Annotated in this window: 44 protein-coding genes, 1 other RNA gene and 1 pseudogene (1 of these 46 only partly in view); 33 read left to right on the top strand and 13 right to left on the bottom strand. The window is 72.1% G+C overall.

Annotation, left to right across the window (positions count from 1 at the left end):
* Positions 1 to 320: the final stretch of an HAD family hydrolase gene (locus ACIP2X_RS34605; RefSeq protein ID WP_401681177.1), read on the top strand. The gene continues 346 nt to the left of window position 1, outside the view; the window shows 320 of its 666 coding nt (coding positions 347–666); the start codon falls outside the window, past its left edge; it ends in the stop codon at positions 318 to 320.
* Positions 321 to 373: 53 nt separating this feature from the next.
* On the opposite strand, the gene ACIP2X_RS34600 is transcribed toward ACIP2X_RS34605, so the two are convergent.
* On the bottom strand, positions 374 to 940 hold the full coding sequence (locus ACIP2X_RS34600; protein ID WP_401681174.1) for a DJ-1/PfpI family protein: 567 nt from the start codon (positions 938 to 940) through the stop codon (positions 374 to 376).
* Between the two features lie 576 nt (positions 941 to 1,516).
* On the opposite strand from ACIP2X_RS34600, the gene ACIP2X_RS34595 reads away from it, so the two are divergent.
* Complete coding sequence (locus ACIP2X_RS34595) at positions 1,517 to 6,445, top strand: NAD-glutamate dehydrogenase (protein ID WP_401681171.1); 4,929 nt, start codon at positions 1,517 to 1,519, stop codon at positions 6,443 to 6,445.
* A gap of 69 nt (positions 6,446 to 6,514) precedes the next feature.
* Here the strand turns inward: ACIP2X_RS34595 and ACIP2X_RS34590 are convergent, their stop codons facing one another.
* On the bottom strand, positions 6,515 to 7,378 hold the full coding sequence (locus tag ACIP2X_RS34590) for an ABC transporter ATP-binding protein (RefSeq protein WP_401681169.1): 864 nt from the start codon (positions 7,376 to 7,378) through the stop codon (positions 6,515 to 6,517).
* A complete protein-coding gene (locus tag ACIP2X_RS34585) occupies positions 7,371 to 8,300 on the bottom strand; it encodes an ABC transporter permease (RefSeq protein ID WP_401681166.1) in 930 nt (309 codons plus the stop codon). Before ACIP2X_RS34585 ends, ACIP2X_RS34590 begins: the two co-directional genes overlap by 8 nt.
* 185 nt (positions 8,301 to 8,485) lie before the next feature.
* On the opposite strand from ACIP2X_RS34585, the gene ACIP2X_RS34580 reads away from it, so the two are divergent.
* Positions 8,486 to 9,112 (top strand): TetR/AcrR family transcriptional regulator, encoded by a 627-nt coding sequence (locus ACIP2X_RS34580; protein WP_401681163.1) that lies wholly within the window; start codon positions 8,486 to 8,488, stop codon positions 9,110 to 9,112.
* Here the strand turns inward: ACIP2X_RS34580 and galE are convergent.
* Entirely contained in the window at positions 9,061 to 10,104 is a 1,044-nt protein-coding gene (gene galE, locus ACIP2X_RS34575; protein WP_401681160.1) for a UDP-glucose 4-epimerase GalE, read from the bottom strand. The genes ACIP2X_RS34580 and galE overlap by 52 nt on opposite strands.
* A gap of 121 nt (positions 10,105 to 10,225) precedes the next feature.
* A complete protein-coding gene (locus ACIP2X_RS34570; protein ID WP_401681157.1) occupies positions 10,226 to 10,705 on the bottom strand; it encodes a MarR family winged helix-turn-helix transcriptional regulator in 480 nt (159 codons plus the stop codon).
* Positions 10,706 to 10,828: 123 nt separating this feature from the next.
* On the opposite strand from ACIP2X_RS34570, the gene ACIP2X_RS34565 reads away from it, so the two are divergent.
* On the top strand, positions 10,829 to 11,242 hold the full coding sequence (locus ACIP2X_RS34565; RefSeq protein WP_401681254.1) for an organic hydroperoxide resistance protein: 414 nt from the start codon (positions 10,829 to 10,831) through the stop codon (positions 11,240 to 11,242).
* Between the two features lie 612 nt (positions 11,243 to 11,854).
* On the opposite strand, the pseudogene ACIP2X_RS34560 reads toward ACIP2X_RS34565, so the two are convergent.
* The 5 genes and pseudogenes from ACIP2X_RS34560 to ACIP2X_RS34540 all read right to left on the bottom strand — a co-directional run.
* Positions 11,855 to 12,223: pseudogene (locus ACIP2X_RS34560) on the bottom strand (glycosyltransferase family 2 protein); the annotation flags it as partial.
* A gap of 434 nt (positions 12,224 to 12,657) precedes the next feature.
* A complete protein-coding gene (locus tag ACIP2X_RS34555) occupies positions 12,658 to 13,533 on the bottom strand; it encodes a carbohydrate ABC transporter permease (RefSeq protein ID WP_401681155.1) in 876 nt (291 codons plus the stop codon).
* The gene (locus ACIP2X_RS34550) at positions 13,530 to 14,810 is read right to left on the bottom strand and encodes a carbohydrate ABC transporter permease (RefSeq protein WP_401681152.1); all 1,281 of its coding nucleotides are present in this window, start codon (positions 14,808 to 14,810) and stop codon (positions 13,530 to 13,532) included. Before ACIP2X_RS34550 ends, ACIP2X_RS34555 begins: the two co-directional genes overlap by 4 nt.
* A 76-nt stretch (positions 14,811 to 14,886) precedes the next feature.
* A complete protein-coding gene (locus ACIP2X_RS34545; protein WP_401681149.1) occupies positions 14,887 to 16,269 on the bottom strand; it encodes an ABC transporter substrate-binding protein in 1,383 nt (460 codons plus the stop codon).
* Between the two features lie 171 nt (positions 16,270 to 16,440).
* Entirely contained in the window at positions 16,441 to 20,046 is a 3,606-nt protein-coding gene (locus ACIP2X_RS34540) for an FHA domain-containing protein (RefSeq protein ID WP_401681251.1), read from the bottom strand.
* 354 nt (positions 20,047 to 20,400) lie between these two features.
* On the opposite strand from ACIP2X_RS34540, the gene ACIP2X_RS34535 reads away from it, so the two are divergent.
* The 4 genes from ACIP2X_RS34535 (at position 20,401) to ACIP2X_RS34520 (ending at position 25,602) form a co-directional block, all read left to right on the top strand.
* A complete protein-coding gene (locus ACIP2X_RS34535) occupies positions 20,401 to 22,095 on the top strand; it encodes a serine/threonine-protein kinase (RefSeq protein ID WP_401681146.1) in 1,695 nt (564 codons plus the stop codon).
* Between the two features lie 108 nt (positions 22,096 to 22,203).
* Positions 22,204 to 23,436, top strand: a complete 1,233-nt coding sequence (locus tag ACIP2X_RS34530) for a serine/threonine-protein kinase (protein ID WP_401681143.1) — start codon at positions 22,204 to 22,206, stop codon at positions 23,434 to 23,436.
* A 139-nt stretch (positions 23,437 to 23,575) separates the two neighbouring features.
* Positions 23,576 to 24,682, top strand: a complete 1,107-nt coding sequence (gene prfB / locus ACIP2X_RS34525) for a peptide chain release factor 2 (RefSeq protein ID WP_401681140.1) — start codon at positions 23,576 to 23,578, stop codon at positions 24,680 to 24,682.
* A 299-nt stretch (positions 24,683 to 24,981) separates the two neighbouring features.
* On the top strand, positions 24,982 to 25,602 hold the full coding sequence (locus ACIP2X_RS34520; protein WP_401681137.1) for an LPXTG cell wall anchor domain-containing protein: 621 nt from the start codon (positions 24,982 to 24,984) through the stop codon (positions 25,600 to 25,602).
* A gap of 71 nt (positions 25,603 to 25,673) precedes the next feature.
* On the opposite strand, the gene ACIP2X_RS34515 is transcribed toward ACIP2X_RS34520, so the two are convergent.
* On the bottom strand, positions 25,674 to 25,865 hold the full coding sequence (locus ACIP2X_RS34515) for a hypothetical protein (protein WP_401681134.1): 192 nt from the start codon (positions 25,863 to 25,865) through the stop codon (positions 25,674 to 25,676).
* A gap of 229 nt (positions 25,866 to 26,094) precedes the next feature.
* Between ACIP2X_RS34515 and ftsE the strand changes: the two genes are divergently transcribed.
* From ftsE to ACIP2X_RS34485, 6 genes are all read left to right on the top strand, one after another.
* A complete protein-coding gene (gene ftsE, locus ACIP2X_RS34510) occupies positions 26,095 to 26,784 on the top strand; it encodes a cell division ATP-binding protein FtsE (protein WP_365454009.1) in 690 nt (229 codons plus the stop codon).
* A gap of 40 nt (positions 26,785 to 26,824) precedes the next feature.
* A complete protein-coding gene (ftsX, locus tag ACIP2X_RS34505) occupies positions 26,825 to 27,742 on the top strand; it encodes a permease-like cell division protein FtsX (protein ID WP_401681131.1) in 918 nt (305 codons plus the stop codon).
* 67 nt (positions 27,743 to 27,809) lie between these two features.
* Positions 27,810 to 28,970: a S41 family peptidase gene (locus ACIP2X_RS34500; RefSeq protein WP_401681128.1), complete on the top strand. Its 1,161-nt coding sequence runs from the start codon at positions 27,810 to 27,812 to the stop codon at positions 28,968 to 28,970.
* 61 nt (positions 28,971 to 29,031) lie between these two features.
* Positions 29,032 to 29,511 (top strand): SsrA-binding protein SmpB, encoded by a 480-nt coding sequence (smpB, locus tag ACIP2X_RS34495; protein ID WP_401681125.1) that lies wholly within the window; start codon positions 29,032 to 29,034, stop codon positions 29,509 to 29,511.
* Between the two features lie 144 nt (positions 29,512 to 29,655).
* Positions 29,656 to 30,024: a transfer-messenger RNA gene (gene ssrA / locus ACIP2X_RS34490) on the top strand.
* 107 nt (positions 30,025 to 30,131) lie between these two features.
* The gene (locus ACIP2X_RS34485) at positions 30,132 to 31,115 is read left to right on the top strand and encodes a PHB depolymerase family esterase (RefSeq protein ID WP_401681122.1); all 984 of its coding nucleotides are present in this window, start codon (positions 30,132 to 30,134) and stop codon (positions 31,113 to 31,115) included.
* On the opposite strand, the gene ACIP2X_RS34480 is transcribed toward ACIP2X_RS34485, so the two are convergent.
* The gene (locus ACIP2X_RS34480) at positions 31,082 to 32,413 is read right to left on the bottom strand and encodes an MFS transporter (RefSeq protein WP_401681120.1); all 1,332 of its coding nucleotides are present in this window, start codon (positions 32,411 to 32,413) and stop codon (positions 31,082 to 31,084) included. The two genes, ACIP2X_RS34485 and ACIP2X_RS34480, sit on opposite strands and share 34 nt — an antisense overlap.
* An 83-nt stretch (positions 32,414 to 32,496) precedes the next feature.
* On the opposite strand from ACIP2X_RS34480, the gene ACIP2X_RS34475 reads away from it, so the two are divergent.
* The 10 genes from ACIP2X_RS34475 to ACIP2X_RS34430 all read left to right on the top strand — a co-directional run bounded on the left by ACIP2X_RS34475 (position 32,497) and on the right by ACIP2X_RS34430 (position 44,839).
* Entirely contained in the window at positions 32,497 to 33,462 is a 966-nt protein-coding gene (locus ACIP2X_RS34475) for a LysR family transcriptional regulator (RefSeq protein WP_401681118.1), read from the top strand.
* An 86-nt stretch (positions 33,463 to 33,548) separates the two neighbouring features.
* Positions 33,549 to 34,265 carry a hypothetical protein gene (locus ACIP2X_RS34470; protein WP_401681116.1) on the top strand — a complete coding sequence of 239 codons (717 nt, stop codon included), beginning with the start codon at positions 33,549 to 33,551 and terminating at the stop codon, positions 34,263 to 34,265.
* A 154-nt stretch (positions 34,266 to 34,419) separates the two neighbouring features.
* Entirely contained in the window at positions 34,420 to 35,805 is a 1,386-nt protein-coding gene (locus ACIP2X_RS34465) for a nitrate/nitrite transporter (protein ID WP_401681113.1), read from the top strand.
* A 119-nt stretch (positions 35,806 to 35,924) separates the two neighbouring features.
* On the top strand, positions 35,925 to 37,097 hold the full coding sequence (locus tag ACIP2X_RS34460; RefSeq protein WP_401681110.1) for a uroporphyrinogen-III synthase: 1,173 nt from the start codon (positions 35,925 to 35,927) through the stop codon (positions 37,095 to 37,097).
* 554 nt (positions 37,098 to 37,651) lie between these two features.
* Complete coding sequence (locus ACIP2X_RS34455; RefSeq protein WP_401681107.1) at positions 37,652 to 38,245, top strand: CGNR zinc finger domain-containing protein; 594 nt, start codon at positions 37,652 to 37,654, stop codon at positions 38,243 to 38,245.
* Positions 38,246 to 38,514: 269 nt separating this feature from the next.
* Entirely contained in the window at positions 38,515 to 39,099 is a 585-nt protein-coding gene (locus tag ACIP2X_RS34450; RefSeq protein WP_196462372.1) for a sigma-70 family RNA polymerase sigma factor, read from the top strand.
* Positions 39,100 to 39,149: 50 nt separating this feature from the next.
* Positions 39,150 to 39,917 carry an anti-sigma factor family protein gene (locus ACIP2X_RS34445; RefSeq protein WP_401681104.1) on the top strand — a complete coding sequence of 256 codons (768 nt, stop codon included), beginning with the start codon at positions 39,150 to 39,152 and terminating at the stop codon, positions 39,915 to 39,917.
* A 140-nt stretch (positions 39,918 to 40,057) separates the two neighbouring features.
* Positions 40,058 to 42,355 carry a HelD family protein gene (locus ACIP2X_RS34440; protein WP_401681101.1) on the top strand — a complete coding sequence of 766 codons (2,298 nt, stop codon included), beginning with the start codon at positions 40,058 to 40,060 and terminating at the stop codon, positions 42,353 to 42,355.
* A gap of 377 nt (positions 42,356 to 42,732) precedes the next feature.
* Positions 42,733 to 44,166, top strand: a complete 1,434-nt coding sequence (locus ACIP2X_RS34435; protein ID WP_401681098.1) for an NAD-dependent malic enzyme — start codon at positions 42,733 to 42,735, stop codon at positions 44,164 to 44,166.
* Between the two features lie 391 nt (positions 44,167 to 44,557).
* Positions 44,558 to 44,839, top strand: a complete 282-nt coding sequence (locus tag ACIP2X_RS34430) for an HU family DNA-binding protein (protein ID WP_365454050.1) — start codon at positions 44,558 to 44,560, stop codon at positions 44,837 to 44,839.
* 95 nt (positions 44,840 to 44,934) lie between these two features.
* Here the strand turns inward: ACIP2X_RS34430 and murA are convergent, their stop codons facing one another.
* On the bottom strand, positions 44,935 to 46,275 hold the full coding sequence (murA, locus tag ACIP2X_RS34425) for a UDP-N-acetylglucosamine 1-carboxyvinyltransferase (protein WP_401681095.1): 1,341 nt from the start codon (positions 46,273 to 46,275) through the stop codon (positions 44,935 to 44,937).
* A 263-nt stretch (positions 46,276 to 46,538) separates the two neighbouring features.
* Here murA and ACIP2X_RS34420 point away from each other — a divergent pair, with 263 nt between their 5' ends.
* The 9 genes from ACIP2X_RS34420 to ACIP2X_RS34380 all read left to right on the top strand — a co-directional run bounded on the left by ACIP2X_RS34420 (position 46,539) and on the right by ACIP2X_RS34380 (position 57,576).
* Entirely contained in the window at positions 46,539 to 47,111 is a 573-nt protein-coding gene (locus ACIP2X_RS34420; protein ID WP_401681093.1) for a YqgE/AlgH family protein, read from the top strand.
* A 51-nt stretch (positions 47,112 to 47,162) separates the two neighbouring features.
* Positions 47,163 to 47,456: a DUF3039 domain-containing protein gene (locus ACIP2X_RS34415; RefSeq protein ID WP_365454059.1), complete on the top strand. Its 294-nt coding sequence runs from the start codon at positions 47,163 to 47,165 to the stop codon at positions 47,454 to 47,456.
* Positions 47,457 to 47,688: 232 nt separating this feature from the next.
* Positions 47,689 to 48,981, top strand: a complete 1,293-nt coding sequence (locus ACIP2X_RS34410) for an extracellular solute-binding protein (protein ID WP_401681089.1) — start codon at positions 47,689 to 47,691, stop codon at positions 48,979 to 48,981.
* The gene (locus ACIP2X_RS34405) at positions 48,978 to 49,970 is read left to right on the top strand and encodes a carbohydrate ABC transporter permease (protein WP_401681086.1); all 993 of its coding nucleotides are present in this window, start codon (positions 48,978 to 48,980) and stop codon (positions 49,968 to 49,970) included. The genes ACIP2X_RS34410 and ACIP2X_RS34405 overlap by 4 nt, the downstream gene beginning before the upstream one ends.
* Positions 49,967 to 50,812 (top strand): carbohydrate ABC transporter permease, encoded by an 846-nt coding sequence (locus ACIP2X_RS34400; protein ID WP_401681083.1) that lies wholly within the window; start codon positions 49,967 to 49,969, stop codon positions 50,810 to 50,812. The genes ACIP2X_RS34405 and ACIP2X_RS34400 overlap by 4 nt, the downstream gene beginning before the upstream one ends.
* A gap of 1 nt (position 50,813) precedes the next feature.
* Positions 50,814 to 52,436: a beta-N-acetylhexosaminidase gene (locus ACIP2X_RS34395; RefSeq protein WP_401681080.1), complete on the top strand. Its 1,623-nt coding sequence runs from the start codon at positions 50,814 to 50,816 to the stop codon at positions 52,434 to 52,436.
* Between the two features lie 273 nt (positions 52,437 to 52,709).
* On the top strand, positions 52,710 to 53,603 hold the full coding sequence (locus ACIP2X_RS34390) for an FAD binding domain-containing protein (RefSeq protein WP_401681077.1): 894 nt from the start codon (positions 52,710 to 52,712) through the stop codon (positions 53,601 to 53,603).
* Positions 53,600 to 55,270, top strand: a complete 1,671-nt coding sequence (locus ACIP2X_RS34385) for a 2Fe-2S iron-sulfur cluster-binding protein (protein ID WP_401681074.1) — start codon at positions 53,600 to 53,602, stop codon at positions 55,268 to 55,270. Before ACIP2X_RS34390 ends, ACIP2X_RS34385 begins: the two co-directional genes overlap by 4 nt.
* Complete coding sequence (locus ACIP2X_RS34380) at positions 55,267 to 57,576, top strand: xanthine dehydrogenase family protein molybdopterin-binding subunit (RefSeq protein WP_401681071.1); 2,310 nt, start codon at positions 55,267 to 55,269, stop codon at positions 57,574 to 57,576. The genes ACIP2X_RS34385 and ACIP2X_RS34380 overlap by 4 nt, the downstream gene beginning before the upstream one ends.
* The last annotated feature ends 95 nt before the right edge of the window (positions 57,577 to 57,671 follow it).

Raw genomic sequence — 57,671 nt, 5'->3', positions numbered from 1 at the left:
ACGAGGAACTCGTGCCGCTGGTCCGGGGGTTCGGGATCGAGACACACTTCCTGCGGGTCGACGGGCGCACCGGACCGTCCGGGGGCAGCAAGGCCGAGCACATGGTGCGGCACGTGGCCGCGCTCGCCGGGGTGGATCCGTCCCGCACGGTCGTGATCGGGGACGCCGCGGACGACGCGGTGGCGGCGCAGCACGTGGGGGCCAGGGCCGTGCTCTACACGGGGGGGTCCCACGGCCGGGCCAGCCTGGAGGAGGCGGGCGTGCCGGTGGTGGACTCGTTGGCGGAAGCGGTCGCTCTGGCGCAGGAGATGGCCGCCTGACCCGGAGGCGGCGCGTCACGCCCCGCCGCCCCGCCTCCAGGGGACCGTCCGCCTCAGGTCACCGGCGCCTTGGCGCGCAGCACCGTGAGGAACTCGCGCATCCAGGCCGGGTGGTCCGGCCAGGCGCGGGACGACACCAGCGTGCCGTCGACCACGGCCTCGGTGTCCTGGAAGGTGGCGCCGGCCGCCTGCATGTCGAGTTCCAGCGCGGGGTACGCCGTGACGCGCCGGCCGCGGAGGCTGTCGACCGCGGCGGTGAGCAGGGGGCCGTGGCAGATCTGGGCCACGGGCTTGTCGGCGTCGAAGAAGGACTTGAGGATCTTGCGGAGTTCGGGGTCGTTGCGGAGGTACTCCGGGGCGCGTCCGCCGGGGATGACCACGGCGACGTACTGGCCGGGGTCGACGTCGGAGAAGGCGAGGTCGGCGTCCCAGGTGTAGCCGGGCTTCTCGGTGTACGTGTCGAAGCCGGGTTCGAAGTCGTGGACGACGAACCGGAGCCTCTTGCGGGTCGGGGCGGCGATGTGGACCTCGTAGCCTTCTTCGAGGAGGCGCTGGTAGGGGTAGAGCACTTCGAGGGACTCTGCCGCGTCGCCCGTGAGGATGAGGATCTTGGCGGTCATGGGGGTTGCTCCCCTTCGAGGTGGCTTTGTGGGTGCGGTCTCCCTGCCAACGTGCCTCGCGGGTGCGGGCTTGCCTAGGGGACGCGCCGGTTTCGGGACGAGTGGTGCGGTGCCGTCCTGCCCGTTACGACGGCTCTCGCCTCCGCGCCCCTGTGCAGAGTGTCAAAGTTCCACCCCCGGTTTTGTACACATACGGCTCATGACGGGCCCCGGGTGAGGAGCGATAGCCTGGTGGCGTGATCAGCGCGATAGTTCGCGGGGACCTCCGTGTCCCTGCCCTGCGCCCGGAGAGCATGGAAGACATCCGTGTCCGGGCGGCGGTCGCTGGTCCTCGCGGGCGGGGCGGGGCTTTCGAAAGCCCCGCGGTACCGCGCACACCCCGGGAGCGGATGCCGTCGAGAGCAGCATCACATGCCCCGGGCGCGTGGGAAATGGCTGATATCCCCCCGCTCATCTCACCTTGCGGCATAGCGTCGGAACGGACCGGACACCCCGCGTCACGACGTCGCGTCGGAAGGCCGGAGACCGTACTTCCTTCTACGTCACGCAACGGCGCGCGACAGGAGCCAGAGGACAATGCAGACCAAGCTGGACGAAGCCAAGGCCGAGCTGCTCGATCGGGCCGCCCGGGTAGCTGAGAACAGCCCGGTCGGGGGGTACCTACCGACTGGGACGACGGAGCACGGCACCCCCGACCGGGCCGCCGTACTCGCGTTCCTCCAGCGCTACTACCTGCACACCGCCCCGGAGGACCTCGCCGACCGCGATCCGGTCGACGTCTTCGGAACCGCCTACTCGCACTACCGGCTGGCCGAGAACCGCCCCCAGGGCACGGCGAACGTCCGGGTGCACACCCCGACGGTCGAGGAGAACGGCTGGACGTGCAGCCACTCCGTCGTCGAGGTCGTCACCGACGACATGCCGTTCCTGGTCGACTCCGTCACCAACGAGCTGACCCGGCAGGGCCGGGGCATCCACGTCGTCATCCACCCGCAGATGGTGGTGCGCCGGGATGTCACCGGACGCCTCATCGAGGTGCTCACCACCCCGCCCACCGGTGAGCTACCGCACGACGCGCACGTCGAGTCCTGGATCCACGTCGAGATCGACCGTGAGACCGACCGGTCGGACCTGAAGCAGATCACCGTCGACCTGCTGCGCGTCCTGTCCGACGTCCGTGAGGCCGTCGAGGACTGGGGCAAGATGCGCGAGGGGGCGCTGCGGATCGCCGAGGGGCTGCTGCAGGAGCCCGTCGCCGCGGATCTGCCGCAGGAGGAGATCGAGGAGGCCTGCGAGCTGCTGCGCTGGCTGGCCGCCGACCACTTCACGTTCCTCGGCTACCGCGAGTACGAGCTGACCGACGACGACTCGCTCGGTGCCGTCCCCGGTACGGGCCTCGGCATACTGCGCGCGGACCCGCACCACGAGGCGGGGGAGAGCCACCCCGTCAGCCCGTCCTTCGAGCGGCTGCCCGCCGACGCCCGCGCCAAGGCCCGCGAGCACAAGCTGCTCGTGCTGACCAAGGCCAACAGCCGGGCGACCGTGCACCGGCCGTCCTACCTCGACTACATCGGCGTCAAGAAGTTCGACGAGCAGGGCAACGTGGTCGGCGAGCGGCGCTTCCTGGGCCTGTTCTCGTCCGCCGCCTACACCGAGTCGGTCCGCCGGGTGCCCGTCATCCGCCGCAAGGTCGCAGAGGTGCTGAGCCGCGCCGGGTTCTCGCCCAACAGCCACGACGGCCGCGACCTGCTCCAGATCCTGGAGACCTACCCGCGCGACGAGCTGTTCCAGACCCCGGCCGACGAGCTCCAGGCCATCGTCACGTCGGTGCTCTACCTCCAGGAGCGGCGCCGGCTGCGGCTCTACCTGCGCCAGGACGAGTACGGCCGCTACTACTCGGCCCTCGTCTACCTCCCCCGCGACCGCTACACCACCGGTGTCCGGCTGCGGATCATCGACATCCTCAAGGAGGAGCTCGGCGGCACCAGCGTCGACTTCACCGCCTGGAACACCGAGTCGATCCTCTCCCGGCTGCACTTCGTCATCCGGGTCCCGCAGGGCACCGAGCTGCCGCAGCTGTCGGACGCCGACAAGGAGCGCATCGAGGCCCGCCTGGTCGAGGCCGCCCGCTCCTGGCTGGACGGCTTCTCCGAGGCGCTGAACGCCGAGGTCGGCGAGGAGCGCGCGGCCGAGATGCTGCGCAGCTACCACAACGCCTTCCCCGAGGGCTACAAGGCCGACCACAGCCCGCGCGCGGCCGTCGCCGACCTGGGGCATCTCGAACGGCTCGACGAGCAGAACAACTTCGCGCTCAGCCTGTACGAGCCGGTGGGCGCGGGCCCCGACGAGCGGCGCTTCAAGATCTACCGCAAGGGCGACGCCGTCTCCCTGTCCCGCGTCCTGCCGGTGCTCAACCGGCTCGGCGTCGAGGTGATGGACGAGCGGCCCTACGAGCTGCGCTGCGCCGACCGCAGCGTCGCCTGGATCTACGACTTCGGCCTGCGCATGCCCAAGGCGCAGACCGGCGCGGACTACCACGGCGACGACGCCCGCGAGCGCTTCCAGGAGGCGTTCGCCGCGAGCTGGACCGGCAAGGCGGAGAACGACGGCTTCAACGCCCTCGTGCTGAGCGCCGGGCTGACCTGGCGGCAGGCGATGGTGCTGCGGGCGTACGCGAAGTACCTGCGCCAGGCGGGCTCGACGTTCAGCCAGGACTACATGGAGGACACCCTCCGCAACAACGTCCACACCACCCGGCTGCTGGTCTCCCTGTTCGAGGCGCGGATGGCCCCGGAGCGGCAGCGCGCCGGGCACGAGATCGTGGACGCCCTGCTGGAGGAGCTGGACGCCGCCCTCGACCAGGTCGCGAGCCTGGACGAGGACCGGATCCTGCGGTCCTTCCTCACCGTCATCAAGGCGACCCTGCGCACGAACTTCTTCCAGGAGGCGTGGGGCGGCCACCCGCACGACTACGTGTCGATGAAGTTCGACCCGCAGGCCATCCCGGACCTGCCGGCGCCGCGTCCGGCGTTCGAGATCTGGGTGTACTCGCCGCGCGTCGAGGGCGTGCACCTGCGCTTCGGCAAGGTCGCCCGTGGTGGCCTGCGCTGGTCGGACCGCCGCGAGGACTTCCGTACCGAGATCCTCGGCCTGGTCAAGGCGCAGATGGTGAAGAACACCGTCATCGTGCCGGTCGGCGCCAAGGGCGGCTTCGTCGCCAAGCAGCTGCCCGACCCGTCCGTGGACCGGGACGCGTGGCTGGCGGAGGGCATCGCCAGCTACCGCACCTTCATCTCGGCGCTGCTCGACATCACCGACAACATGGTGGCCGGCGAGGTCGTCCCGCCCGCCGACGTCGTCCGGCACGACGAGGACGACACCTACCTCGTGGTCGCCGCCGACAAGGGCACCGCCACCTTCTCCGACATCGCCAACGAGGTCGCCCAGCAGTACAACTTCTGGCTCGGCGACGCCTTCGCCTCCGGCGGCAGCGCGGGCTACGACCACAAGGGCATGGGCATCACCGCCCGCGGCGCCTGGGAGTCCGTCAAGCGGCACTTCCGGGAGCTGGGCGTCGACACGCAGACCGAGGACTTCACGGTCGTCGGCATCGGCGACATGTCGGGTGACGTGTTCGGCAACGGCATGCTGCTCAGCGAGCACATCCGGCTGGTGGCGGCCTTCGACCACCGGCACATCGTCATCGACCCGAACCCGGACGCGGCGACCTCGTACGCGGAGCGCCGCCGGCTGTTCGAGCTGCCGCGCTCCTCGTGGGAGGACTACAACACCGACCTGCTGTCGGCGGGCGGCGGGATCTTCCCGCGTACCGCCAAGGCCATCCCGGTCAACGCGCACATCCGCGCGGCCCTCGGCATCGAGGAGAAGGTCACCAAGCTGACGCCCGCCGACCTGATGCGGGCGATCCTCAAGGCGCCGGTGGACCTGCTGTGGAACGGCGGCATCGGTACGTACGTCAAGGCCTCCACCGAGACCCACGCGGACGTCGGCGACAAGGCCAACGACGCCATCCGCGTCGACGGCAAGGACCTGCGGGTCAACGTCGTCGGCGAGGGCGGCAACCTCGGACTGACCCAGCTGGGCCGGATCGAGTTCGCGCTGCAGGGCGGGCGGATCAACACCGACGCCATCGACAACAGCGCGGGCGTGGACACCTCCGACCACGAGGTGAACATCAAGATCCTGCTGAACAGCCTGGTCACCGACGGGGACATGACCGTCAAGCAGCGCAACCGGCTGCTCGCCGAGATGACCGACGAGGTCGGGCACCTGGTGCTGCGCAACAACTACGCGCAGAACACGGCGATCGCCAACGCCCTCGCCCAGTCCAAGGACATGCTCCACGCCCAGCAGCGCTTCATGCGCCACCTGGTGCGCGAGGGCGACCTCGACCGGGCCCTGGAGTTCCTGCCGACCGATCGCCAGATCCGCGAGCGGCTCGCCCAGGGCCAGGGTCTGACCAGCCCGGAGACGGCGGTCCTGCTGGCGTACACGAAGATCACGGTCGCCGAGGAGCTGCTGCACACCTCGCTGCCGGACGACCCGTATCTGCACGGGCTGCTCCACGCGTACTTCCCGAGCGAGCTGCGCGAGCAGTTCCCGCAGCACATCGAGAGCCACCCGCTGCGCCGTGAGATCACCACGACCGTGCTGGTCAACGACACGGTCAACACCGGCGGTACGACCTATCTGCACCGGCTGCGCGAGGAGACCGGTGCCTCGCTGGAGGAGATCGTCCGGGCCCAGACCGCGGCCCGTGCGATCTTCCGCTCGGCGTCGGTGTGGGACGGGGTCGAGGCGCTCGACAACAAGGTCGACGCCACGGTCCAGACCCGGATCCGGCTGCACTCCCGCCGTCTGGTGGAGCGCGGCACGCGCTGGCTGCTGAACAACCGGCCGCAGCCGCTCCAGCTCGCCGAGACGGTCGACTTCTTCGCCGAGCGCGTCGAGCACGTCTGGGCGCAGCTGCCCAAGCTGATGCGCGGCGCGGACCTGGAGTGGTGGCAGAAGATCTACGACGAGCTGACCGACGTCGGCGTCCCGGACGAGCTCGCCACCCCGGTGGCCGGCTTCTCCTCCGCCTTCCCGACGCTCGACATCGTCTCGGTGGCCGACCGCATGGGCAAGGAGCCGCTGGACGTCGCCGAGGTCTACTACGACCTCGCCGACCGGCTCGGCATCACCCAGCTCATGGACCGCATCATCGAGCTGCCCCGGGCCGACCGCTGGCAGTCCATGGCCCGCGCGGCCATCCGTGAGGACCTGTACGCGGCCCACGCGGCCGTCACCGCGGACGTCCTCGCGGTGGGCAACGGCACGGCCACGCCGGAGCAGCGCTTCAAGGTGTGGGAGCAGAAGAACGCGGCGATCCTCGGCCGGGCGCGGACGACCCTGGAGGAGATCCAGAGCTCCGACGCGTTCGACCTGGCGAACCTGTCGGTGGCGATGCGGACCATGCGCACGCTGCTGCGGACGCACTCGTAGGTCCCGTCACGCACATGAGGGCGCCCCGAGCCGTTTCCGGCCCGGGGCGCCCTCATGTGCGTACGGCGGTCAGGACGGCTGAGGCACCTGCGGCGCGGCCGCCTTGGGCTTCGGCTTGGGCTTGGGCTTCGGCTTGTTGTCGCCGGTGAAGGCCTCGTACTCCTTCATGACGTCCTCGGTCGGACCGTCCATGCGCAGCTCACCGCGTTCCAGCCACAGCACCCGCTCGCAGGTGTCACGGATGGACTTGTTGTTGTGGCTGACCAGGAAGACCGTGCCGGCATGCTTGCGCAGCTCGCGGATGCGGGCCTCGGAGCGCTTCTGGAAGGAGCGGTCGCCGGTGGCGAGGGCCTCGTCGATGAGCAGGACGTCGTGGTCCTTGGCGGCGGCGATGGAGAACCGCAGACGGGCGGCCATGCCGGAGGAGTACGTCCGCATGGGCAGGGTGATGAAGTCGCCCTTCTCGTTGATGCCGGAGAAGTCGACGATGTCCTGGTAGCGCTCCTTGACCTGCTCGCGGGACATGCCCATCGCGAGGCCGCCGAGGTGGACGTTGCGTTCGCCGGTGAGGTCGTTCATCAGGGCGGCGTTGACGCCGAGCAGGGAGGGCTGGCCGCCGGTGTAGATCCGGCCGTTCTCCACCGGGAGCAGGCCGGCGACGGCCTTGAGCAGGGTCGACTTGCCGGAGCCGTTGGTGCCGATCAGGCCGATGGCCTCGCCCCGGTAGGCGACGAAGGAGACGCTCTTGACGGCGTGCACGGTCCGGACGCCGGCGGCCTTCTCGGCGTTCTTGCGCCGCAGCATGCGGTTGAGGGCGGCGGTGGCGGAGCCGCGGCCGCCGCCGGTGCCGTTGACGCGGTAGACGATGTCGACGCGGTCGGCGACGACGGTGGGGATCTGCTCGGGAGTGGTCCCGTCGGGGTTCTCAGCCACGGCCGTACGTCTCCTCAGCCTTCCAGAAGTAGATGAAGCCGCCGACCCCGGCGAGCAGGGCCCAGCCCGTGGCGAGCATCCAGACGTGTTCGGGCAGCTGGCTCGCCTTGAAGCTGTCGATCAGCGCGAAACGCATCAGGTCGATGTAGACGGCGGCGGGGTTGGCCTGGAGCACGGGGCCGACCCAGCCGGGCAGGTCGTCGTGGCGGCTGAGCAGGTGGTCGATGCTCCACATCACGCCGGACACGTACATCCAGGTGCGCAGCACGAAGGGCATCAGCTGTGCGATGTCGGGGGTCTTGGCGCCCAGCCGGGCCATGATCATCGAGACACCGGCGTTGAACGTGAACTGCAGGACCAGCGCCGGGATCGCCAGCACCCAGGACGCGGCCACCGGGACGCCGAAGACCAGCAGGATGACGACGAGGGCGGCCATCGAGAACAGCAGTTGCTGGAGCTGCTGGAGGCAGAAGGAGATGGGCAGGGCGGCGCGCGGGAAGTGCAGGGCGCGCACCAGGCCGAGGTTGCCGGAGATGGCGCGGGTGCCGGCCAGGATCGAGCTCTGCGAGAAGGTCCAGATGAACACGCCGGTGACCAGGAACGGGACGTAGTCCGGCACGCCCTTCTTGGTCTGCAGCAGCACGCCGAAGATCAGGTAGTAGACCGCCGCGTTCAGCAGCGGGTTCATGACCTGCCACACCTGGCCGAGCTTGGCCTGGCTGTACTGGGCGGTGAGCTTGGCCGTCGAGAACGCCGCGATGAAGTGGCGCCGCGCCCACAGTTGGCGGACGTACTGGGGCAGCGAGGGGCGGGCGCCGCTGACCGTGAGGCCGTAGCGGGCCGCGAGGGCCGCGAGGTCGTCGACGGCCGGGGCCGAGGTGCGGGCCGTCGTCGGGGGCGGTGCGTCGAGGACCTGGCTCACATCCGCTGCTTTCGGTCGGGGGTGGGGGGTGCGGCGGTGGTCCATGGCAAGCGCCCCGGACGTTTTCCTGCGTGTTTCTTCACGTTTTCTTACGTCGGGACGGGACCGTATCGTCGCAACGCGAGCGTAGGCCTTTCCTACGTCGGAACGCAACCGTTTCGTCGTAACGCCCTATGCTGGTCCGCATGACGACGACTGCCGACGGGCCCCAGCCGCGACCGCGCCGCCGGACCCCCGCCGGGGCGGCCGTGCTCCGCGCGGATGTCACGGAGGCCATCCGGGCGGCCGTCTTCGAGGAACTCGCGTCCGTCGGTTACGCGCGGATGTCGATCGAGGGCATCGCCCGCCGGGCAGGGGTCGGCAAGACCGCGGTGTACCGCCGCTGGCGCTCCAAGCTGCACCTCGTGCTGGACGTCGTCTCGGCGATCGCCGTCCAGGGGCTGCCCGCGCCGGACACCGGCTCGTTGGAGACGGATCTCCGGCTGCTCTACGAGGTGACGTCCCGGGCGCTGCGGCACCCCGTGGCCTCGCAGATCATCCCCGACCTCCAGGCGGAGGCGGCCCGCAACCCCGAGATCGCCGACGCCCTGCAGAAGGCGCTGCGCGAGGGCCAGGAGGGGGTGGCCAGCAAGATCGTGGCCGCGGCGGAGAAGCGCGGCGAGGTGAGCGCCGGCCACGATCCGAACCTGGCCCTCGACCTCATCTCCGGACCGCTCTACTGGCGCTCGGTGGTGATCCGCAACCCCAAGCTCCCCAAGGGCTACCTGGCGTCGCTGGCCCGCTCGACGGCGGCGGCGCTGAAGGAGCTCTGAGGTTCCTGACGCCGGTCGGGGGCCGCGTCCGGGTGGGTGCGCAGCCAGCCCTCCCAGGCTGACGTGATCATGTCCTGGACGTCGTGGCGGGCCTTCCAGCCCAGTTCCGTGGCGATGCGGTCGGCGCAGGCCACCACGCGGGGAGGGTCGCCGGGGCGGCGGGGGGTGATGGTCGGGGGCCGGTGGTGGCCGGTGACCGCGGCGATACGGGTGATCATGTCGCGGACCGAGACGCCCTCGCCGCGGCCGATGTTGAGGGTGAGGTCACGGCCGGGGGAGTCGCGCAGGGCGCGGGCCACCGCGACATGGGCCTCGGCCAGGTCGACCACGTGGATGTAGTCGCGGACGCAGGTGCCGTCGGGGGTCGGGTAGTCGTCGCCGAAGATCCGCGGGGGCGCGCCCTCGGTGAGCCTCTCGAAGACCATGGGGACGAGGTTGAAGACGCCCACGTCCGCCAGCTCCGGGCTCGCCGCGCCCGCCACGTTGAAGTAGCGCAGGGACGCGGTGGCCATGCCGGTCGCCCGGCCCGTCGCCCGGACCAGCCACTCGCCGGCCAGCTTCGTCTCGCCGTAGGGGCTCATCGGCACGCAGGGCGTCTCCTCCGTGACCAGGTCCACGTCCGGCATGCCGTACACGGCTGCCGAGGAGGAGAGGACGAAGGACGGGACCCGTGCCGCCGTCACCGCTTCGAGCAGGACGCGCAGGCCCTCGACGTTCTCCCGGTAGTAGTGCAGGGGGAGTTCCACCGACTCGCCGACCTGCTTCTTCGCCGCCAGGTGGACGACTCCGGTGACCCGGTGCTCCGTCAGTACGCGGCCCAGCAGTTCGCCGTCCAGGGTCGAGCCGGTCACCAGGGGGACGTCGTCCGGGACGCGGGCCGCGATGCCGGTGGACAGGTCGTCGTACACGACCGCCCGCTCGCCCGCCTCGGTCATCGCCCGTACGACATGTGCCCCGATGTAGCCGGCGCCGCCGGTGATCAGCCAGGTCATCCGCGGCAGTCCCCTCGTCCGTTGCGCTTGTGCCGTCCGCCCCACAGTGAAGCAGGTGAGCGGGCGCCGGCCGCTCCCCTGTCACGTTTCGAACGAACGTGACCCCGATGGGTGCTCGGGCTTACGCCTCCGCCTCCGCCTCCGCCTCTGCCTTGGCCGCGGCGTCGAGCGCCGTCGTCAGCCGGTCCAGACGGGCTCCCAGCTCCTGGATCTCCTCGACGTCGAAGCCGGTCGCCGCCGCGATGCGCTGCGGTACCCGAAGCGCCCGCTCCCGCATCGCGTCCCCCTCCTCGGTCAGCCGCACCTCCACCGAGCGCTCGTCGCGCACGCTGCGCTCACGCCGGACCAGGCCGGCCGCCTCCAGCCGCTTGAGCAGGGGCGACAGCGTGCCGGAGTCGAGGCGCAGCCGCTCGCCGAGTCTCTTGACCGGCACGGTGCCGTCCTCCCAGAGCACCAGCATCACCAGGTACTGCGGATAGGTGAGCCCGAGGTCCTTCAGGACCACGCGGTACATGCCGCCGAAGGCGCGCGAGGCCGCGTTCAGCGTGAAGCAGATCTGTCGGTCGAGGCGGAGCCACTGGGCGGCGGACGTGGTGGTCATGCCTCCCAGGATAGCCTCCCGTCCGCCATTTAGTTGTGCGCAATTGAATTGTGTGCTCTACTTCTGGTGTCGGACCGGCAGGACGGATCGCCGGAACATCACCTGAGAGGGACGGTCATTCCCATGGACGCGCTGTACACCGCTGTCGCCACCTCCACCCACGGCCGCGAGGGGCGTTCCGTCTCCTCCGACGGCAAGCTCGACCTGCAGCTGGCCGTGCCGACCGAGATGGGGGGCAACGGTCAGGGCACCAACCCCGAGCAGCTCTTCGCCGCCGGGTACTCCGCCTGTTTCGCCAGCGCCCTCGGCGTGGTCGGCCGGATGGCCAAGGTCGACCTGAGCGAGGCCGCCGTCACCGCCGAGGTCGGCATCGGCAAGCAGGGCGAGGGCTTCGCGCTCGCCGTCACCCTGCGCGTCGAGCTGCCCGACGCCGTGGACGAGGCGACCGGCCGCAAGCTCGTCGAGCAGGCCCACCAGGTCTGCCCCTACTCCAACGCCACCCGCGGCAACATCCCGGTCGAGCTCGTCGTCGAGTGACCCGTCGGGGTGCGGCCACCCGGCCGGCACCCGCAGCGCGCGGAACGCCGTCCAGGCGCCTACCCCCAGCAGCCGCAGCGGCGCCCCGGTGGGCCGGTGCCCGGCCGGCAGATAGCGCCGGTAGAGCTGACCGGCCTGCCGGAAGAAGACCCGCCGCGACCTCACGGGCAGGCCGCGTGCGTCGGCGGCCACCTCCACCACCACGGCGAACAGCTGGTCGAACAGGGCCCGCGAGCGCGCCGCCGACACCCGCGCGGCACCCGCCTGGAAGAGCGCCGGCTCGATCTGGTCCAGCAGATCGAGCTGGCGCTCTCCCGCGTCGTCGCGCAGGCTCCCGCCCGCCCGCGCCAGATGCCGTACGGCCGCCGACGGTGACACCGCCGCCCGCTCCGCCAGCACCGTCACCATCGCGCCCCAGCCGAGGTCCGTGAAGTGGCCGTAGGGGAAGGCGAGCTGGTGGGCCATCAGGAATCCGCGCCGGTAGGCGGCGCTCCACACGGGCCGGTTCACCACCGTGAGCCAGGGGGCGGCGTCGGGGTGGAAGGCTCCCGGAGGGGAGGCCGGCGGGGCGACGAGCCGGGCGGCGGCCCGTTCCCCGCCCGTGCGCGCCGGCTGCCGCTCGTGCGCGAAGTGCAGCACGTCCACGGGCCCCGTCTCCCGCAGCCGGGCGTCCAGCGCCGCCAGCGCGCCCGGGAGGAGCATGTCGTCGCCGTCGAGGAACAGCAGATAGGTGCCCGACGCCTCGCGCAGCCCGGTCGTGCGGGCCGCGCCCAGACCGGCCGTGGGCGGCGAGTACGCGGGTCTCAGTCGGCCGTCCCGCGCCGCGTACCCGGCGGTGACGGCCGTGGCCCGGGCTTCCGGCTCGTCACACACCGTGATCAGCTCGAAGTCGCCGAAGGACTGGGCCAGCACCGACTCCAGTGCCCGGGCCAGCAGGGCCTCGACCCCGTGCGAGGGAACGATGATGCTGAAACGGGGCATGCGCCTCTTTCCGTTTTCGTCATCCGTGCGCGTCGGGAGGCGCGCGCCCCGGGCCGTGGACATCCCGGGCGGCCCGGCGCGGACCGGACGCGGAACGGCCGGGCCGCCCGGACGGCCGCCAGGTGGGCGGGCGCGTCGGGGTGGGCCGCGACGAGCTGCGGGGCATACGGACTCCCGGTAGGTGAAACGCGGTCAGTGGCTTTCGGTGACGGTGAAGTGACCAGAAGGTTGCTGAATGGTGGCTGCCGGGGGATTCGCCCGTGTTGAACTCGGGCAGGGCGCCACCCGGGGACGGCGGATCCGCGCGGGCGTTCTGCCCGGGAACGGCCGATGGGGTGAATTGGTTACGGTGTGTACGGCCTGCGGTGCATATCGCCGTGAACGCCCAGGGGCGGGCCGTCTCCCGGCCCGCCCCTGGACCCTTGCCACGGACGTCACTTCACCGCGCCCGCCATCACCCCGGACACGAACTGCCGCTGGAACGCGAAGAAGACGGCCAGCGGGATCACCATCGAGATGAACGCGCCGGGAGCCAGCACGTCGATGTTGTTCCCGAACTGCCGTACCTGCGTCTGGAGCGCCACCGTGATCGGCTGGCTGCCGGAGTCCGTGAAGACCAGCGCCACCAGCATGTCGTTCCACACCCACAGGAACTGGAAGATGCCCAGGCTCGCGATCGCGGGCCCGCCGAGCGGCATCACCACCCGGGCGAACAGCCGCAGTTCACCGGCGCCGTCCAGCCGGGCCGCCTCCAGCAGCTCGCGCGGGATCTCCGCGAAGAAGTTCCGCAGCAGGAACACCGCGAAGGGCAGGCCGAAGCCGACGTGGAACAGGATCACGCCCAGCATCGAGCCGAACAGGCCGACGGCGCCGAAGAGTTCGGCGATCGGGATGAGCGCCACCTGCACCGGGACGACCAGCAGGCCGACCACGCCGAGGAACCACCAGTCCCGGCCGGGGAACTCCATCCACGCGAAGGCGTATCCGGCGAGCGAGCCGATGACCACGACCAGCACGGTGGCCGGGACCGTGATCAGGGCCGTGTTCAGCAGCGAGTCGGTGATGTCACCGTTGCTCAGCAGCTTGTCGTAGCTCTCGAAGGTGAGTTGGGCCGGCTCGGTGAACACCGTCCACCAGCCGCTCTCGTTCATGTCCGCCGGGGTGCGCAGCGAGGACAGCAGCAGGCCGATGGTCGGCACCAGCCAGAACAGGCCGACGACGATCAGGAAGACCCGCATCAGACCGCCGCTGACGCCCTGGGCCAGACGCGAGCCGAGGGATGTCTTGCCCTGCACGGACTCCGTGGTCATCGCCGCACCTCCCGCCTGAGCCTGCGGATGTTGAACCACATCACCGGGATCACCAGCAGCAGCAGGAACACCGCGATGGCGCTCGCGACGCCCGGCTGGTCCTCGGAGAAGCCCTTGCGGTACAGCTCCAGCGCCAGCACGTTCGCGTCGTCCTGGGAGGAGCCCGGAGCGATGATGAACACCAGGTCGAAGACCTTCAGGACGTTGATCATCAGGGTCACGGCGACCACCGCGAGGACCGGTGCGAGCAGGGGCACGGTGACCCGCCGGAACACCTGCCACTCGTTGGCCCCGTCGACCCGTGCCGCCTCCAGCAGCTCCCGTGGCATCCCCGCCAGCCCTGCGGCGATCAGCACCATGGCGAAGCCCGCCCACATCCAGATGTACGACCCGATGACGGCCGGGGTCACCAGCGACGGCCCCAGCCAGTCGAGCCCGTTGTACGGCTCCTTGAAGTTGCCGTCGGGCAGCCTCAGCAGGGCCCCGTCGGCGGCGGCCGGGAGCGTGAAGGTGCCGTCGTCGGCCGCCGTGGCCGAGGCGACGACCTCGCCGTCCTTGACCGCCTCGATCCTCATGCCGGGATAGCCCAGCTCGGAGGCGTCCGGGGCGTTGAGGGTGCCGACCCCCTCGCCGCGGGTGAAGTCCTGCCAGGTGGTGCCGGTGACCTTGCCCGGGTCGGCCTTCGCCGCCACGGCCTTCGCGGCGCCGTCGGGCATCTGGTCGGGGGCGACGCCCACCAGGGGCAGGCTCACGGGCTCACCCAGGCGCACCGGCTCCTTGGTGAGGAAGGCGCCGCCGTCCTCGGTCAGCGGTGACTCCCGGCCCGGGTGCGCCTTCGGGAACGCCGACGACTGGGCGAACGTGTCGTGCACCCCCACCCACACCGCGTTCGCCACGCCCTTGTCCGGGTCCTGGTCGTAGACGAGCCGGAAGATGATGCCCGCGGCGAGCATCGAGATCGCCATCGGCATGAAGACGACCAGCTTGAACGCCGTGCCCCAGCGCACCCGTTCGGTCAGCACCGCGAAGATGAGCCCGAGCGCCGTCGCGACCGTCGGCGCGAACACCACCCACAGGATGTTGTTCTTCAGCGCCGTGCGGATGCCCTCGTCGGTGAACAGGGCCTGGTAGTTGTCGAATCCGGCGAAGCCGTCGCCGGACTGGTCGTAGAAGCTGCGGACGACCGAGTACCCGATCGGGTAGACCACGAGCGCGCCGAGCAGTATCAGGGCGGGCAGCAGGAACAGCGCTGCCACGGTCCTGCGGGTGCCGGTCACGCTCTTGCGACTACGGGGAGGGGTCCCGGCCTCGGTGGGCGGGACCCCTGCCGTGGGTGCCGACGCCATGGCCGGCTCAGTCTCCGTACGCCGTTGCCGCGTCGGCCTCCAGCCGTTCCTGGGTGCCCTTGACGTCCTTCGGGTTCTTCAGGAAGTCCTGCAGCGCCTTCCACTCACCCTTGCCGGGTGTGCCGCCGAAGGCCTGCGGGGCCTGGTCGGACATGTCGAAGCGGAAGTCGTCGCCGGCCGCGACCAGTGCCTTGGCCATCTCCTGCTGCACGGCGTTCGGATAGGCCTTCGGATCCACGTTCTTGTTCGGCGAGAGATAGCCGCCCAGCTTCGCCTGGATGGTCGCCGCGTCCGGCGAGGCCAGGAACGTGGCCAGGGCCTGCGCGGCCTTCGAGTCCTCCAGGATGACCGCCGCGTCACCGCCGGAGACGACCGGCGCGGTGTCGCCGACCTGGGGGAACGCGAACACCTTGGCGTCCGTGCCCACCTCGGACTCCGTCTCCGCGATGTTGACCTGCACGAAGTCGCCCTCGTAGACCATGCCGGCCTTCGGCTGGTCGCCGCCGGTGAAGGTCTGGGTGACGGAGGCCGGGAACTCGGTCTGCAGCGCGCCGCTCGCGCCGCCCGCGATGTAGTCCGCCTTGCCCCAGATCTGCGCGAGCGTCGTCAGGGCCTCGGCGACGGACGGGTCGGTCCACTTGATCTCGTGCTTGGCCAGCTGGTCGTACTTCTCCGGGCCGGCCTGCGAGAGATAGACGTTCTCGAACCAGTCCGTCAGCGTCCAGCCGTCGGCGCCGCCGACGGAGAACGGGGTGACGCCGGAGTCGTAGATGGTCTGGGCGGTGGAGAGCAACTCCTCCCAGGTCTTCGGCTCCTCGGCGCCCGCGTTCTCGAAGACCTGGGTGTTGTACCAGATCAGGGACTTGTTGGCGGCCTTGTAGTAGACGCCGTACTGCTTGCCGTCTACCTTGCCGAGGTCCTGCCAGCCCTGCGAGAAGTTCTTGCCGAGCTGCTCCTGGGCCTCGGGCCCGACCGGTTTGGCCCAGCCCTTCTCCACGGCCTGCTGGATGGCGCCGACCTGGGGCAGCATCGCGACGTCCGGTGGCGCGCCGCCGGCGATCTTGGATCCGAGGAAGTTGATGATCGGGTCCTGCGCGGGGACGAAGGTCACCTTGGCGCCGGTCCGTTTCTCGAACTCCGTGAGCACCTTCTTGAAGTTGGCCTGCTCCGGGCCGGTCCAGACGGCGGCGACCTCCAGGGTCTCGCCGTCCAGCTTGGGGAGGGTGACGGTGGTGGCGGTCTCGTCCGTACCGCCGCTTCCTTCGTTCCCGCCGTCGTCGTCGCCTCCGCAGGCGCTGAGCGAGAGTGCGAGCGCTCCCGCCAGTACGGCCGCGGCGGTGCGGGCGGTCCTGCGTGTCCGGGTGCGGCTGTCGGTGATGCTCCTGTGCATTACGGCCCCGTTCTTCGTCCTCGTCGAACGTGCGAGCGCTGTCCCGTGGCACTGGTCTACGCCGGGTCCGTGGGGTCGGCAAGAGCGCGTACCGTGTCAAGTCGGCGATCGTGACCGCGTCGTGACTGTTCCTCATGCGCGCGGGCGGTGACGGCGGGAGCGCACAGGCGCCTACAGCAGCGACGGCACCTCGCAGGCGGACACCTCCCGGGCCGCGCGCTCCAGCGCGCTCGCCAGGAGGGCCAGGTCCGTGGGTCCGTTGCCCAGTTCGCGGACCGGGCGGCGGGCGGGCGGGTCGCCCATCCGGTGCCACTCCAGCGGGACGACGGTCGGGCGCAGCGTCGCCGTGCGCGGGATGCGGCCGGTGACCCGGCCGCCCTGGAACGGCGTGATCCGTCCGTCGGGATGGGTCAGCCGGCCCCGGCCGGGCGCCGGTTCGTCGGGGCCGGGCGCGGGGGCGTCGAGGGCGACGCGCAGCGAGGCCCGTCGCACGGGCTCGGTCTCCGCCGTACGGCCCCCCGGTCCGGTGGCGGCCACCAGGTGCACGCCGAGCCGCTCACCCTCGCGGGCCACCGCCTCCAGCGCGCGCATCACGGACCCGGCCGCGGGGCGGCCGGGCGAGCCGAGGGGCGGCGAGACCAGGGCATCCAGGTCGTCCACGACGACGACGAGGCGGGGCAGCGGAGGCACGTCGTCCGTGGGGCGGGGCGCGGCGGGACGCAGCCGCAGCGTGGTGCTGGGCGGGGTGTCCAGGTCACCGGCGCCGGCGGTGGGGGCGGCGCGCTGGCTGACCATGCGGCCGGAGACCTCGCGGCCGGTGTGCCACTGCGCGAAGTGGGAGCGTCCGAGCAGCTCCGCGCGCCGCTTCAGCTCGGCAGCCAGGGACTGGGCGAACTCCCGCATGCGCACGGGGTCGTTGGCGAGGAGGTGCGTGGTGACGTGCGGGATGTCCATGCACAGATGCAGTCCGTCGCCGTGCCCGCCGGCCGCGCCCACGGTGTCCCGGCCGTCCATCAGCACCAGGCTCAGCCGGTCGGGCCGCTCGGCGGCGGCGAGCGAGGCGACCACGGCCCGCAGCAGTTCCGTGCGTCCGCTGCCGGGCGGGCCCTCGACCAGCAGGTGCGGACCCTCGACGACGAGGTCGGCGGCGACCGGGCCACGGGGGCCGGCGCCGAGGACGGCGTGCGCCCGGCCGCCGAGCGCGTCGGTGTCGTCGGCGGCGTCGGCCCAACGGGCCATGAGGGAGGCGGGAGTGGCCCGTGCCAGGCCCAACTCGTCCAGCAGGCGGGCGGCTTGCGGGAGGGGAGCGCTGACACGGGCGAGCCGGGTGCCGGTGGCGGACGCGTCCGTGCGCAGCGGGGCGAGCGCCCGGGCGAACCGCTCGGCCCAGGCGGGGGAGACGGCGTCCACGACACCGACCGTGCCGTGGCCCACCGGGGCGGGGCCGGCAGCGGAACCGGTCCCGGCGCCCGTACCGCCTCCGGTGCCCGCCCTCGCTCCGGTGCGGGCGACACGGAGCAGGCGCAGGGCTGTCGCCACGTCACCGCTGAGCAGGGCGACGGCTCCGCAGTCACGGAAGGACGGGGCCGCGGCGCAGGCGGCCTCGAAGGTCTCGGTGACCGGGGAGGCGGGGGAGGCCGAGGCGGTCTCGGCGAGGCAGATGACATGGATGCCGGCCTGCGGGCCGTCCAGGGCCAGCCGTGCCACGGCGTCGCGGAGACCGGCGCCGCCGGGATCGCCGTCGACGACGAGGACGGTACGGGGTCCCGGGAGACCGGCGGCGTCCGCCGGGCCGGCGGGTGCGTCGTCGTCGGACCGGGCCCAGGCCGGGCGGTGGGCCGGGGCGGCCGAGGCGTGGGCCGGCGGCGCGGTGCTCTCGGGGTGCGACCGGCCCGGGGAGGGGATGGCCGTGCCGGCGCCGGCCGGGCCGCCCCGGTCCGTGAGGTGGTCGTCCAGGCGGCGCAGGAGTTCGTCGGTGCGGGCCGCGGCCTGCTCGCGGTCGTGGGCCAGGAGGAGACGGCAGTCCTGGCCGTGGGCCGGGCGCAGATGCGGCAGCCAGCCGAGCCAGGACCACTCCGCGGTGCGCTCCTCCAGGGGGCGCGCACGGTCCGTGCTGATCAGGACGATTTCCAGGACGTCGGGGGAGTGCAGCGCGGCGAGCTGGGCCACCACCGCGCGCGCCAGCCCGGCGAGGCGGGGGCGCGGACCGGCCAGGCCCAGGGCGCCGACCTCGCGCAGATCGGCGGTGACCGGCACGGCGGGCAGCAGCCCCGCACCGCCCGGCGCCGCCCGGTCCGCCGTACCGAGCCGCACGGTGAGTGCCTCGGGGTGTCCCGGCTCGCGCTCCCACAGCCGGGGGCCGGGGCCGAGCGCGGTCAGCAGCAGGGCGGCCGGGTCCGGCCATGTCTCCCGGGCGTCGGCGCGGACGGGCGGCTCCCCTGCTTCCCCGGCCGGCTCGGCGTCGTGACTTCCCGGCGCGGCCGGCCCGTGTTCGGTGCCGCGCCCGCCGGCCAGCCGCCGCGCCCAGGCCGTGAGCCCACCCCTCCTGCGCACGCCCTGCGGTACGTCGGTGCCGCGCGGCGGCGTGCCCTTGCGGTGGCCTGCGGCGTCACCGGCGGGGACGTCGAGCGGGGCGGCGCCGAGCCGCCCGCCGTGCGTCCCGTCGCCGGAGGGCGCGGCGGGGCCGGGGCCCGGGTGCGGGTCCTGCGTCCCGGCGCCGCGGCTCTCGATGCGGGGGGCCTTGCCCTGCTCGGGCACGAGGGGCGAGGCCGTCGCCGGGTGCTCCATGGCGTGGGACTCGGGTCCGGGGGTGCCGGGGTGCCGGTCGTGGGCGGCTGCGGCCGCCTGCTCCCGTGCGTCCTCGTCGGCGGGCGCGGCGTCGCGGGCCGCGTCCGGCGTGCTCGCCGCCCACTCGCCCGGCGAACCGGTCCCCCGGTCCGTGCGGGCGGTGCCCGGCGCCGGGTCCGCCGCGGCGGCCGGCCTTCCCCAGTTCCCGGCGCTCCCGTAGCCGTGCCCCGTCCTTGCGGAGGGTCCGTCCGCGCGCGCCCCCGAGGCCTCGGCCGGCGACGCCGCTTCGGCCGTCCCGCCGACCCGCACGCATCCCTCGCCGTCGGGCGCCGTCCCGACCCGCCGCCCCGGCCCTCCGGCCGGCGCCAGCCGCAGCGTGGACTCGCCGATCCGCAGCAGCGCCCCCGGCGTGAACCGCACCGGGCGGGTGCTCACGCGCGTGCCGTCGAGCGTCGTGCCGTTGGTGGATTCGAGGTCGGCGACGGCGACACGGCCGTCCGCGCCCAGGGTCACCGCGCAGTGGACGCGGGAGACGTCGGGGTCGTCGAGCGGGACGTCGGCCTCGGCGGAGCGGCCGACGCGGATCTCGCCGCCGTGCAGCAGATGGACGCCGCCTGCGTCCGGCCCGGCGATGACGTCGAGGCGGGCCGGGGCGTCGTCCAGCTCCGGGTGGGGCTCCGGGGCGGCCGGGCCGCCCACCGACAGCACGGCGCCGTCGAGCAGCGGTGGTTCACCGAGGGTGCAGCGCTGCGGGTCGAGCCGCTCGGCACCGGCGTAGAGCACCACGGGTCCCGACGGGACGTCGCCGGAGACCGCCGCGGCCAGGCCCGAGGCCACCGCGGAAAGGGCGGTGCCGGCGGGTGCCGTGACCAGCACGTCGCGGCTCGCGGCCCGGCCTCGCGGCGGTGGGGGTCCGCCCTGCTCCGGCGGGGCCGGGAACTCGGGGGACTGCGGGCCCAGCGGGTCTACGACGGTCAGCCGGATCTGCATCGCCGTCAGCGGTCCCTTCTGCACGGGCGCGGAGATCCCCCACCCCACACGAGCACGTCGGCCAGTACTGCACGCATCCTCGCACCTGCCACCGACAACGCGCCCGCCGCTCCGGAACAAGTGATCTTGAATGGTCGGCTCTGCCCGTAAAAGTGCCTGCCCAGGAGGGCACCGGCGATCAGTTGAGATCAGTCACGTCCGTCTCCCGGCAACCGCCGGACACAGGCGAGCGTCTTTCCTTCGAACGTCGGCGGGAACGAGTACGCGGGAAGCACGGCCGACGACCGCCCGCCCCCGCCCACCACGGCACTACAGTGGGGCGGACCATGCAAGCAAGCAGCAGGGAGCCATGACGTGCGGCCGGTAGGGAGCAAGTACCTCCTTGAGGAGCCGCTGGGACGCGGCGCCACAGGCACCGTCTGGCGAGCCCGCCAGCGGGAGACGGCCGGGGCCGAGGCGGCCGTGCCCGGGCAGCCCGGTGAGACCGTCGCGATCAAGGTCCTCAAGGAGGAGCTCGCGAGCGACCCGGACATCGTGATGCGGTTCCTGCGCGAACGCTCCGTGCTGCTCCGGCTGACCCATCCGAACATCGTCCGGGTCCGCGACCTGGTCGTCGAGGGCGATCTGCTGGCCCTGGTCATGGACCTCGTCGACGGCCCCGACCTGCACCGCTACCTGCGCGAGAACGGGCCCTTCACGCCCGTCGCCGCCGCGCTGCTGACGGCGCAGATCGCCGACGCGCTGGCCGCGAGCCACGCCGACGGCGTGGTGCACCGCGACCTCAAGCCGGCCAACGTGCTGCTCATGCAGGGCGGCGGCCAGATGCACCCGATGCTGACCGACTTCGGCATCGCGCGCCTCGCGGACTCGCCCGGCCTGACCCGCACCCACGAGTTCGTGGGCACGCCCGCGTACGTCGCGCCCGAGTCCGCCGAAGGCCGCCCGCAGACCTCCGCCGTCGACATCTACGGCGCCGGCATCCTTCTCTACGAGCTGGTCACCGGCCGCCCGCCGTTCTCCGGCGGCTCCGCGCTCGAGGTCCTGCACCAGCACCTGAGCGCCGAGCCGCGCCGTCCCTCCACCGTGCCCGAACCGCTGTGGACGGTGATAGAGCGCTGCCTGCGCAAGAACCCCGCGCAGCGGCCGAGCGCCGAGAGCCTCGCGCGCGGCCTGCGGGTCGTGGCCGAAGGCGTCGGTGTGCACGCCAACTCCGCGCAGATCGCCGCGGCCGAGAGCGTCGCCGTGCTCCTCGCCCCCGACCCCGACCCCGCGACGGTCCCCGGGACGCCCGGCGCGTCCGACCCGACGCAGGTGCTGCCGCACGGGGCGCCCGGCTACGACCCGAACGCGGCGACCAGCGTGCTGCCGCACACCGGTGGCCCGGCCGGCGCCGCCGACCCCACCGCCGTACTGCCGAACACCGGCCCCGCCGGTGCCGACCCGACCCAGATGCTGCCGCAGGGACAGCAGCCCGAGCAGCCGCACCCCTGGCAGACCCAGCTGCGCGCCGCGCGTGACCGCAACGAGCAGACGCAGGTCCAGTACCTCGACCCGAACGAGGACCCGCTGCGCCGCCGCCCCCAGCGGCAGGTGGCCCGTCCTCAGCAGCAGCCTCAGCAGCAGCGGCCCCCGCAGCGCCAGCAGCGCCCCCCGCAGGGACCGCCGCCCGGTTACGGCTACCCGCAGCAGCAGCAGCAGCAACAGCCGCAGCAGTACGCCCCGCAGCGCCGCCAGGAGCCCCAGCGGTACGCCCCGCCGCCCACGCCCGAGCCCCAGCGGCCGGCACGTGAGCCGCGGCAGCCGCGGCAGCGCAGCGCCAACCCGATGCGGATCCCGGGCCTCGGCTGTCTGAAGGGGTGCCTGTTCACGATCGTCATCCTGTTCGTGGCCGGCTGGCTGATCTGGGAGCTGAGCCCGCTCCAGGAGTGGATCGGCACCGGAAAGGGCTACTGGGACCAGCTCACGGACTGGTTCAACACGGTCACCGGATGGATCGGGGATCTGGGCGGCTCCGGGGGTTCCGGGGGCTCCGGCACCTCCACGTCGTAGCGAGTCGATTGATTTGTCGACACCTGGCGGGTGATTTCCGCCTCCGCGGTGAAGGTTGGCTCCTCGGACGCGTAGTTTTAGCGACAACACGCGTCTGTAGGAGCAGTCTTGGCACGGAAGATCGGTAGCCGGTACACCGCCAACCAGATCCTGGGGCGGGGCAGCGCCGGCACGGTGTGGCTGGGCGAGGGACCCGAGGGGCCCGTCGCCATCAAGCTGCTGCGTGAGGATCTCGCCTCCGACGAGGAGCTCGTGGGGCGATTCGTCCAGGAGCGGACGGCCCTGCTCGGTCTGGAGCACCCGAACGTCGTCTCCGTCCGCGATCTGGTGGTGGACGGCAACGATCTCGCGCTCGTCATGGACCTGGTCCGCGGCACGGACCTGCGCACCCGGCTGGACCGGGAGCGGCGGCTGGCGCCCGAGGCGGCGGTCGCCATCGCGGCGGACGTCGCGGAGGGGCTGGCGGCGGCGCACGCGGCCGGGGTGGTGCACCGGGACGTCAAACCGGAGAACGTCCTGCTGGACATGCAGGGCCCGCTCGGACCGGGCGGCTCGCACCGCGCGCTGCTGACGGACTTCGGCGTCGCCAAGCTGATCGACTCCCCGCGCCGGACCCGCGCCACGAAGATCATCGGCACACCGGACTACCTGGCGCCGGAGATCGTGGAGGGACTCCCGCCCCGGGCCTCCGTGGACATATACGCGCTGGCGACCGTGCTCTACGAGCTGCTCGCCGGCTTCACCCCCTTCGGCGGCGGCCACCCCGGCGCCGTGCTGCGCCGGCACGTCACGGAGACGGTCGTCCCTCTGCCCGGCATCCCGGAGGAGCTGTGGCAGCTGCTGGTGCAGTGCCTGGCGAAGGCGCCCGCTTCACGGCTGCGGGCGTCCGAGCTGGCCGCCCGCCTGCGCGAGCAGCTCCCGATACTGCGCGGGATGCCGCCGCTCGACGTGGACGAGCCGGACACCGAGCCGGAGGAGCCCGCCGAGCCGGCGCCGGCCGGAGAGCCCCGGACGCCGGTACGGGAACGCCGCGGCGCGGTCCCGCTGGTCCCCGGCGCGAAGCCCGACTCCAACCGCGACACCCATACGTCGATGAGGGTGCCGGCGCCGGACGAGCTGGCCGGCGGCGCGCGAGGCACCGCCAGGGCCCCCCGTGCCGCGGGCACCCCCCGCCCCGGCTCGGCCCGCCACCGCTCCACCACCAGGCGCCGCCGTCTGGTCCTGGCGGCGGCCGCCGTCGCCGTGGCCGCGGCCGCGGGCACCGGCGCCTGGCTGGTCACGTCGGACGACGGGGCGGCGTCCCCGCAGGACACGCGGAGCACGGCCCCCGAGTCACCGTGAGCACCCCGGGCCCGCACCGCCGGGCCCGGGCAGGCGGCGACCCGGTCCGTCCCGGTCGGTCAAGGCGGCGCACCCCGCCCGCACCGGCCCGGGGCCCAGCGCGGCCGAGGTCGGTTGCCACAGCCGTTACGCTGGGAGCGTGGCAGTCGTCGATGTATCCGAAGAGCTCAAGTCCCTCTCCTCGACCATGGAGTCGATCGAGGCCGTCCTGGACCTCGACAGGATGAGGGCAGACATCGCCGTGCTCGAGGAGCAGGCGGCCGCGCCGTCCCTCTGGGACAACCCGGACGAGGCGCAGAAGATCACCAGCAAGCTCTCCCACCTCCAGGCCGAGGTCAGGAAGGCGGAGGCACTGCGCGGGCGGATCGACGATCTCGCGGTGCTGTTCGAGATGGCCGAGGAGGAGGACGACCCGGACACCCGCTCCGAGGCGGAGTCCGAGCTCGCCGCCGTCCGCAAGGCCCTCGACGAGATGGAGGTGCGGACGCTTCTCAGCGGTGAGTACGACTCCCGGGAAGCGCTCGTGAACATCCGCGCCGAGGCCGGTGGCGTCGACGCCGCCGACTTCGCCGAGCGTCTCCAGCGGATGTACCTGCGCTGGGCCGAGCAGCACGGCTACAAGACCGAGATCTACGAGACCTCCTACGCGGAGGAGGCGGGCATCAAGTCCACCACCTTCGCGGTGCAGGTGCCCTACGCCTACGGCACCCTCTCCGTCGAGCAGGGCACGCACCGCCTGGTGCGCATCTCGCCGTTCGACAACCAGGGGCGCCGCCAGACCTCCTTCGCCGGGGTCGAGGTGCTGCCCGTGGTCGAGCAGACCGACCACATCGAGATCGACGAGACCGAGCTGCGTGTGGACGTCTACCGGTCCTCCGGACCCGGCGGCCAGGGCGTGAACACCACCGACTCGGCAGTGCGCCTCACGCACCTCCCCACCGGCATCGTGGTCTCCTGCCAGAACGAGCGCTCGCAGATCCAGAACAAGGCCACCGCCATGAACGTCCTCCAGGCCAAGCTGCTGGAGCGGCGCCGCCAGGAGGAGCAGGCCAAGATGGACGCCCTCAAGGGCGACGGCGGCAACTCCTGGGGCAACCAGATGCGTTCGTACGTCCTGCACCCGTACCAGATGGTCAAGGACCTGCGCACCGAGCACGAAGTCGGCAACCCGGAGGCCGTGTTCAACGGCGAGATCGACGGCTTCCTGGAGGCCGGAATTCGCTGGCGCAAGCAGCAGGAGAAGTAAGAGAAGCGTTTTGTCGACAAGGCAACTGCCGCCCCTTCGGCGGCAGTTGCCTTTTCCATGCCTGGATGTCTGGGTTTTACATCACACTCACACGCTTCACCGCACGGCAAAGAGAACGTACCCGGACATCGCGTACGCAACGGCCTTGACGTTGCTGTGAAAAATCGGAAGGGTGAAGCGTGGCATGCGTATCTCCGGGGCGCATGTGAACCGGGGGGTTTCATCGCATCAGCTACTCCCGTCGATCACGGCCCCGAGCGCCGCCTCACCGACGATGAGCTACTGGGGGTAGCAACCAGATGACCAACAAGACGCGCGTCCGCGTCGCGCGGATCGCCGCCGGCGCCGTGATCGCGGCCGGTGCCTCGCTGACCGCCGCGGGTGCCGCTTCCGCCACCGAGGCCGAGGACTGCTTCGTCGGCATCCTGTGCGAGGAGCGCTCTCCGAGCCCGGACCCGGACCCGACCATCCCGACCGGCGAGCCGACGATCCCGACGGGCGAGCCCACCATCCCGACCGGTGAGCCCACCGTTCCGACCGGTGAGCCGACCGAGCCGACGGGTGAGCCGACCGAGCCGACCGAGGAGCCCACGGAGCCGGAGGAGCCCACCGACCCCGAGGAGCCCACCGAGGACCCCTCGGACGACGAGACCACTGCCCCCGGCAACGGTGGCGGCGACAACACCGACCCCGACGGCGGCACCTCCCCGCAGGACGAGGGTTCCTCGTCCCTGACGGACACCGGCTCGGAGATCCCGGCGGCCGACACCTCGGCCCAGGGCGGCGGCGACGAGCTCGCCGAGACGGGTGCCGCGCAGACCACGTTCCTGCTGATCGGCGCCGCGACGATGATCGCCGGCGGTGTCGGCTTCCGGGTGCTGCCGCGCCTGGTGAGCGGCCGCGGCGGAGCCGCTGCCTGACGGTCGCCGAGCGTGATCGCCGAAGGGCCCGGAGCAACCGCTCCGGGCCCTTCGGCGTATCTCCCGCTGTCCTACGCGGTCTGGTGCGCGAGCAGCGCGACCGCCGCGATCAGCATCACCAGCAGGGCGATCAGGGTCATGGGGTTGAGAGCCGCGAGGGGGTTCTGCTGCTGCAGCCGCTCGCGGTTGGCCCGGCACACGGGGCAGCGGCCCTCGTTCACGGGCGCGGCACAGTTCGCGCACACCAATCGGTCGTACGTCATGTGCTCGCCTCCTTGCACCGGTACCGGTTCGTGCTTACAACGCCCGGGGGAACGCAAACGTTCCCCCTCCACTGTGCCAGGTTCCTCCGGAAAGGGCGCGGGCGCTCTGAGAAACGTTGTGGTGGACAAAAGTGCACAAGTATTGCACAACCGCCACCTGTGCCTGCGCTTGCGCACCCGCGTCGCGTATGGTCACGCACATCTACCCCCGGCGACCCGTGGTGCATCCGTGATCCGATTCGACAACGTGTCCAAGGTCTACCCCAAGCAGACCCGCCCCGCCCTCAGGGATGTCTCCCTCGAGGTGGAAAAGGGTGAGTTCATCTTCCTTGTGGGGTCCTCAGGCTCCGGAAAGTCCACCTTCCTGCGGCTGATCCTCCGCGAGGAGCGGTGCAGCCACGGTCAGGTGCACGTCCTGGGCAAGGACCTCGCGCGCCTCTCCAACTGGAAGGTGCCGCAGATGCGGCGCCAGTTGGGGACGGTCTTCCAGGACTTCCGGCTGCTGCCGAACAAGACCGTCGGCGAGAACGTCGCGTTCGCGCAGGAGGTCATCGGCAAGTCGCGCGGCGAGATCCGCAAGTCCGTGCCGCAGGTGCTCGAACTGGTCGGGCTCGGCGGCAAGGAGGACCGGATGCCGGGCGAGCTGTCCGGCGGTGAGCAGCAGCGCGTCGCCATCGCGCGGGCCTTCGTCAACCGGCCCAAGCTGCTGATCGCCGACGAGCCCACCGGCAACCTCGACCCCCAGACCTCCGTCGGCATCATGAAGCTGCTCGACCGGATCAACCGGACGGGCACGACCGTGGTGATGGCCACGCACGACCAGAACATCGTGGACCAGATGCGCAAGCGCGTCATCGAGCTGGAGAAGGGCCGTCTCGTCCGCGACCAGGCCCGCGGCGTCTACGGCTACCAGCACTGAGACAGCAGCGAGATCCACGGAAAGGCTTGAAGCAGACGCCATGCGCGCCCAGTTCGTTCTGTCGGAGATCGGTGTAGGTCTCCGCCGCAATCTGACGATGACCTTCGCGGTCATCGTCTCGGTCGCCCTGTCCCTGGCCCTCTTCGGCGGTTCGCTGCTGATGAGCGACCAGGTGAACACCATGAAGGGCTACTGGTACGACAAGGTCAACGTCTCGATCTTCCTCTGCAACAAGAGCGACGCCGAGTCCGACCCCAACTGCGCCAAGGGCGCCGTCACCGAGGAGCAGAAGGAGCAGATCCTCACCGACCTCAAGAAGATGACGGTCGTCGACAACGTGACGGCCGAGTCGCAGGACCAGGCGTACAAGCACTACAAGGAGCAGTTCGGCGACTCCCCGCTGGCCAGCTCCCTCACGCCGGACCAGATGCAGGAGTCGTTCCGCATCAAGCTGAAGGACCCGGAGAAGTACCAGGTCATCGCGACCGCCTTCAACGGACGGGACGGCGTGCAGTCGGTGCAGGACCAGAAGGGCCTCCTCGACAACCTCTTCGAGCTGCTGAACGGCATGAACTGGGCCGCTCGCGCGGTGATGGCCCTGATGCTGGTGGTGGCGCTGATGCTGATCGTCAACACCGTGCGTGTCTCGGCGTTCAGCCGGCGGCGTGAGACCGGCATCATGCGGCTGGTCGGCGCCTCCGGCTTCTACATCCAGGCGCCGTTCATCATGGAGGCCGCGGTCGCCGGACTCATCGGCGGCACCCTGGCGTGCGGCTTCCTGGTTCTCGGGCGGTACTTCATCATCGACAACGGCCTGGCCCTGTCCGAGAAGCTGAACCTGATCAACTTCATCGGCTGGGACGCCGTCCTCACCAAGCTGCCGCTCATCCTCGCGGCGAGCCTTCTGATGCCCGCGTTGGCGGCTTTCTTCGCGTTGCGCAAGTACCTGAAGGTGTGACACATGCCAAGAGGGCCGTACGGTCAACCGACCGTACGGCCCTTCGCGTTGTCCTAGACTCACCGGCATGTCAGGTCGTGACCTGTTCTGTCAGCCCCGCCGCTTCGGCCGCGGGGCCGCCCTGACATTGGTGTTCGCCAGCGTGCTCGTCGCCGGCGCCGCGACCGGCTCGCTGCCCGGGGACGAGCACGGCACCCCCTCCGGTACGACGCCGTCCGCGCCCGTCGGCAGCCAGCAGGACGTGGCGCGCGCCGCCGCCCAGGCCATGGCCGAGGGCAAGTCCCCCATCGAGGCCGCCGAACGCGCCGTCAGCCGCAGTGGCAACCGCTGGGACGCCGTCTACTCCCGGGGCGAGTACGAGGAGTTCCAGGAGGCCCTGGACGGCGAGTACACCGGCGTCGGCCTGTCCGCCCGCCGCGAGCGGGGCGGACGTATCGAGGTGACGGAGGTGGCCACCGGCTCACCCGCCGCCGAGGCCGGGATCCGCGCCGGGGACCGGCTGCGCAGCGTCGACGGACGGAAGGTCGACGGGCGCCCGGTCACCGAGGTGGTCTCCCTGCTGCGCGGCGACGCCACCGACGCGGACGCCGGTACGACGGTCCGCCTCGGGGTGGAGCGCGGCACCCGCGCGTGGACCCAGACGCTGCGCCGGGCCCGGCTCTCCACCGACTCCGTGACCGTGCGCACGCTCGCCGACGGGGCCACCGTGATCAGGATCGCCGCCTTCACCAAGGGCTCCGGCGAGGTGGTCCGCGAGGCCGTACGGCAGGCGCCGGCCGCCTCCGGAGTCGTCCTCGACCTGCGCGCCAACAGCGGTGGCCTGGTCACCGAGGCCGTCAGCGCCGCCTCCGCCTTCCTCGACGGCGGCCTGGTCGCCACCTACGACGTCGACGGCGAGCAGCTGGCCCTGCACGCCGAGCCCGGCGGCGACTCGACCCGCCCCGTGGTCGCGCTCGTCGACGGCGGCACGATGAGCGCGGCCGAGCTGCTCACCGGCGCGCTCCAGGACCGCGGCCGCGCGGTCGTGGTGGGCTCGCGCACCTTCGGCAAGGGGTCGGTCCAGATGCCGAGCCGGCTGCCCGACGGCTCCGTCGCCGAGCTGACCGTCGGCCACTACCGCACCCCCTCGGGCCGGGGCGTCGACGGCCGCGGCATCACCCCCGACCTGGAGGCCGGCGAACGCGCGCTCCAACGGGCGCAGACCGTCCTCGCCGGACTCGGCCGGTAGCACCCGCCTCGATAATCGGCTTCCCTCGCACCCCCTTCGTAGTGCGAAAATGGGCGGCACTATGGCTAAGGAAAAAGGGCGCAAGCTGATCGCGCAGAACAAGAAGGCGCGGTACGACTACCACATCCTGGACACCTACGAGGCCGGCCTGGTCCTCACGGGCACCGAGGTGAAGTCACTGCGTCAGGGCCGGGCCTCGCTGGTCGACGGGTTCGTCCAGCTGGACGACCACGAGGCGTGGCTGCACAACGTGCACGTGCCGGAGTACAGCCAGGGCACCTGGACCAACCACAGCGCCCGGCGCAAGCGCAAGCTGCTCCTGCACCGCGAGGAGATCGACAAGCTGGAGTCCAAGACGGGAGAGACGGGTCACACCATCGTGCCGCTCGCCCTGTACTTCAAGGACGGCCGGGCCAAGGTGGAGATCGCGCTCGCCAGGGGCAAGAAGGAGTACGACAAGCGGCAGACCCTGCGGGAGAAGCAGGACCGTCGCGAGACCGACCGCGCCATGTCGGCGGTGCGGCGCCGGCAGCGGGCCTGAGCGGGGAATACCCCGGCACCCGGCCGCGTTGAACCGCGTGCGGCGGGGGAGTGGCCGCCGGGAATACGGTGGCATCGGCCGAGGGTGATCCCGTACGATGGCATCTGCACCCCACAGCGGGTGCGGCGTTTGAAAAAACAACATGGGGATGATCGGTTTCGACAGCGGCTGTCGAAGCAGGGGAAGCGTGTCGAGGAAGCGGCCATGATCTCGTAAACCACAGGCCGAAAAAAATAATCGCCAATACCAAGCGCGATTCCTTCGCCCTCGCTGCCTAAGTAGCGACTTGCGAAGTGTCAGCCCGGGGCTGTTCCCGACCCGGATCCTGGCATCAGCTAGGGGACTAAACCTTGATCCCGGTCACGGGGTGAAGAGGGAAACCAAACAGTGACTGAGCCCGTCGGAGACTTGTCCGCGTGATCTCCGGGGCCGAGAAAAGCGCAGCGGACTGCACACGGAGAAGCCCTGATTCCACACCGTTGGACGCGGGTTCGATTCCCGCCATCTCCACAATCTCCATGCGACGAGAGCCCGGTGGTCTTCGACCACCGGGCTCTCGTCGTTTTTATGGGGTCCGGCTCCATATCGAGGGGTCGTTCACGGTTCTACGGTCCCTCTCCATGACACAGACCAGAGCCGCACAGCCTCGTATCGCCGTCCTGGTGACCCTGCTGGTCGCCCTGATCGCCGCCGTCCTCACGCCGGGCCGGGCGGTGGCCGCCTCGCTCCAGGAGGTCACCGCGTTCGGGAGCAATCCCGGGGCGCTGAAGATGTACCGCTACGTGCCCGACGGGCTGCCCGCCGGCCGCCCCGTCGTCGTCGCCCTGCACGGCTGCACGCAGAACGCCTCCGGCTACGGCACCGGCAGCGGCTGGATGCAACTCGCCGACCGCTGGGGCTTCTCTGTCGTGCTGCCGCAGCAGCCGAGCGCCAACAACCTCTCGTCCTGCTTCAACTGGTTCGAGACCGGCGACATCGCGCGCGGCCAGGGCGAGGCCGCGTCCCTCGCCCAGATGGTGGACCGGCAACTCGCCGACGTCTCGGGCGACCCGGGGCGGGTGTACGTCACCGGGCTGTCCGCGGGCGGTGCCATGACGTCCGTGCTGATGGCGGCCTACCCGGAGAAGTTCGCCGCGGGCGGCGTCGTCGCCGGGCTGCCCTACGGATGCGCGCAGGCCGCCGGATCGCCCTACGTGTGCATGTACGTCGGTGCCACGCAGACCCCGAAGCAGTGGGGCGACCGGGTACGGGCCGCGCGGCCCGGGTACACCGGGCCCTGGCCGGTGCTCACCGTGCTGCACGGCACCGCCGACTACACGGTCCGGCCCGTCAACATGACCGACCTGGTCGAGCAGTGGACGGACGTGCACGGCGCCGACCAGGCGGCCGACGTGTCCGACTCCGTCGCCGGGTACCCCCACCAGGTCTTCCGGGACGCGGGCGGCCGCGCGGTCGTCGAGACGTACGGGCTCACCGGGATGGGGCACGGGCAGCCCGTCGACCCCGGCAGCGGCGGTGCCCAGTGCGGGACGGCGGGGGCGTACATGCTCGACGTGAACCTGTGCGCCGCCTACCGGCTGGGGCTCGCCTGGGGACTGGGCTGAGACATCCCGCGCGCCCGTCCTGAGCCGCGAGCCGCGCGGGACAGGAGGGTGATGACGAGGGCGAGGGCGGCGGGGGGCCCCCCGCGGACGGAAAACCGGGGGCCCCCCCCCCCCCCCCCCCCCCCCCCCCCCCCCCGGCGCCCCCCCCCCCCCCCCCCCCCCCCCCCCCCCCCCCCCCCCCCCCGCTCCACCGTCCAGCCGCCGAGCGCGCTGCCGCCCGCGACACCCCCGAGGAGCGCGGTCACGGCGAGGGTCATGCCCTCGTTGAGGCGGTCGGCGGGGGTGCGCTGTTGGACGAGGGCCATACCGGTGACCATCGTCGGGGCGGTCGCCATCCCGGCGACGAGCAGCGCGGGGGCGAGGACGAGGAGGGAGGAGGTGACCGTGGCAGCCAGCAGGGGGAGGGTCAGCAGGGCCGCCATCGCCGCCGTGCACCAGGACAGACGGCGGTCGGCCGCGGCCCGCAGCCGCAGCGTGCCGAAGAGCAGTCCGGCCGCGCCCGAGCCCGCCGCCTGGAGGCCGAGCAGGACGCCCCCCGCCGTGCGCCGGCCCTGTTCGTCCGCGAACGCGAGCGTCACCACCTCCGTCGCGCCGAACACCGCGCCCGTGGCCAGGAAGGCCGCGAGCAGCGCGGGCATCCCGGGCGAGCGCAGCGGCGATGGGGCCTTGGTGCGCGGTGCCACCGGCGGCTCCGTGGCGCGCTGGGCGGTGAACAGGAGCATGCCGGCGACCAGCAGGACCCCCGCGGTCAGCGTGCCCGCCTCGGGGAAGAACGTCCCGCAGAGGAAGGCCGCGAGCACCGGGCCCAGCATGAAGCACAGCTCGTCGGCGGCCTGTTCGAAGGAGTTGGCGGTGTGCAGGGCCTCCGGGTCGCCCCGCAGGAGGTGCGCCCACCGGGCACGGGACATGCCGCCGATGTTGGGCGTGGTGGCGGTGGCGGCGTAGGCGGCGAAGAGGGTCCAGTTAGGCGCGTCGTGGTGCAGGCACAGCAGCAGGGCCAGGCTGCCCAGGGCCGCCGTGAGGGTGGCGGGGACGGCGACGCGGGCCTGGCCGTGGCGGTCGACGAGGCGGGCGACCCACGGGCCGACCAGCGCGGTGGCGGTGAGGCCGGTCGCGGTGACGGCGCCGGCGAGGGCGTACGAGCCGCGGGACGAGGCGATCATCACGACCGCGCTCACGGTGAGCATCCCCATCGGCAGCCGGGCGACGAGGTTGCCCAGCGTGAAGGCGCGGGTGCCGGGGTGGGCGAACAGGCGGCGGTAGGGGCCCGGTTCGCGGGCCGGCGTCGGTTGCGGCATGGGGCAACCGTCGCCCACGGACGATCAAGGCGTCCAACACCTTCTCCGCCCCGATTCACGCGCTCCTGTTGTAAGTTCCCGCCATGTCCGCACCCACCCACCTCGACCCCCGCCTCCTGCGCGCCTTCGTCACGGTCGCCGAGGAACTGCACTTCACCCGCGCCGCGGCCCGGCTGTACGTCGCCCAGCAGGCGCTGAGCCGCGATGTGCGGCGGCTGGAGCGGGAGCTCGGCGCCGAGCTGTTCGTCCGGACGACCCGGCAGGTGACGCTGACGGCGGACGGGGAACGGCTGGTGCCCCACGCCCGCCGGGTGCTCGCGGCGCAGGAGGCGCTGCTCACGGCCTTCGGGCAGGCCCGACCCCTGCTCGTCGACCTGAACTCGCCCGGTCTCGGCACCCCGCGCCGGGTGCTGCACCGGGCCCGCGAACTCGCGCCGGAGCACGAGCTGCTGGCCCGCTACGAGAGCGGGCTGACCGGAGCCGCGGGGGAGCTGCTCGCGGGGCGGATCGACGTGTCGTTCGGACGGTTCGCGGGACTGGACCCGGCGCTGCGCCGGCAGTTGGAGCACCGGATCGTCCGGTACGAGCCGATGGCGGTGGTGCTGCCGCAGGACCACCGGCTGGCGGCGCTGTCCCGGGTCCCGCTGGCGGCGCTGGCGGGGGAGAGCGTGTACGCCGGGGCCGGCAATCCGCGGACGCCCGAGTGGACGGACCTGGCACGGCGGCTGTTCGAGGGGCGGGGGATCGAGGTCGCGGCGCCGCTGCCGCCGGCGGTGGGGGACGAGGAGTTCCAGCGGGTGATGGCGAGGACGCGGTGCCCGGTGCTCGCCGTGGTGGACTTCCCGGCCATGCCGGGGTCGGTGCGACGGCCCCTGGTGGATCCCGTGCCCTTGTCGCCGGTGTCCCTGGTGTGGCGCAAGGGGCTGGCGCATCCGGCGCTGGAGGCGCTGTGGCGGGCGGCGGACGAGGCGGGCCGGGAGGAGGGGTGGCTGCGGGTGCCGGAGGGTGCGTGGCTGCCGGCGGTGGACCGGCCCACCGGCGCGGACTGAGGCGCCGGCCGCTCGAAGGGCTCGCGCCGCTGTGGCAGACTGCCACCCTCGTCGCGCAGGTGAACCGGGTGATCGGGGGACTTTCGGTGAGTAGGCGACAGGTGCAGAACGTGCTGCGGCTGATGGCGGCCGGCGGGCCGGTGGAGCTCAGCAGTCCTCTGGCGTCCGTGAAGAGACTCGCCCGACTCGCCTTCGTCGCCCAGCAGTTCGGGTACGAGTACGTCGACGTCCGCCAGGCCGGGTCGCGCAACGGCGCGCTGGTGATGCTGCTTTTGCCCGACCCCGGCCCCGTCGCCCGCGCCCGTGCCGCGCAGAACCGGGCGCAGTACCCGAACGCCGCCGACGGTGTCTCGCTGCCGCCTTCCGTGCCCGACGCCCTCGAACTGCTCAAGGCCCGCATCAACTTCGACCTCACCGGCCGGCACTCCGAGCGGCAGCGGCTGGCGTACGCGGCGCTCGCGGTCACCGTCGGCAGCCTGGTCGTCGGGGTGAACCTCGGCGGCGACAGCGCCTTCACGATCGCCGGGATCATGTGGGCCTCCTGCATGGTGCTCCTGGCCGGCGGCCTCGCCGTGGGCCGTCGCCGCAACACCAAGTACGCCGCCCGCCTCGAGGCCGCCGGCTTCACCCCGTTCACCGACGACACCGGCCGGCTGCGGTATCTGCCGCCGGGCACGCCGATGCCGGGCCACCCGTACGCGAACGGGCCCTACGGCGCGATGCCGGGCGGCGGCACCTACGCCCCCCAGCAGCCGCCGGCCCACCCCCGGCAGGACCCCCAGGGGCAGCCCCCGCAGGGCTGATCCGCCACGACCTCTCATCCCGCCCCCGCCCGGGGTGAGAGCAAAGTTTTCTTCCGGTCACCCACCGCCACAGACCGGAAACGCGTCCTCCCTACCTTCGGGACTCAGCCACTGAGCGCGGCACCACCGAGCCCCGGAGCATCGTGGAGGCGTCATGACAGCCCCGAGTACAGTCCCCGCACCTCGCGGCGGAGCAGGCCGCTGGATCGAGGACTGGGATCCCGAGGACGAGACCTTCTGGCGGGAGACCGGCGAACGGATCGCCCGCCGGAACCTGCTGTTCTCCGTGCTCTGCGAGCACATCGGGTTCTCCGTCTGGACCCTGTGGTCGGTGATGGTGCTGTTCATGGGCCCGGAGTACGGCCTGACCCCGGCGGACAAGTTCGTCCTGGTCTCGATGGCCACGCTGGTCGGCGCCGTCGTCCGGGTCCCCTACACCTTCGCCGTCGCCGTCTTCGGCGGCCGGAACTGGACGATCGTCTCGGCCGGTCTCCTCCTCGTGCCCACCGTCGCCGCCTTCCTCGTCATGGAGCCGGGGACCTCGTACACCACCTTCCTGCTCTGCGCGATGCTCGCCGGCGTCGGCGGCGGCAACTTCGCCTCCTCGATGACCAACATCAACGCCTTCTTCCCGCTGCGGAAGAAGGGCTGGGCGCTCGGCCTGAACGCCGGCGGGGGCAACATCGGTGTGCCGGTGGTGCAGCTCGCCGGGCTGGCCGTGATCGGCGCGAGCGGAGGGCCGCGGCTGCTGCTCGGGATCTACATCCCGCTGATCGTGGTCGCCGCCGTGCTCGCCGCGCTGTCCATGGACAACATCGCCTCGCTGCGCAACGACTCCGGCGCCGCCAAGGAGGCCGTGCGGGCCGGTCACACCTGGATCATGTCCTTCCTCTACATCGGCACCTTCGGCTCGTTCATCGGCTACAGCTTCGCCTTCGGACTGGTGCTCCAGACGCAGTTCGGCCGTACGCCGCTGCAGGCCGCGTACGTGACCTTCGTCGGCCCGCTGCTCGGCTCGCTGATCCGGCCGGTGGGCGGCGCGCTCGCCGACCGGTACGGCGGCGCCAGGATCACGCTGTGGAACTACGTCGGCATGGCCGCCGCCACCGCCGTGGTCGTCGTGGCGAGCATGCGGGAGTCGCTGCCGCTGTTCACGGCCGCGTTCATCGTGCTCTTCGTCCTGAGCGGGCTCGGCAACGGGTCGACGTACAAGATGATCCCCGGCATCTTCCGGAACAAGGCCCTTGCCATGGGGCTCGAAGGGGAGGAGGCCGCGGCCTACGGACGGCGGCTGTCCGGGGCGTCCATGGGGCTCATCGGGGCGGTCGGCGCGCTCGGCGGGCTCGGGATCAACCTGGCCTTCCGGCAGTCCTTCCTCACCGTGGGCTCCGGCACCGGCGCCTTCGTCGCCTTCCTGGTCTTCTACGGCCTCTGCTTCCTGGTCACCTGGGCCGTATACCTTCGCCGTGCGGCCCCGCCGGCTCCCGTCACGCGGGCCGCCACGGAGACGAAGCCGCAGCTCAGCTACGCCGAGGTGTGACGTAACACCGCCGACATCACGCCGAACCGAGCCTGTCACGCACCGTTGACAGGCTCGTTCACATCCAAGGGCGGCGACATGCGGGTGGGAACGAGTCGAGTGCGGGACGAGACCGAGTGATGCACGAACCACAGCAGGGAACGGGACAGCCGGAGCGAGGCGCGGAGCACGGGCCCCTCGCCGGGTTCACCGTGGGCGTGACGGCCGCGCGCCGGGCCGACGAGCTGGGGGCGCTGCTCCAGCGGCGCGGCGCCGCCGTGCTGCACGCGCCGGCCCTGCGGATCGTGCCGCTCGCCGACGACAGCGAACTGCTGGCCGCCACCGAGGAACTCCTGGACCGGGTGCCGGACGTGGTCGTGGCGACGACCGCCATCGGCTTCCGGGGCTGGATCGAGGCCGCCGACGGCTGGGGGCTCGGGGAGACGCTGCTCGACCGGCTGCGCGGGGTGGAACTGCTCGCCCGCGGGCCCAAGGTGAAGGGCGCGATCCGGGCAGCCGGGCTGACCGAGCACTGGTCGCCGTCCTCCGAGTCGCTGGCCGAGGTCCTCGACCGGCTGCTGGAGGAGGGCGTCGAGGGACGGCGTGTCGCGGTGCAGTTGCACGGCGAGCCGTTGCCCGGGTTCGTGGAGTCGCTGCGGGCGGGCGGCGCCGAGGTGGTCGGCGTGCCCGTCTACCGGTGGATGCCGCCGGAGGACCTCGCGCCCGTGGACCGGCTGCTCGACGCGACGGTGGCGCGCGGCGTCGACGCGCTGACCTTCACCAGCGCGCCGGCCGCGGCGTCCCTGCTGTCCCGCGCCGAGGAGCGGGGCCTGCTGGCGGAACTGCTGACCGCCCTCCATCACGACGTGCTGCCCGCCTGTGTCGGGCCGGTCACCGCGCTGCCCCTGCAGGCCCGCGGCATCGACACCGTCCAGCCCGAACGCTTCCGGCTCGGCCCGCTCGTCCAGCTCCTGTGCAAGGAACTGCCCGCCAGGGCACGGTCGTTGCCCGTCGCGGGGCACCGGGTGGAGATCCGGGGCCACGCGGTCCTGGTGGACGGCGACCTCAAGCCCGTGCCGCCGGCCGGTATGTCGCTGCTGCGCGCCCTGTCCCGCCGCCCCGGCTGGGTGGTCGCGCGGTCCGAGCTGCTGCGGGCGCTGCCCGGGTCCGGCCGGGACGAGCACGCCGTCGAGACGGCGATGGCCCGCCTGCGGACGGCCCTCGGAGCGCCGAAGCTGATCCAGACCGTGGTCAAACGCGGCTACCGACTTGCCCTGGACCCACCGACCGACACGAAGTACGCCGACACCTGACCGGTGCGGCGGCTGTTCTGTGGCCGGCGGCCGGCTGGCGCGCGCCGTCACCCGACCGTGGCGCCGTCGTGGCGGATCGCGCAGTTCCCCGCGCCCCTGAAGCGTCCGGCCGCGGCGCCGTCGTGGCCGGTCGCGCAGTTCCCCGCGCCCCTGGGGGCGCGCTGTCCAGCCGGGGGTCGTAGAGCAGCCGCGACCCTGTGCACCGTCGCGGCGGATCGCGCTCTTGAGGCGTCCGGCCGCGGCGCCGTCGTGGCCGGTCGCGCAGTTCCCCGCGCCCCTGGGGGCGCGCCGTCCAGCCGGGGGGTCGCAGAGCAGCCGCGACCCTGTGCATCGTCGCGGCGGATCGCGCTCCTGAGGCGTCCGGCCGCGGCGCCGTCGTGGCCGGTCGCGCAGTTCCCCGCGCCCCTGGGGGGCGCGCCGTCCGACGAGGGGTACCGATCGTCGTTCGGGGCAGGCACATTGGGAGGTCTGCGGTGCGATCGGACGCACCGGCGCCGCGGGCGGACCCCGGCACGCAGCAACGTACAGCGGAACGCTTAGGCGGTGACGCGCACATGGCACTGGGTATGGCCACGGCCCCCTACGAGTTGCGGTTCGGCGCCGGCCGGATCTGCCTCGACCTCCTGGCGACCGCCCACCCCGTGGAACGCCTCTGCTCCGCGGCCGCCCTGCACGCCTGGATCACCGGATCCGGCCTCGTCCCCCCGGGCACCGTGGCGGCCCGTGCCGACGCCGGCTGGCTCGGCGCCTTCCATGAACTGCGCGGCCACATAGACCAGTTGGTGCGCGCCACCCTGTCCCCCGAGTCCCGCCCGCACGACCTCCCGCTCGCCCAGGTCAACGCCGTCGCCCGCACCGCGCCCCCGGCACCCCGCGCCCGGCGCGGTCAGGACGGCACGCTCGTACGGGAGCTGGACGGCCCGCCGGAGTGCGCCGCGCTGCTCGGCGCGATCGCCCGCGACGCCGTCGAGTTGCTCACCGACCCCGTCGCGCGGGCGGGACTGCGGCAGTGCGCGGGAGACAACTGCCCCCTGGTCTACCTCGACTCCTCCCGGGGCCGGCGCAGACGCTGGTGCTCCAGTGAGGTGTGCGGCAACCGCGAGCGCGTGGCCCGGCACCGCCGGCGCACGGCGGTGTCCCGGGCCTGACGGCCCGTTATGCGGCTTGTGCGCACCTGACGTTCGCGCCCCTCGACGTGATTTCGACAACACGCCGTTTCAGACCTCGGCCCCCGTTTCCCGGAGCACCGCCTTGCTGATGTGGCGGAAATGTAAAGGCGAGGCGGGGGGAATGTGCCCCCATGTCCTCTCACGTCACGTCACCCCGAAGAAAACCGTCCCCTCGCTTTGAACACCCGAGGCCCCCCGTCCGTACCCCGTGGCGAGCGACCGACTGGGGGAACCCCCGGACACCGGAGGTGGGCGTGCGCAAGGATGCGGCCGTGGCCAATGAACGTGGATCGAGGGCCCGACATCGCATGTCCTCACAGCCCTCGGAACCCGATGAGGAGCTGATGCGTGCCCTGTACCAGGAGCACGCCGGACCTCTGCTCGCGTACGTCCTCAGGCTGGTCGCCGGAGATCGGCAGCGCGCCGAGGACGTCGTACAGGAAACGCTCATCCGTGCCTGGAAGAACGCCGGTCAGCTCAATCGGGCCACCGGTTCGGTACGCCCCTGGCTGGTGACGGTCGCGCGCCGCATCGTCATCGACGGCCACCGCAGCCGGCAGGCCCGGCCGCAGGAGGTCGACCCGTCGCCGCTGGAGGTCATCCCCGCGGAGGACGAGATCGACAAGGCGCTGTGGCTGATGACGCTGTCGGACGCGCTCGACGACCTGACCCCTGCCCACCGGGAGGTGCTCGTCGAGACGTATTTCAAGGGGCGTACCGTCAATGAGGCGGCGGAGACCCTGGGCATACCGAGTGGCACCGTGCGCTCCCGGGTGTTCTACGCCCTGCGGTCGATGAAGCTGGCGCTGGAGGAGCGGGGGGTGACGGCGTGATGAACACATACGGGGGATACGGAGCGGGGGGTCCGGGTATGTCTGGCCCCATGCAGGGATCAACGGGCCCGAACGAACACGAGACCGTCGGCGCCTACGCCCTCGGAATCCTCGACGACGCCGAGGCGACGGCTTTCGAGGTCCACCTCGCCGGCTGCGAGTGGTGCGCCCAGCAGCTCGACGAACTCGCCGGGATGGAACCGATGCTGGCCGCGCTCGCCGACCTGCCCGGCACCGGCACCCCCTCGATCGGCGAGTCGCTGTCCGCCCGGCCGAGCCCGCGGCTGGCCGAGAAGCTGGTCGACGAGGTCGCCGAACGCCGCGCCCAGAAGCGCCGTCGCAGCATGTACATGATCGCCGCCTCGGCCGCGCTGATCGTCGGTGGCCCGCTGGTCTCCGTCGCGGCGACCGGCGGCGAGGACACCGGCGGCGCCAACCGCACCGTGCAGGCGGTCAGCCCGGCCCAGCAGGCCTTCAAGGGCATGCCCGACCGGATCACGGCGACCGACCCCAAGACGCAGGTCAGCGGCACCGTGGCCATGCAGGAGAAGGCCTGGGGCACCGACGCGGTCCTGGAGCTCAAGAACGTCAAGGGCCCCGAGAAGTGCTCGCTGATCGCCGTGGGCAAGAACGGCGAGCGGGAGACGCTCAGCAACTGGTCCGTCCCGGACTGGGGCTACGGCCTGCCGAACGCCACCACGGAGCAGGCCAAGAACCCGCTCTACATCCAGGGCGGCGCCGCATTCGCCCCGAACGAGATCGACCACTTCGAGGTCATGACCTTCGACGGCGATCTGCTGGTGGAGATCGGCGCGTAGCGCGGTACGACGACTGCTGCGAAGCGGTCACGACATGAGCCCCGGGGCCGTCAGGTGACGGACCCGGGGCTCACGCGTAGCCTTCAGGGGTCCCTTTCGCGTACGGTGGACGGCTGCCCAGCACGTCAGAAGGGGGCCCGGTGGCCGCTCAGGCTCAACAGGAAGCCGCGCTCGACCCCGCCCAGGATTCCGTACGCGACCGAGAGATCGGCGCGGAGCAGGAGCACCTGGACCGGGTGTACCGCCGCCTGGAGGAGAAGATCCACGAGGCGGAGTTCCTCATGCACGACGCCGCCCAGCGCGGCCACGTCGGCACCCCCGGCGCGCTCGCCGAACGCGACGCGCAGGTTTTCCGGGCAGGCATCCACCTGAGCCGGCTGAACAACGAGTTCGAGGACTTCCTCTTCGGCCGTATCGACCTGCTGCGCGGCAAGGACGGCAAGAAGGGTCCGGACGGCGCGTACACCGCCGTGGAGCCGGCCGAGGGCGCGGTGCGGCCGGACAACACGGCCGAGATCGCCGAGACCCTGCACATCGGCCGCATCGGCGTCCTGGACGAGGACTACGCCCCGCTGGTCATCGACTGGCGGGCGCCCGCGGCCGCCCCGTTCTACCGCTCCACGCCGGTCGACCCCGGCCGGGTGGTGCGCCGCCGGGTCATCCGCTCCAAGGGCCGCCGTGTCCTCGGCGTCGAGGACGACCTGATGCGTCCCGAGCTGAAGGCCTCCCTCGACGGCCACGAGCTGCCCGTCATCGGTGACGGCGCCCTGATGGCCGCCCTCGGCCAGGCCCGCGGCCACACCATGCGGGACATCGTCGCCTCCATCCAGGCGGAGCAGGACCTGGTCATCAGGGCCCCCGCCGCGTCCGTGACCTACGTCGAGGGCGGCCCCGGCACCGGCAAGACCGCCGTCGCCCTGCACCGGGCGGCGTACCTGCTCTACCAGGACCGGCGCCGGTACGCGGGCGGCATCCTCATCGTCTCGCCGACGCCGCTGCTGGTGGCGTACACCGAGGGCGTGCTGCCCTCGCTCGGCGAGGAGGGGCAGGTCGCGATCCGGGCGATCGGCTCGCTGGTCGACGGCGCCGAGGCCGCGCTGTACGACTCCCCGTCGGTGGCCCGCGCCAAGGGCTCGCACCGCATGCTCAAGGTGCTGCGCAAGGCCGCCCGCGGAACGCTGGAGCTGAACGATTCGCCACAGCGCCTGCGTGTCGTGGCCTTCGGCCGCCGTCTCGAACTGGAGGCCCCGGAGCTGGAGCGGATCCGGCACACCGCGCTGGGCGGCACCGCACCCGTCAATCTGCTGCGCCCGCGCGCCCGCAAGCTGCTGCTGGACGCCCTGTGGGAGCGGTCGGGCGCGGCCGGCCGGCACGCGGACCCGGAGCTGGCCGCCGAACTGCGGTCCTCGTTCGACGAGGACATCACCTCCGAGGACGACTTCCTCGCCTTCCTCGACGCCTGGTGGCCGGAGCTGACCCCGCGCGCGGTCCTCACCGCCATGGCCGACGAGCGGCGCCTCGGCCGCTGGTCCCGCAGGATCCTGAACCCGGGGGAGGTGCGCAAGGTCGCCCGGTCGCTCAGACGCGACGGCTTCTCCGTGCACGACGTCGCCCTGCTCGACGAGCTCCAGGCGATCCTCGGCGCCCACGCCCGCCCCAGGAAGCGGCGCGAACTCGACCCGCTGGACCAGCTCACCGGCCTGGAGGAGCTGATGCCGGTGCGGGAGGAGACGCAGTGGGAGCGGGCCGAGCGGCTCGCGCAGGAGCGCACCGAGTACGCCCACGTCATCGTCGACGAGGCCCAGGACCTCACGCCGATGCAGTGGCGCATGGTCGGCCGCCGCGGCCGGCACGCCACCTGGACGGTCGTCGGTGACCCGGCCCAGTCCTCCTGGTCCGACCCGGACGAGGCGGCCGAGGCCCGCGACGAGGCCCTCGGCACCCGCCCGCGCCGCCGCTTCCAGCTCTCGGTGAACTACCGCAACCCCGCCGAGATCGCCGAGCTCGCCGCCAAGGTGCTGGCCCTGGCCATGCCCGGAGCCGAGTCGCCGCGGGCGGTGCGCTCCACCGGGGTGGAGCCGCGCTTCGCCGTGGTCGGTGCGTCCCTGGGCCAGAGCGTGCGCGAGGAGGCGGCCCGGCTGCTCGACCTCGTCGACGGCACGATCGGCGTCGTCGTCGCCATGAACCGGCGCGAGGAGGCCCGCCGCTGGCTGGCCGGGCTCGGCGACCGGGTGGTCGCGCTCGGCAGCCTGGAGGCCAAGGGCCTGGAGTACGACGCCACCGTCGTCGTCTCGCCCGCGGAGATCGCCGACGAGTCGCCCGCCGGACTGCGTGTGCTCTACGTCGCACTCACCCGGGCGACCCAGCAGCTCACGATCGTCTCGGGGGAGCGGGACGAGCCCGACGCGGCCGGGGTGCCGGACCTGCTGAGGGACTGAACCGGATCGACCGGCGGGACGGGAATGGCCGTACGGGATCCGTTTGTTAGCCTGGGCAGTGACACCGGCCCGATCCAAGCCCCCGGGCCCAACCTTCGTCGCTACGAGCGACCACTTGCCGCGAGGCGAGCATGGCGGGTCGGTGTCATTGAACGGTGGAAGAGGCCCACGTCTCATGTGACGTGGGCCTCTTTTCATGCCTGATCGTCTCTCGTATGGTGGAAGAAGTTTTCCGATGTTGCCCTACCCGCCGTGTTTCCAGGGCCGTTCCGCCGTGAACTAAATGAGCGCAACCCAGGGCGGCTACCACGTACTCGACGGTAGGTGCGACGATCGGACGGCAAATCGCGACACGGTGAAAGCAGAGGAAGTCGGCCATGGCAACGGCGCCCAGCGTCTCCTACTCGATGACCATCCGGTTGGAGGTGCCCGCGAGCGGAACGGCCGTCTCGCAGCTCACCACCGCCGTGGAGTCCTCCGGAGGCTCGGTGACCGGCCTCGACGTCACCGCGTCCGGGCACGAGAAACTCCGCATCGACGTCACGATCGCGGCCTCCTCCACCGCACACGCCGACCAGATCGTGCAGCAGCTGCGCGGCATCGAGGGCGTCACGCTGGGCAAGGTCTCGGACCGTACGTTCCTCATGCACCTCGGCGGCAAGATCGAGATGCAGTCCAAGCACCCCATCCGCAACCGTGACGACCTCTCCATGGTCTACACGCCGGGTGTGGCCCGCGTCTGCATGGCCATCGCCGAGAACCCCGAGGACGCCCGCCGCCTCACGATCAAGCGCAACTCCGTCGCGGTGGTGACGGACGGCAGCGCCGTGCTGGGGCTCGGCAACATCGGCCCGAAGGCCGCGCTGCCCGTCATGGAGGGCAAGGCGGCCCTCTTCAAGCGGTTCGCCGGCATCGACGCCTGGCCGCTGTGCCTGGACACCCAGGACACCGACGCGATCGTCGAGATCGTCAAGGCGATCGCCCCGGGCTTCGCCGGCATCAACCTGGAGGACATCTCCGCCCCCCGCTGCTTCGAGATCGAGGCGCGGCTGCGTGAGGCCCTCGACATCCCCGTCTTCCACGACGACCAGCACGGCACGGCCATCGTGGTGCTCGCCGCGCTGACCAACGCGCTGCGGGTGACGGGCAAGGCGATCGAGAACATCCGTGTCGTCATGTCCGGCGCGGGCGCGGCCGGCACGGCGATCCTGAAGCTGCTCATCGCCGCCGGCGTCAAGCACGCCGTCGTCGCCGACATCCACGGTGTCGTGCACGCCGACCGCAAGGACCTGGTCGAGGCCGCCCCCGACTCCCCGCTGCGCTGGATCGCCGACAACACCAACCCCGAGGGCATCACGGGCACCCTGAAGGAGGCCGTGCGCGGCGCGGACGTCTTCATCGGCGTCTCGGCCCCGAACGTCCTCGACGGCGACGACGTGGCCGCCATGGCCGACGACGCGATCGTGTTCGCGCTCGCGAACCCCGACCCCGAGGTCGACCCGGCAATCGCCCGCCAGACCGCGGCAGTTGTGGCCACCGGCCGCTCCGACTTCCCCAACCAGATCAACAACGTGCTGGTCTTCCCGGGCGTCTTCCGCGGCCTGCTGGACGCGCAGTCCCGTACCGTCAACACGGAGATGATGATCGCGGCCGCGAAGGCGCTGGCGGACGTCGTCACCGAGGACGAGCTCAACCCGAACTACATCATCCCGAGCGTGTTCAACGACAAGGTCGCCGGCGCCGTCGCGGGCGCGGTGCGGGAGGCCGCGAAGGCGGTCGGGGCGGCCCCGTCCGACTCGTCCGGGATCTGACCCCCGGAACTCGTCCCTCCGGCCCCCACGGCCGGGCTGTGACGATCACCACGACCGCCCCGCCGACCGGCGCGTCGCGGAACCTCGCATCCCTGGCCGCCCTCTAGGGTGGGCGGCTAGGGCCTGTCCGGAGGCAGGTCCGCCGGACCGGTTCTTGGTCGGTGGCGCTCTTCGTGTGACTCCCAAGGGTGTTCTCACGACTCCTGCGGGTGCCGGATTGGCATTCCCGCCGCTGGTGGGGGCAGGATGCGTCCCTGGGCGCGAGCGTCTGACGACGGACCCGGGTCCGGGGACCGTCCGAGGACCCTGGCAGCATCGGCTTCGCTGTGCCCGATATGCGGCTCCGCCGCGTGGCACGCCTCAATGGCAAGAAGAACACGGGAGTAACAACATGAACCGCAGTGAGCTGGTGGCCGCGCTGGCCGACCGCGCCGAGGTGACCCGCAAGGACGCCGACGCCGTGCTGGCCGCGTTCGCCGACGTCGTCGGCGAGATCGTCTCCAAGGGCGACGAGAAGGTCACCATCCCCGGCTTCCTGACCTTCGAGCGCACCCACCGTGCCGCTCGCACCGCGCGCAACCCGCAGACCGGTGACCCGATCCAGATCCCGGCCGGTTACAGCGTGAAGGTCTCCGCGGGCTCGAAGCTCAAGGAAGCCGCCAAGGGCAAGTAGGTCCGCGCGCCCCTCGGGGCGTCAGTACAACGCCGATGGGGCGGCCACCCGGATCCGGGTGGCCGCCCCATCGGCGTTCGTGTCGTGTCCCGCTGTCAGCCGAGCGGCTTGCCCGGCAGTTCCACCTTGGCGCCGAGCTCCACGAGCTTCTCCATGAAGTTCTCGTAGCCGCGGTTGATCAGCTCGATGCCGTGCACCCGGGACGTGCCCTGGGCGGCCAGCGCGGCGATGAGGTAGGAGAAGCCGCCCCGCAGGTCGGGGATGACCAGGTCGGCGCCCTGCAGCCGGGTGGGGCCGCTCACGACCGCCGAGTGCAGGAAGTTGCGCTGTCCGAAGCGGCAGTTCGAGCCGCCGAGGCACTCGCGGTAGAGCTGGATGTGGGCGCCCATCTGGTTGAGCGCGGAGGTGAAGCCGAGACGGGACTCGTAGACCGTCTCGTGGATGATGGACAGGCCCGTGGCCTGCGTGAGGGCCACGACCAGCGGCTGCTGCCAGTCCGTCTGGAAGCCCGGGTGGACGTCCGTCTCCAGGGCGATGGACTTCAACTGCCCGCCGGGGTGCCAGAAACGGATGCCCTCGTCGTCGATCTCGAAGGCACCGCCCACCTTCCGGTAGGTGTTGAGGAACGTCATCATGGACCGCTGCTGCGCGCCGCGGACGTAGATGTTGCCCTCGGTGGCCAGGGCCGCGGACGCCCAGGAGGCGGCCTCCAGCCGGTCCGGGAGGGCGCGGTGGGTGTAGCCGCCGAGCTGGTCCACCCCGGTGATGCGGATGGTCCGGTCGGTGTCCATCGCGATGATGGCGCCCATCTTCTGCAGGACGCAGATCAGGTCCTCGATCTCCGGCTCCACGGCCGCGTTCGAGAGCTCCGTGACGCCCTCCGCGAGGACGGCGGTCAGCAGCACCTGCTCGGTCGCGCCCACGGACGGGTAGGGCAGCGCGATCTTCGTACCGCGCAGCCGCTGCGGGGCCTCCAGGTACTGGCCGTCCGCCCGCTTCTCGATCGTCGCGCCGAACTGCCGCAGCACGTCGAAGTGGAAGTCGATGGGCCGGCCGCCGATGTCGCAGCCGCCGAGGCCGGGGATGAAGGCGTGGCCGAGGCGGTGCAGCAGGGGGCCGCAGAAGAGGATCGGGATGCGGCTCGACCCCGCGTGGGCATCGATGTCGGCGACGTTGGCGCTCTCCACCCGCGTCGGGTCGAGCACCAGTTCGCCCGGCTCCTCACCCGGGCGTACCGACACGCCGTGCAGCTGGAGCAGACCACGGACCACACGGACGTCACGGATGTCCGGGACGTTGCGCAACCGGCTCGGAGTACTGCCGAGCAGTGCGGCGACCATGGCCTTGGGTACGAGGTTCTTCGCTCCGCGGACACGGATCTCGCCCTCCAGCGGGGTGCCGCCGTGGACAAGCAGGACATCGTCGTTGACGGTCATGTATCTCGCGTTCCGATGAGTTGGGCAAGGGCCGGAGAGACAGAGTAATCGCCGTCGCCCCCCTTGCCGTAAGCCCGAGGACCACTCAGGCCTGTCATAGCTCTGTCACAACACGAACCGTGCCGTACCGGGCACAAGGGGTCACGGAGGCCGTCGCGGAGGCCGCCGTGCGCCCCGGGCGCCCCCGTCCGCCCTGAGCTGCGTTCACTCCCAACGCCGGATTGACTCCCCACGTCGAGGGAAGTTGCGGGATCATGTCTGGCATGACCGAGGTGTCCTCGCTCACAGGGCGGCTGCTCGTGGCCACCCCCGCCCTGGCGGACCCGAACTTCGACCGTGCGGTCGTGCTGCTTCTCGACCACGACGAGGAGGGCTCGCTCGGTGTGGTGCTCAACCGGCCGACGCCGGTGGGCGTCGGCGACATCCTGGAGGGCTGGGCGGAGCTGACCGGTGAGCCCGGGGTGGTCTTCCAGGGCGGCCCGGTCTCGCTGGACTCCGCGCTCGGCGTGGCGGTCATCCCCGGCGGCGCGTCCGGCGACGCCGCCCCGCTCGGCTGGCGGCGCGTGCACGGCGCGATCGGCCTGGTCGACCTGGAGGCCCCGCCCGAGCTGCTGGCCTCCGCCCTCGGCAGCCTCAGGATCTTCGCCGGGTACGCCGGCTGGGGGCCGGGCCAGCTGGAGGACGAACTGTCCGAGGGCGCCTGGTACGTCGTGGAGTCCGAGCCCGGCGACGTCTACTCGCCGTTCCCCGAAAGACTCTGGCGCGAGGTGCTGCGCCGGCAGCGCAACGAGCTGGCCATGGTGGCCACGTACCCCGACGACCCCTCGCTCAACTGACGGACGCCGGTCGCGCAACCGTTGCCTGTCGGCTTCAGTACCCTTGGCCCTATGAGCACTCTCGAGCCCGAGCGCGGGACTGGTACGGGGACACTCGTAGAGCCCACGCCGCAGACTTCCCACGGCGACGGTGACCACGAGCGCTTCGCCCACTACGTCCAGAAGGACAAGATCATGGCGAGCGCACTCGACGGTACGCCCGTCGTGGCGCTGTGCGGCAAGGTGTGGGTGCCGGGCCGTGACCCGAAGAAGTACCCCGTGTGCCCCATGTGCAAGGAGATCTACGAGTCCATGGGCGCCGGCGGAGACGACAAGGGCAAGGGTGGCAAGGGCGGCGACAAGTAGCCGTCCGACCGTTCGAGGGATGTCCGGGAGGCCCCCGGGTCACGCCGCAGCGTGACCCGGGGGCCTCTTCGTGCTGCCCCGCCGCCGCTTCGCGCGTTCATGTCACGAAGTGGTGGAGACCTCTTGTGGACATGTTCATGTAGTTCATAACCTCCGGCATGTTGTTGTGCAGAGCGAAACTGCCGTTGCACATGTTGCAACGGCATGCTGCGACATCTCTCGGAGGCACTTCATGAAGCTGTCCGTCCGCCTGGCCGCCGTCGCGGCCGTCCTGGTCACCGCCGCCTGCGCCCCGCAGACGTCGGACGACTCCGGCGCCGGCAAGGACGAACAGTCCGGCACGCTGCGCGTGTGGCTGTTCCAGGAGGTCAACAACAAGCCGAAGGAGCAGGTCGTCCAGGCCGTGTTCGACGGCTTCGAGAAGGCGCACGAGGGCACCGAGGTCACCGTCGAGTACATCCCGGTCGAGACCCGAGCGCAGCGCATCAAGGCCGCCTTCAACGACCCCGCGAGCGCCCCCGACGTGATCGAGTACGGCAACACCGACACCGCCGGCTACGTCAAGGACGGCGGCCTGGCGGACGTCACCGAGGACTTCACCGCCTGGAGCGAGGCCAAGGACACCGACCCCACCGCCAAGCAGTCGGTGACGGTGGACGGGAAGATCTACGGCACCCCCTACTTCGTGGGCGTCCGCGCCCTGTACTACCGGACCGACGTCTTCGACGAACTCGGCCTCGAGGTGCCGAAGTCGCAGGCCGAGCTGATCGAGACGGCGCAGCGGGTCCGCGCCGCCCGGCCCGACCTGTACGGTCTCGCGGTGGGCGGTGCCTACACGTACGGCGCGATGCCCTTCATCTGGGCCAACGGCGGTGAACTGGCCACCGGCAAAGGCGGCTCGTACGCCTCCGCCATCGACAGCGCGCAGGCGCGCAAGGGCATAGAGGCGTACACCTCGCTCTTCGGCGACGACAACTGCCCCGCCGCCAAGTGCGCGGGCATGACGGGCAACGACACCATCACCGCGTTCGCCTCCGGCAAGGCGGCCATGGCGATCGGCGGGGACTTCAGCCACCAGGCCGTGGAGGCCGGGTCCGTGAAGGGCAAGTACGCGGTGGTGCCGCTGCCGGGGGTGGCGGCCGGGTCGATCGCGCCCGCGTTCGCGGGCGGCAACAACATCGGCGTACTGAAGAGCACCTCGCACCGCACGCTCGCCGTCGACCTGATGCAGCGGCTCGCCTCCAAGCGGACGCAGGGTGAACTCTTCGACGCCATGGGCTTCCTGCCGACCTTCACGGACGTGCGGGGCCAGGTGGCCGAGCGCGAGCCCTTCGTGAAGCCGTTCGTGCGGACGCTGGCCGCGGAGACCAAGTTCGTGCCGGCCTCGCCCGCCTGGGCGCAGATCGACTCCTCGCTCGTGCTGCCGACGATGTTCCAGGAGATCGTCAGCGGCAAGAAGGACGTCGGGGCCGCCGCGCAGGACGCGGCGAACAAGATGGACGCCGCGTTCGGCTCCGCCGGATGACGCCGGTGACGCCGGTGACGCCGCTGTCGCCGGTGGCGCCCGACAGCGAGGCGGTCTCGGCCCGCGGGCGGCCGCGGGCCGGCGGAGGGCCGTCGCGCAGGTCCCCGCGACCCTCCCGGCAGGGGCGGGCGCCCTGGCTGTACCTCGCCCCGGCCCTCGTCGTCATCGGCGGCCTGCTCGTCTACCCCGTCTACCAGCTGGGGCTGATCTCCTTCCTGGAGTACACCCAGGCGCAGGTCAGTGGCGGGGAGCCGACCTCCTTCCAGGGCCTTCGGAACTACACGCGGCTCTTCGGCGACGAGCAGTTCTGGCAGGTGCTGCTGGCCACCGTGGTCTTCGCGGCCGCCTGCGTCCTCGCCACGCTCGCCGTGGGCTGCGCGCTCGCCGTACTGCTGACGCGCGTACGGGCGGTGCCGCGGCTCGCGCTGATGCTGGCCGCGCTCGGGGCGTGGGCGACCCCGGCGGTCACCGGTTCCACGGTCTGGCTGCTGCTGTTCGACCCGGACTTCGGCCCGGTCAACCGGATCCTCGGGCTCGGCGACCACTCGTGGACGTACGGCCGGTTCAGCGCCTTCTTCCTCGTCCTGCTCGAAGTGGTCTGGTGCTCCTTCCCGTTCGTGATGGTCACCGTGTACGCGGGCATCCGCGCCGTCCCCACGGAGGTGCTGGAGGCCGCCGCCCTGGACGGCGCCTCGCAGTGGCGGACCTGGCGCTCCGTGCTGGCGCCGATGCTCCGCCCGATCCTGGTGATCGTCACCATCCAGTCGATCATCTGGGACTTCAAGGTCTTCACGCAGATCTACGTGATGACGGGCGGCGGCGGCATCGCGGGACAGAACCTCGTCCTGAACGTCTACGCCTACCAGCAGGCGTTCGCGTCCTCGCAGTACAGCCTCGGCTCGGCGATCGGCGTCGTGATGCTGCTGATCCTGCTCGCGGTGACGCTCGTGTACCTGCGGCTGCTGCGCAGGCAGGGGGAGGAGCTGTGAATCTTCTGAGCGGCCTGGTGCGCAGGCCGTGGCGGACGGCCGCCGAGGCCGCCGCGCTGCTGATCGCGGCGGTGGTCGCCTTCCCCCTCTACTGGATGGTGCTGAGCGCCTTCAAACCGGCCGGCGAGATCGAGTCGGCGACCCCTCGGCCGTGGACCCTGACCCCGTCCCTGGATTCCTTCCGGCGGGTCTTCGGGCAGCAGGAATTCGGCCGGTACTTCGTCAACAGTCTTGTCGTCGCGTGCACCGTCGTGATCGTCTCGGCGCTGATCGCGTTTCTCGCTGCGACGGCCGTGACACGATTCCGGTTCCGCTTCCGGACCACCCTGCTGATCATGTTCCTGGTGGCCCAGATGGTGCCCGTGGAGGCGCTGACGATCCCTCTGTTCTTCCTCATGCGGGACTTCGGTCAGCTGAACACGCTGGGCTCGCTGATCCTGCCGCACATCGCCTTCTCCCTGCCCTTCGCGATCTGGATGCTGCGGGGATTCGTGAAAGCGGTGCCCGAGGCGCTGGAGGAGGCGGCGTACATCGACGGGGCGAGCCGGTCGCGATTCCTGTGGCAGATCCTTTTCCCGCTGGTCTTCCCGGGGCTGGTGGCCACGAGCGTGTTCTCCTTCATCTCGGCCTGGAACGACTTCCTGTTCGCCAAGTCCTTCATCATCAGTGACACTTCGCAGTCCACGCTGCCGATGGCGTTGCTGGTCTTCTACAAACCGGAGGAACCGGACTGGGGCGGCGTGATGGCGGCGTCCACGGTGATGACGATTCCGGTGCTGGTGTTCTTCGTGCTGGTGCAGCGCCGGCTCGTGTCCGGGCTGGGTGGAGCGGTAAAGGACTGAGATGAGTGAACTGATTCCGGCGCCGCGCGCCGTCGAGGGCTCCCACCGGAGCGGGGTCCAGCTGGACCGGGACACCACCCTGTGGGCGGCCGCGGGGACGGAGACGACGGAACGCTGGCTGCGGGCCACGCTCGGCGCGGCCCTGGGGCTGCCGCTGCGCCCCGGCCCGAAGGACGCCCGAGGGGACGTACGGCTGCTGCTCGACGACTCGCTGGGACCGGAGGCCTACCGGCTGAGCGTCACCGCCGGCCAGGGCGTGGAGATTCGTGGCGGTGACCCGGCGGGGGTCTTCTGGGGGGCGCAGACACTGCGTCAGCTGCTCGGCCCGGAAGCCTTCCGGCGCGCACCCGTCCGGCCGGACCTCACCCTCGGCGTCCCGAGCCGGATCATCGAGGACGCCCCCCGATTCCGCTGGCGCGGTCTCATGCTCGACGTGGCCCGGCACTTCATGCCGAAGGACGGCGTGCTGCGCTACCTGGACCTGATGGCCGCCCACAAACTCAATGTCTTCCACTTCCATCTGACGGACGACCAGGGCTGGCGTCCGGAGATCCTGCGCCACCCCCGGCTGACCGAGGTCGGCTCCTGGCGGGCCCGCACCAAATTCGGCCACCGCGCCTCGCCGTTGTGGGAGGAGAAGCCGCACGGTGGCCACTACACCCAGGACGACATCAGGGAGATCGTCGCCTACGCCGCCGAGCGGCATATCACCGTCGTCCCGGAAATCGACGTACCGGGGCACTCGCAGGCCGCCATCGCCGCGTATCCGGAACTCGGCAACACCGACGTCGTCGACACCTCGGCGCTCTCCGTCTGGGACACCTGGGGGATCAATCCGAACGTGCTGGCCCCCACCGAGAACACGTTGCGGTTCTACGAGGGGGTGTTCGAGGAAGTCCTGGAGCTGTTCCCGTCGGAGTTCATTCACGTCGGGGGCGACGAATGCCTCAAGGACCAGTGGCGGCGGTCGCCCACCGCGCAGGCGCGCATCCGGGAACTCGGGCTGAAGGACGAGGACGAGCTCCAGTCGTGGTTCATCGGCCACTTCGACACCTGGCTCGCCGCGCGCGGGCGCCGGCTCATCGGCTGGGACGAGATCCTGGAGGGCGGTCTCGCGGCCGGGGCGGCGGTGTCCTCGTGGCGCGGCTACGCGGGCGGAATCGCCGCCGCCCGGGCCGGTCATGACGTCGTGATGTGCCCCGAGCAGCAGGTCTACCTGGACCACCGGCAGGCCGACGGCCCCGACGAGCCCGTGCCCATCGGCTATGTGCGCACCGTGGAGGACGTCTACCGATTCGAACCCGTTCCGCCACAACTCACCGAGGCCGAGGCCGGACACGTGCTCGGCGCCCAGGCCAACCTGTGGACCGAGGTGATGGAGGACCAGGCCCGCGTGGACTACCAGGCCTTCCCGAGGCTCGCCGCCTTCGCCGAGGTCGCCTGGAGCGCCCTGCCCGCCCCGGCGGAACGGGACTTCGCCGGCTTCGAACACCGCATGACCTCCCACTATCGGCGACTTGACGCCCTGGGCGTCGCCTACCGGCCGCCCACCGGCCCCCGGCCCTGGCAGCAACGGCCCGGGGTCCTCGGCCGCCCGATCGAGGGGGCGCCGCCGAGCAGGTAGGCCCCGGCGCGGAAAGCGGGCAGGCCTCGAACAGCCGGGAAAAAAAGCGGACAAGGGTCACCGAAGAGTGGCATTTTCCTGCCGACCGGTGATGCGCGTCGATGTGCGTACAAATCGGTCCATCTCCCCGATGAGGTGGGCGAACGTCTCCTAGCGGACCCCCGTCTTCGGGTCCTGCGAAGATGTGCCAGAGTTGCCACGTCCGCCCTGTCGGCACGTACCGTACGGCCACACAGGCGGGACCAGGTGGGGCAGCGGGAAGGGGCAGCCGGTTTGACCACGCACGCACCGCAGGCGGGGCAGGCCGTCACGCTGCCCGCGACACTGGACGAGGCCGTGGCGGCGCTCACCGCCATGCCTGCCGCCGTGCCCGTGGCGGGCGGCACCGACCTGATGACCTCGGTCAACTCCGGTCAGCTCAGGCCCGCCGCACTGGTCGGCCTCGGCCGCATCAGCGAGATCCGCGGCTGGCAGTACCAGGACGGCCACGCCCTGCTCGGCGCCGGCCTCACCCACGCGCGGATGGGCCGCCCCGACTTCGCCGCCCTCATCCCGGCCCTCGCCGCCGCCGCGCGCGCCGCGGGCCCGCCGCACATCCGCAACGCCGGCACCCTGGGCGGCAACATCGCCACCGCCGCGCCGACGGGCGACGCGCTGCCCGTGCTGGCCGCACTGGAGGCGACGCTGGTCATCGCGGGTCCGGGCGGAGCGCGCCGGGAGATCCCGGTGTCGCACCTGCTGGCCGGGGTGGAGATGCTCCGCGCCGGTGAACTCATCGGGTACGTGCGCGTGCCCCTGCTGCACGCCCCGCAGGTCTTCCTCAAGGCGACCGGACGGACCGGCCCCGGGCGGGCGGTCGCCTCCGTGGCACTGGTCCTCGACCCCGCCCGGCGCGGGGTGCGGTGCGCCGTGGGCGCCATAGCGCCGATGCCGCTGCGGCCCCTGGAGGCCGAGCAATGGGTCGCGCAGCTCATCGACTGGGACAACAACCGCGCGATCGTCCCCGAGGCGCTCTCCGCCTTCGGTGAGTACGTCGCCGCGGCCTGCATCCCCGACGCGCCACCGGCCGAGGACGGTTCGGTGCCGCAGCTTCCGCCTGCCGTACTGCACCTGCGGCGCACCGTCGCCGCGCTGGCCCGACGAGCACTGGGGAGGGCGCTGTCGTGACCGACGACCAGCACGGAGAGGGCACCCCCCAGGGCGGGGGACGCTGGGACCCGCTGCCCCAGGGCGACTACGACGACGGCGCCACCGCCTTCGTGAAGCTCCCCGAGGGCGGCATCGACGCGCTCCTGGCCGCCGCCGACAGCCCGCTCGCCGCGCCCGGCCACGGCTACGTGCCGCCGCCGATAACGGTCACGCCCGCCGGCGGCACCGACCCCGCGGCCACCGACGCCTGGGGGGTGCCCCCCGAGGGCGCGCAGTGGCCCGACCCGAACGCCATGTCCCAGGGCGCCGGGCAGGACCGGTACGGCTACGACCCCGGGGCGACCGGGCAGTGGAGCTACGAGGAGACCGCCCCCGCGGAGCCCGGGCACCCGCAGGCCGGGCACCCGCACGCGGGCCACGCGCAGGCCGCCCCCGCACCCGGCCACGACGTGACCGGACAGTGGTCGATCCCCGTCGCGAACGGTGACCTTCCGGACGAGTCGGGCGAGTTCACCACGTCCGCCCTCGTGGAGCAGTGGGGCGGCACGCCGCCCGCCACGCTGCCCGGCGGCGCGTCCGCGCCATGGGCCGGCGAGACGGGCGGGCAGTCCTGGGGACACGAGGGTGCGCAGCCGCACGCCATCGGTCGGCCGCACGAGGCGGGACCGGGACACCCCGGCGCGCAGCACGACGGCGGGCTGTACGCCGACGCCCCCGCCGAGCACCCGGCGGACGGCGTCCCCCCGCACGACGAGGGTCACGACGGCGCTCCTGAGGCGCCGGGGGCCCGGGAGGGCGTGGAGGCGGCCGAGAGGGCCGCCGAGAGGCCGCAGGGCATGCCGAGTGCGCCGGGGGGCGCCGAGGGCGCTGAGGGCCCCTTGGAGGGCTCCGGTGAGAGCGCTGCCGACCGCGCCGCGGGCGCCCCGGGCACCGCACCCCCCGCCGCGCCGGCCGGTGACGCGGACGCCGGACCCGAACACGCGGGCCCCGAAGGCGATCCGGGCGTCCCGTCCGAGCCGTCCGGCGCCGCCTCGCACGAGGACCACCCCCTCGCCTCCTACGTGCTGCGCGTCAACGGCGCCGACCGCCCCGTCACCGACGCCTGGATCGGCGAGTCACTGCTCTACGTGCTGCGCGAGCGGCTCGGGCTCGCGGGCGCCAAGGACGGCTGCTCGCAGGGCGAGTGCGGGGCCTGCAACGTCCAGGTGGACGGGCGGCTCGTCGCCTCCTGCCTGGTGCCCGCCGTCACCGCGGCCGGCAGCGAGGTGCGCACCGTGGAGGGCCTCGCGGTCGACGGGCAGCCCTCGGACGTGCAGCGGGCGCTCGCCAAGTGCGGTGCCGTGCAGTGCGGTTTCTGCGTGCCCGGCATGGCGATGACCGTGCACGACCTGCTGGAGGGCAACCCGGCTCCGACCGAGCTGGAGACCCGCCAGGCCCTGTGCGGCAACCTCTGCCGCTGCTCGGGCTACCGGGCCGTGCTCGAGGCCGTCAAGGACGTGGTCGCCGAGCGCGACGCGCACTCCGCGGCCGACGCGTCCGCACCCGACACCGACGAGCCGCGCATCCCTCATCAGGCGGGCCCCGGCGCCGGCGGCGTCAACCGGTCGGCCTTCGAGTCCCCCGGGGGACCGCCCGGACCGCGTGACCAGTCCTACGGACCGGGCCAGGACGGAGGCCAGGCGTGAGCAACGAAGCCGCCACCGCGACCACCACCGCGGAGGCCGTACCGCCCGCGGAGCCGCTCCCGCACGGCCTGGGCGCCTCCCTGGCCGCCGCGGACTCGCGCGCGAAGACCGAGGGCACCTTCCCGTACGCGGCCGACCTGTGGGCCGAGGGCCTGCTCTGGGCGGCCGTACTGCGCTCACCGCACCCGCACGCGCGCATCGTGTCCATCGACACCACCCACGCGCGCGAGATGCCCGGCGTACGGGCCGTCGTCACCCACGAGGACGTGCCCGGCGCGATGTCGCACGGACGCGGCGAGGCGGACCGCCCGGTGTTCGCCTCCGAGGTCGTGCGCCACCACGGCGAGCCCATCGCCGCCGTCGCCGCCGACCACCCGGACACCGCGCGCATGGCGGCCGCCGCCGTCATCGTCGAGTACGAGGTGCTCGACCCGGTGACCGATCCCGAGCAGGCCTTCGAGGCCGAGCCGTTGCACCCGGACGGCAACCTGATCCGGCACATCCCGCTGCTGCACGGCGACCCCGAGGCGCAGGGCGAGATCGTCGTCGAGGGCCTGTACCGCATCGGCCGCCAGGACCCCGCCCCCATCGGGGCCGAGGCGGGCCTCGCGGTGCCGCGTCCCGACGGCGGCGTGGAGCTGTACCTCGCCTCCACCGACCCGCACGCCGACCGCGACCGGGCGGCCGCCTGCTACGGGCTGGAGCCCGAGCGCGTCAAGGTCGTCGTCACCGGCGTCCCCGGCGCCACCGCGGACCGCGAGGACCCGGGCTTCCAGCTGCCGCTCGGACTGCTGGCGCTGCGGACCGGCTGCCCCGTGAAGCTGACGGCGACGCGCGAGGAGTCCTTCCTGGGCCACACGCACCGCCACCCCACGCTGCTGCGCTACCGCCACCACGCCGACGCCGAGGGCAAGCTGGTGAAGGTCGAGGCGCAGATCCTGCTCGACGCGGGCGCGTACGCCGACACCTCGGCGGAGGCCCTGGCAGCGGCGGTCGCCTTCGCCTGCGGCCCCTACGTCGTCCCGAACGCCTTCATAGAGGGCTGGGCGGTCCGCACCAACAACCCGCCCTCCGGCCATGTGCGGGGCGAGGGCGCGATGCAGGTCTGCGCCGCCTACGAGGCGCAGATGGACAAGCTGGCGAAGAAACTCGGCGTCGATCCGGCCGAACTGCGCCTGCGCAACGTCCTGTCCACGGGGGACGTCCTGCCCACCGGCCAGACGGTCACCTGCCCGGCGCCGGTCGCCGAACTCCTCCAGGCGGTGCGCGACTTCCCGCTCCCCGCGCTTCCCAAGGACACGCCCGCCGACGAGTGGCTGCTGCCCGGCGGCCCCGAGGGCGCGGGCGAACCGGGCGCGGTGCGCCGGGGCGTGGGCTACGGGCTGGGCATGGTCCACATGCTCGGCGCGGAGGGCGCCGACGAGGTCTCCACGGCGACCGTGAAGGTGCAGGACGGTGTGGCGACCGTGCTGTGCGCGGCCGTCGAGACCGGGCAGGGGTTCGCCACGCTCGCCCGGCAGATCGTCCAGGAGACGCTCGGCATCGACGAGGTGCACGTGGCCCCGGTCGACACCGACCAGCCGCCCGCCGGGCCCGGCTGCCGCGGCCGGCACACCTGGGTGTCGGGCGGCGCGGTGGAGCGCGCGGCGAAGATGGTCCGCACCCAGCTGCTGCAGCCGCTGGCGCACAAGTTCGGCATGTCCACCGAGCTGCTCCAGATCACCGACGGCAAGATCACGTCGTACGACGGCGTGCTGTCGACGACCGTCACCGAGGCGCTGGACGGCAAGGAGCTGTGGGCGACCGCGCAGTGCCGCCCGCACCCCACGGAGCCGCTGGACGCGTCCGGGCAGGGAGACGCCTTCGTGGGCCTCGCCTTCTGCGCGATCCGCGCGGTGGTCGACGTCGACATCGAGATCGGCTCGGTACGGGTGGTGGAGCTGGCGGTCGCGCAGGACGTCGGCCGGGTGCTGAACCCCGCGCAGCTGACGGCGCGGATCGAGGCCGGCGTCACCCAGGGGGTGGGCATCGCCCTCACGGAGAACCTGCGCACGGCGCGCGGCGTGATACGGCACCCCGACCTCACCGGGTACGCCCTGCCGACGGCGCTCGACGCGCCCGACATCCGGATCGTGAAGCTGGTCGAGGAGCGGGACGTGGTCGCGCCGTTCGGCGCGAAGGCCGTCAGCGCGGCGCCGGTGGTGGCGTCGCCGTCGGCGATCGCGTCGGCGGTACGCGCGGCGACGGGGCGCCCGGTCAACCGCCTGCCGATCCGACCACAGGCGGCGGTCGTCACCGGGCAGTGAGCACGCGGATGCCCGGGGCTCGGTGGGTGCCAGGGCGCGGATGACGTCCGGGGCTCCGAGGCCGTTGGGGTGCGCCGGGGAGGTCCGGGGCCCGG

The organism is Streptomyces sp. NPDC089424 (assembly GCF_044749345.1).
Classification (GTDB): Bacteria; Actinomycetota; Actinomycetes; order Streptomycetales; family Streptomycetaceae; genus Streptomyces.
Note: the sequence above shows the minus strand (reverse complement) of the source record. Positions and strands in the feature narration are given on the sequence as shown.

What these genes read in the sequence shown, in the direction of transcription:
- ACIP2X_RS34570 (WP_401681157.1), bottom strand. Translation starts at nt 10,705, where the DNA reads ATGACCACCACGTCCGCCGCCCAGTGGCTCCGCCTCGACCGACAGATC.
- ACIP2X_RS34395 (WP_401681080.1), top strand. Translation starts at nt 50,814, where the DNA reads ATGAGTGAACTGATTCCGGCGCCGCGCGCCGTCGAGGGCTCCCACCGG.
- ftsX (WP_401681131.1), top strand. Translation starts at nt 26,825, where the DNA reads ATGCGCGCCCAGTTCGTTCTGTCGGAGATCGGTGTAGGTCTCCGCCGC.
- ACIP2X_RS34455 (WP_401681107.1), top strand. Translation starts at nt 37,652, where the DNA reads ATGGCACTGGGTATGGCCACGGCCCCCTACGAGTTGCGGTTCGGCGCC.
- ACIP2X_RS34515 (WP_401681134.1), bottom strand. Translation starts at nt 25,865, where the DNA reads ATGACGTACGACCGATTGGTGTGCGCGAACTGTGCCGCGCCCGTGAAC.
- murA (WP_401681095.1), bottom strand. Translation starts at nt 46,275, where the DNA reads ATGACCGTCAACGACGATGTCCTGCTTGTCCACGGCGGCACCCCGCTG.
- ACIP2X_RS34405 (WP_401681086.1), top strand. Translation starts at nt 48,978, where the DNA reads ATGACGCCGGTGACGCCGGTGACGCCGCTGTCGCCGGTGGCGCCCGAC.
- ACIP2X_RS34545 (WP_401681149.1), bottom strand. Translation starts at nt 16,269, where the DNA reads ATGCACAGGAGCATCACCGACAGCCGCACCCGGACACGCAGGACCGCC.
- smpB (WP_401681125.1), top strand. Translation starts at nt 29,032, where the DNA reads ATGGCTAAGGAAAAAGGGCGCAAGCTGATCGCGCAGAACAAGAAGGCG.
- galE (WP_401681160.1), bottom strand. Translation starts at nt 10,104, where the DNA reads ATGACCTGGCTGATCACCGGCGGCGCCGGCTACATCGGGGCACATGTC.
- ACIP2X_RS34465 (WP_401681113.1), top strand. Translation starts at nt 34,420, where the DNA reads ATGACAGCCCCGAGTACAGTCCCCGCACCTCGCGGCGGAGCAGGCCGC.
- ACIP2X_RS34430 (WP_365454050.1), top strand. Translation starts at nt 44,558, where the DNA reads ATGAACCGCAGTGAGCTGGTGGCCGCGCTGGCCGACCGCGCCGAGGTG.
- ACIP2X_RS34485 (WP_401681122.1), top strand. Translation starts at nt 30,132, where the DNA reads ATGACACAGACCAGAGCCGCACAGCCTCGTATCGCCGTCCTGGTGACC.
- ACIP2X_RS34555 (WP_401681155.1), bottom strand. Translation starts at nt 13,533, where the DNA reads ATGACCACGGAGTCCGTGCAGGGCAAGACATCCCTCGGCTCGCGTCTG.
- ACIP2X_RS34600 (WP_401681174.1), bottom strand. Translation starts at nt 940, where the DNA reads ATGACCGCCAAGATCCTCATCCTCACGGGCGACGCGGCAGAGTCCCTC.
- ACIP2X_RS34520 (WP_401681137.1), top strand. Translation starts at nt 24,982, where the DNA reads ATGACCAACAAGACGCGCGTCCGCGTCGCGCGGATCGCCGCCGGCGCC.
- ACIP2X_RS34435 (WP_401681098.1), top strand. Translation starts at nt 42,733, where the DNA reads ATGGCAACGGCGCCCAGCGTCTCCTACTCGATGACCATCCGGTTGGAG.
- ACIP2X_RS34475 (WP_401681118.1), top strand. Translation starts at nt 32,497, where the DNA reads ATGTCCGCACCCACCCACCTCGACCCCCGCCTCCTGCGCGCCTTCGTC.
- ACIP2X_RS34540 (WP_401681251.1), bottom strand. Translation starts at nt 20,046, where the DNA reads ATGCAGATCCGGCTGACCGTCGTAGACCCGCTGGGCCCGCAGTCCCCC.
- ACIP2X_RS34460 (WP_401681110.1), top strand. Translation starts at nt 35,925, where the DNA reads ATGCACGAACCACAGCAGGGAACGGGACAGCCGGAGCGAGGCGCGGAG.
- ACIP2X_RS34500 (WP_401681128.1), top strand. Translation starts at nt 27,810, where the DNA reads ATGTCAGGTCGTGACCTGTTCTGTCAGCCCCGCCGCTTCGGCCGCGGG.
- ACIP2X_RS34445 (WP_401681104.1), top strand. Translation starts at nt 39,150, where the DNA reads ATGCAGGGATCAACGGGCCCGAACGAACACGAGACCGTCGGCGCCTAC.
- ACIP2X_RS34415 (WP_365454059.1), top strand. Translation starts at nt 47,163, where the DNA reads ATGAGCACTCTCGAGCCCGAGCGCGGGACTGGTACGGGGACACTCGTA.
- ACIP2X_RS34595 (WP_401681171.1), top strand. Translation starts at nt 1,517, where the DNA reads ATGCAGACCAAGCTGGACGAAGCCAAGGCCGAGCTGCTCGATCGGGCC.
- ACIP2X_RS34480 (WP_401681120.1), bottom strand. Translation starts at nt 32,413, where the DNA reads ATGCCGCAACCGACGCCGGCCCGCGAACCGGGCCCCTACCGCCGCCTG.
- ACIP2X_RS34565 (WP_401681254.1), top strand. Translation starts at nt 10,829, where the DNA reads ATGGACGCGCTGTACACCGCTGTCGCCACCTCCACCCACGGCCGCGAG.
- ACIP2X_RS34410 (WP_401681089.1), top strand. Translation starts at nt 47,689, where the DNA reads ATGAAGCTGTCCGTCCGCCTGGCCGCCGTCGCGGCCGTCCTGGTCACC.
- ACIP2X_RS34580 (WP_401681163.1), top strand. Translation starts at nt 8,486, where the DNA reads ATGACGACGACTGCCGACGGGCCCCAGCCGCGACCGCGCCGCCGGACC.
- ACIP2X_RS34420 (WP_401681093.1), top strand. Translation starts at nt 46,539, where the DNA reads ATGACCGAGGTGTCCTCGCTCACAGGGCGGCTGCTCGTGGCCACCCCC.